Below are 54,207 nucleotides of genomic sequence, written 5' to 3'. Positions count from 1 at the left end.
CGGCTGCGGGCGCGCCCTCACCTTCCGGAACGACTCGTCCATAACCGTTTTGAGCAGCGCGTTCACCTCGGGTCCGCGCTCGGACAGCACGGGCGTGAGGTCGTCCTCGGTCTCGCCGGTGATGACCTCCAGGAGCATGAGCGCGCCCTTGGGCGTCTGGAGGATCTCCGTGCATCGCGCGCCGAAGAACGCGTACTCGTTGCGCTCGTAGGCCTCGCGCACCTTGTCGAGCCGGGCCAGGTACTGGTCCTCGGTCATGTGGTCCCGGTCCACGTACACGGCCTCGCGCGCTTGCTGGTACAGGCGCTTTTCCAGCGCGTTCTTGCGGGCCTGGTTCAAGAGGTGGAAAACGTAGGCCCGGCCCTCGTGTACGAGCTGGTGCTCGGGGCCGGCGGTACCGAGCGCTTTGGATAACTCAGACACGTGGTCTCCGTTGTTGGATGGCGTCAACTGATCGAGGCCGTGAACGTGCCCGTGGACTCGGCGGTGATCGAGACGGCGGGGCTGCCCTCGACGTCGTTCTCGGGTTCGATCGCGCTCACCTGGGCGTTGACCACCAGCTCGACACCCGTGTCCAGCCCCAGGTGGAAGGCGTACACGCTGTTGAGCGTGACCGGGGTGCTCCCGAAGTTCCACGGGCCGGAACACGAGATCGTGGCGGCCACGACCCCGGGCACGACGGACTGGAACCCGTTGGTGGTCCAGTTGGTGACCTTGGGCGTCCCGGCCTTCATCGACAGTTTCCATTTCCCGAACGAGTACGTGGTGGAACCCAACTGCACGTACCCGGTTTTCCCGCTCAGGTATCCCATTAGACGTCACTCAGTAGGGCCACGACCTTGACGGTCAGGGGCGCGGAACCGTTGTTGGTGAGGAGCAGTTGCTTGTGGGTCGCGTCCACGGCGGTGCCGGCCGAGGTCGGCCCCTCACTGAACATGAGGAACCCGCCCCCGGGCACGTTCGTGCCCTCCGCCGTGCCCCCGAAGAACCACTGGAGCCCGTTGGTTCCGTGCGGTTTCACGTTCAGTTTGTCGGACACGGCACCGGTCACGAGTACGATGAGCGCCAGCGCCTTGTCCGCGGTCACGGCCGTTCCGGTCAGGTCCGTGAACGTGCGCAGGTCCACCGCCTGGGTGCCCGCCGCCGCGATCGCGTACTGGGTCGCGAAGACCTCGTTCCAGGTTCCCACGTTGAGCCCGTTGGAACTGAAACTCGCGGTGTCGCTCCCTTGGGTCACGTCGGCGAACCCGGAGACGCCCCGGGCGAGCTGCCAGGTCACACTGGCCGATAGTCCGATCTGGGTCAGGGGCACGGGGAACCTCGGTGGGGCAGGGGCGCGGCGTCACGGGCCAGAATACCGGGCACGGGTTCGGGGCGCTCGCGGTTGATATCACTGGTCGATCAACGAGCGGAACTCGACGTTGGCCACTGCGGACCCGGAGTTGGACCAGTAGGTGGTCGTCACGGTGCCCGCGGTCCCGGTGAACGGGTACGGGAGCCCGCAGCCCTTGATCCAGCAGAACGGGTAGCTCGCTTTGATCGTGATGGTGTCGGTCGGCGACGACGAACTGTTCACCTTCAGTACCACGTCCTGGTCGCTCAGGATGTAAACCGCGAGCAGCTTGGCTTGTGCCCACTGCACGTCGCGCTGCTGGTTCGTGGTCGGGGCCGCGAGCGTCGCGGAGAAGTTCTGCTCGTTGGCGTTCGTGCTGGTGACCCCGACGGAAGCCGACAGGCTTCCGGCCGAACCGCCCCAGCCCTGCGCGATCGTGTGTGTAATGGCCATGTCTCCAATTCCTCAGTGCGCGGGAACCGCAAGAAACGATCCCTTCGAGCTTCGGGCCGACCGCCTAACTCTGCCCCTGTCCCTACGGTTCGATCGTCGTCACCCGGATCACGACCTGTTGGTAGTCGTAGCCCTGGCTAATCATCCCGCGGTCCAGGAACTCGCCGCCCACGACGTCCAGGTCCACAACCGCCGCCGCGCCTACCAGGGGCGGCTTGCGGAACAACTGGCGCACCTGCTGGCGGAACGCCAGGTACTCCGGGAGGTTCTTCACCTGGTCGTTCTTGTTGCTCGTAACGAGCGTGACCTCGACCCGGTACCGCACCCGGAACACGTCCCCGAACGCGATCGGTGTCACGCTGTCCAGTTCCGCGGCCCCCGAGACCGTGACCTGCTCGGACGGGTCCACGGCCTCCTCGCGCTTCGGGAGCTTGCGCTTCACCACGGGCACGGACCCGGGGCCAGTCAGCTTGAAGTTCAGTTCCCGCACCGCAGTGACCACGGCGTCGAGGATCGTGTCCAGGTTCGATGGGGGGCCGGGCATCAGTTCTCCGCGGTGGTGGTGAGCCGGTAGCGCTGGTACCCGTTCGCGTCGCGGTCCGAGGGCTGGACGCGCGTCACGACCCACTTCACCTGGCGCGCGTCTTCCAGGGAATCCCCGACCTTCGGCACAATGTCGCCCAGCGGCCCGCGCCACAGGTTGAACACGCACGTGTCGTTTTCCAGCAGCGCCGGACTCGAACGGGCGTCGTCCTTGGTGATCTGCGTTACCTGCGCGTACTCGATCGTTTGTGCTGTCGCGTAAGTGCCTTCGCCGGTCTTCGAGTAATAGGTGACCGGCTCCGGGAAGTCGATCATCAGGTAATCGGCACTCAGATCGGGAAACATGGTGCGCTTCCGGGGCGGGTGTTAGCCTTTGGTTTCGCACCGGTTGCCGAGGAATCCGATCGCGCGGCTAACAAGTGCTAACAATTCCGGTTACCGGGCCACGCTGACGGCCGTGAACATCGGGCTCATGTCCGGGGCCACGTCGGGGATCTTGCCGAGTTTCTCCAACTGGGCCGACAGGTTGTTGAAGTGCTCGCCCCAACTCACGGAGCGCCCGTCGGTGCTGTACGTGGGCTTCGGGTTCGCGGTGATCTCGGCCAACTGCGCGCAGATGTTGGCGTAAGTAGCCTGCAAGTTCTGAAGCGGCGTGTTCGCCATCGCTGTCCCTCCCAGGTACCCGTCTCGTACTACCCAGATGGCACGGGGTCAGTCCGGCAGTTCCACTACGTTTACTTGGACCGGCTCGGTGCCCTCGGGTTGGGCTGCCAGGCCCTCGGTTTCCAGGTAGAGCGCCTCGGCCGCGGCGCGGTCCGGGGCCAGCACGTAGCGGTAGCCCCGCGACCCCGCGTTCGGCGCGCGCAACTTGAAGCGCTTCAGGTCGCCCTCGGCGCGCTCGTTCTGGTGGCACGTTCGAGGGGCACTCGCCTTCGGCTTGGACTTCGCGTCTTCGTCTTTGTTCTTGGCCATGACTCACACTTGGCTCGGGTTGATGGTTCCGACAGTACGACTTTGGACCTTGCGACCTTCGACCCGTCACTACGCGCACTTCACCATCGCGCGGGGCTGGCGCGTGCTGAACGTGGAGCGCTTCGACACCTTTGACTGGAAGATGATGTCGTTATCGAACTCGAGCTGGCTGCCCGCGCCGATCGCGGTGACCGTGAGGGGCCAGTTCTCGATCTGCTCGAAGGCCCGGCCGATGTCGCCCAGGAACCAGTTCGTGTCCGAGCCGCTGCGGGTGCGGAACAACTGGCTCGTGAGCACCTGCAGGTTGCCCACGATGTCGCCCACCGGGTTGCTGATCTCCGTGCCCGTGGTCGCGTAGCCCGGGGCGGTGCGCTTCACCATGCCCTTGAGCGCGAACGGCACCGTGAAGGCCAGCGCCGGGGGCACACAGATGTGCTTGATCGTCACGTTCTGCGGCTCGCCGGTGTAGGGGTCGGTGATCCCCACGAGCACCTGCCAGGCGGTGTTGATCGAGTTGAAGTCCGTGAGCGTGAGCGACCCGGCCAGGTTGTCCCAGGTGTGAGTGCCGCTGTTGTCCCCGTAGGTGGGGATGGACGTATTGCGCCACTTGTAGCGGTACTGGTTGTTCGCGGTTTCGCCCGCATCGATGATGCAGTCGATGGCGCGCTTCTCGTCATTAACGCCCAACCATTCGCCTAAAAAACTGAGCCGGTTCATGAACTCGCCGGTCTGGTCGAAGAACACGCACTCCTTCGTGGCCCGCGCGACCATCCCCCGCTTCTTGGTCTCCGGGGTATCGGTCCAGTCCTCGGACACGCCCACTTCCGGGTACGGCTTGCCCTCTTCCACCACGCCCGTCTCGTCCCCAATGTGGGAGATGCCGGGTAGCCGTTCGGACTTGAACTTACTGGGGCGCGAGGGGATCGCGTTCACGAAGACGCGCGACGGCACGTCGTAGGCATCGAGCACCGCGGAGTACGCGAACTGCTGCGTGATGTTGAGGAACGCGGCGGTGGAATTGGCACCGGCGGCTTCTTCCAGGCGGGCGCGGGTCATCACGTCGTGTGCGCGGCTGGCACAGTCGCCCAGGTGCTGGCGGCAGTGCGCGAAGTTGGAGTACCCGAAGCACTCGATGAAGAGCGCCCCCAGGTCCAGTTCGTGCGGCCGGAGGGCCTTGGCCCCCAGTGCCCCGTTCAGGCCCGCGAGCGCCTCGGGACCGTGGGCCTTCACGGATTCGACGAGCTTCTTGTGGTTCATTTTTGGGCCCTTCGGGCGTCGTAAAGTCGTAAGGTCAAAAGTCGTAAAGTCACTGTGATTCGATGTGATCCATAACGTTAAATGTCGTAAAGCTGCTGCAATAAATCGAAAGTCTAAAAGCCAATTGGATCAGTGTTTTTTTGACTTTACGACTTTTGACGTTATGACTTTCGACGCCGCCGTCGGCGGCTATCGTGTCTGCCAGCACCCGGCGTAATCCCACAGGGACGTTTCCAGGGTCGTGGAACCGTTCTTGCCGCCCACGAACAGGCTCGCCGCGGCGATGCTGGTGAGCAGGAGCTGGTGCTTGATCGGGAGCCCGCTGGTCGCGTCGCGGAGCGACTGGCCGTCCACCGTGGGGACGACGGTCGCGTAGGAGCCGAGCACGTCCACGACCTCGATGCCGAGCTGCTGGTACGCGGCCCCGCCCGCGGTGCGATCGGACACGCTGATGGTCACGTCGGAACCGTTGCGCGTGACGAACCGCCACACGGTCTCGCCGTCCACCTTGTAGATGGCGATCACGGTCCCGCTGGCGCGCATTCCGGCGCCGTTGTCCGCGATGAGGTCCGCGGCCACGGAACTCGCCAGCCCGAAGGCGACGTTGGCCGCGCTGGTGTTCGCTTCGCTGAACTGGAGGAGCGCTTCGGCGTACAGGGGCTTGTTGACCGCGGGCCTGAACATCGCCACGGTAGTGCCGACATAGGCCTCGTCGTTATCGGCGACGGTCCCATCGGAGTTGGTCAGAGTAAGCACGCCGCCCACGCCCCCGGCGACCGCGGTGCCGGAGTCGGTCAGGACGCTCGTCCACTGGTGCGGGCTAATGTACCAGCCGAACTCGTCGTAAACGCCGAAGGTGTCTTTGGCTTCTTTGAGCGCGTTGGCTTGGCGGAGGATGTTGGACACGTCTTCTCCTTGAGGCAGGATTCGGGGTTCAGGATTCGGGATTCAGTGAAGGCAGGTGTGCCCGCTCCCGAATCGCAAATGCCTTGTGCTTGATGCCGAATGCCCGTGTTATTGCTGAATTCTGTGCGCGTCTGTCTTTGCGGAATCCCGAACCCTGAGCCCCGAAGCCTGCTACCGGAGCCACTCGGCGAACGCCTTCGCGTCGGTGGGCGGCTTGCTCTCAGTGGTCCGGTGGGCGCCACTCACCGCACTGGTGATGCGCCCGCGCCCGGCGCTGGTGGGGCGCTCGTAGGCACTTTCCTTCAGGCGCTCGATGAGGACCGCGCGGCGCCCGGCCGGGACCGCGGCGATGAGATCCAGGTCGGCGCGGGTGTAGCCCGCGAACCCGTTCTTCTCGCACGCATCGATCACCCCCCAAATGGCGGCGCCCGTCTTCTGGCGCGACTCGGGCGTGGTCGGGTCGCCGTCGGTGTCCGGGGTGCCGTCGTCGTTGGTGGCGTCGGCGTGACTGTTGAGCAGCGTCTTGATCTTCGACAGCGCAGCCTTCGCGTCCATTCCGCCAGTCATCGCCTTGTCAATGACGGCCATGATCGCGGCCTTGAAGCTCGCGCCGATGGCGTCGTTGGTGTCGTCGGTATCAGTGTCGTCCGCGTCGTCCACGTCATCAAAATCGTCAACGGGCGCGAGGGGCATCGTGGCGTCGTCGGTGGGGGCGCTGGTATCCATGTCGGCCTCGGTGCGGCGCGCGGGGATGGGGAGCTTGGCGCCCCACGCGGCGATGTGTTGGGAACTGAATGGCACGGACCGGCCCTCGAAGAGCCCCTTGGTGGTGGCGGGCTGGGCGACGAGGTCGATGGACTCGACTTCGCGGATCGCCTCCACGACTTCGCGCCCGTTGGGGCCGCGCCGGGTGTCGCACATGGCGACGTGGCTGAACCCGAACAGGGCGGGGTTGCGCTCGGCGGCTTCCATCACCCGTTCATACATCGGGTGACTTTTGAGACAATTGAGTCGCCCGCGCGGGCGCCCGTCGGGTCCGGGGCGCACGCGGGTGAACCAGCCGAACCGCCGGTCCACGGTGCTCTCGCGCCCGTGGTCGCAGTTCACGGGCTTGCCCTCGTACTTGCTGAAGTCGCGCTTGAACACGCTGACGGGGTAGTCGCGCCCGTTGGCGCTGGCGGTGCCGCAGATGAGCACGTCGTCGATGGTGCCGGAGTCGCGGTCCACGCGCGCCCCGGTGAAGGGTGCGGCGGCGCGTTCGGTGAGTCGTTGGGTCGCCATGCCCGACCGATGGCAGGACGGGGGCGCGAATTCTTTCGGCGCTTGCTGCACTGGTGTCGGTTAGACTAAACTTGTCCCCACTTTCAGAATGGTTCGGTGAACGCGAGGCAGTGATGAGTGAACCGGCGATTCCAACCGAGGAAGAGATTGCAACGTTACCGCGCTGGGCGCGAGTGGCGCTTGCGGCGCGCTGTGCTCGGCGTGTCTTGCCGCTGTATCAGCATTTCTGGCTCGCAGCACCCGTTGAGTATGTTGCTGCTGTGGCTCGGGCAATCGAAGTTGCCGAGTGCGCCGCAGCGTTTCGGTTAGAGATAGATGACGGGGCCGAAGCAGGGGCTCAGGCTGCGGTCGGGCCTGCCGCTGATTTTCTGCCCGCTTATTACGTGGCCGAAGCTGCTGCTTATGCTGCTTGTGCCGCATTTACGCCGAATGCTTATTTTGTAGCACGCGCAGCGGTGGCTGCAGATGATGCCGTTGATGCTGCCTATCCAGTGGGAGGTGCCTCAATTCTTCGACGTGCGGTGTGCGTCGACTTGGAGCTTCTTACAAGTGCGGTGTTGAGCAGGCGGTGCAGCGACGAAACTCCTATAGCACCGACTTTCTTCGGCCCTCTTTGGCCCGACAGTCCGCCCCTAGGATGGCCCGCCGAGGACGCTCCCTCGGAACCAACGAACCCGCAAGACGACGCCCAGACGATTGTGCCGTCTCCGTCTCAAGCTCGGAGGATGCGTGAATTTGCTATGGGCGGGCCGGTGCTCGTGCCCGGCACTCGAGTACCGCACGCGGAGATGTGGATTTTAGTGGAATTAATCGGGAAGGGTGGGTTCGCGCAGGTGTGGCTCGCCCGGCACCACCAGTCGAAAGCATTTCGCGCCGTCAAATTTTGTACCCACGCGGTCGCTCGCGAGCGATTACCGGACGTGGCTCGGCACGAGTCGAACGTTGCATCGTATGTGCAACAGCACACCAGCACGCCGGCCGGGTGCCACCCGAACATCGTGCCCCTCTACGAGTGCAACCTGAAGGGCGAGACCCCGTGGTTGATGTACGAATTCGTCCCGGGTAAGCGCTCGGTCGCGAACGTAATCGAAGACTTGCAAGTGCTCCCGGTAGCGGACCGCGTGGCTCGCGCGGTTTCACTTTTGCACACAATCGCCTGTGCCGTCGGGCAGTTCCACCGGCTCGAACGCCAGATCGTTCACCGCGACCTGACACCAAAGAACGTGCTGATGCATGGAGACGTGCCGCGCATCACCGATTTCGGGATCGGCGGCGCGGCGGTAACCGCGGCCGTTGCCGACGCCACTGGTCACACCGAATTCACGGTGCGCGTGGACACCATGCTCCGGTCGGCGGGCACGCCCCCGCACGCCAGCGTCCAACAGCTTGCTGGCAACGACCCGGACCCCCGCGACGACGTATACGCACTCGGGGTGATGACGTATCAGATGCTAACCGGTGACTTGGGCGCTCCCGGAGCCGACGCACGCGACAAATTGGAAGAGATGGGCGTGCCCGTCGAGTTGATTCGATTGATCGTAAAGAGCGTCTCCGATCTGTCGCGCCGCCCTAAGGACGCTGTCGAGTGGGCCGAGATGCTGGCACCGCTGCTCCCAGACCGCCCCGCGATCTCCCCCCTCTTGAAGCGGAATGTGACCGTTCCGGGTGCGTGGTTTTCGCGCTTGGCGGGCGATTCAAGTGTGAAGTGGGAGCGTGTTGGACACAGCCCGTGTGAGATCACGTTCGCGCCGGATCGACGGTATCGGTTGAACGTCAGTAATCAAGTTGCCGATGTGGACCTCGAAGGCTTCCGTGCCCTGGCTGATGTGCCTTTTTTATCGGTGTTGACCATATCGATGTGCCCCGTTGTAACATCGATCGGCCTCACGTACCTGTCCGGCCTTACGGCCCTGACGTATTTGGAACTGCGCTACTGCAAGGGCGTGACGGATCTTACCCCACTGTCCAGTCTTGCGACCCTGACGAACTTAGACCTGAGCTTCTGCGACGGCGTGACGGATCTTACCCCACTGTCCGGCCTCGCGGCTCTAACGAACTTAGAACTGCGATACTGCAAAGGTTTGGCGGACCTCAGCCCGCTGTCCGATCTCGCGGCCCTGACGAACTTGGATCTGAGCAGTTGCGACAGTGTAACGGATCTTACTCCGTTGTCCGATCTCTCGACGCTAAAGAACCTGGCTCTGAGGTTTTGCACCGGCGTAACGGACCTCAGCCCGCTGTCCGGTCTCGCAGCCTTGACGACGCTGGATTTGAGTGGTTGCGCTCGCAAACTTGTCATTCCTGATAAATTACGAAAGCGCGTTAAGATTGTACGCTGAGGCGATTCGTGAGTTGCCGCGCCAGTGATAAGCACTTCATTGCGGCTATAGGGGTATTTCACTGCGGGCTACGCGGACACGCCACTTGTCAGTGACGTGCCCACCCGCACCACCGCCCGCGTTTCGCGCATCGCGCCGCCATGCGTGGAGTCGGGCGCCCAGAACGTGCCCGCGCTGCCGTTGATGTGACGGCACCAGAACACGTGCGTGCGGCCCGTGCGCTGAGAGCCGGCGCGACATGCCACCGCCTCGAACCCCAGCGCCGACCAGAACTGGTTCGCGTCCAGGTCGGAGGCGCACCACAAGCACACCTGGCGCACGTCCGCGGGTAAGCGACCCAGGAACTCGTTCACCAGCGCCGTTCCCATCTGGCGCCGGCGCGCGTCGAAACAGATCGCCGCCTGGAAGATGATCGCCACATCCGCGCGGCGCTGGTACGTCGCCTTCCCGTACAGGTACCCCGCCGGGGCGCCGTTCTCCAGCGCCAGTAGCACCCGGCGCCGGTCGATCGCTTCCTCCAGTGCCACGCGCGGCAAGTAGCCGATCGCGTCGTGGTGGCGGCGCTGGAGGTGGTCCAGGAACACCCAGTCGGACGGCTCCGCGCCACGCAGCGTGAGGGCGGTCGTCGGGCTGTGGGCCGGTGGGGTGGGGCCGAGGTCCATCGTCTGTGGTCACTTCGAGTGGTCCCCGCGCTCTGCCAGATTGGAGTCACGGCCGAGGACTACTGACTGATGACCACAGTGCGCGGACAAGGGCTACCAACAAACACGCCCCGGGTGTGCTCCGGGGCGTGAGGGCGGCGGGGTGTAGGGCTTCAACACAGGAACAGGCGGTACACGGGGTTCGCGGTTTCGTCCACGCACGGGTACCCGAGCGCGCCCGTGAACGCCTCGAACGCGGCCCGGTCGCCCGCGGGCACCTGGAGCCCGACCAGGATGCGCCCGTAGTCCGCGCCCTGGTTGCGGTAGTGGAACAGGCTGATGTTCCAGTCCGGGGGCATGGCCGTCAAGAACCGCACCAGTGCGCCGGGGCGCTCGGGGAATTGGAACCGGTACAGGCGCTCGTCGCGCGCCAGCCGGCTCGGGCCGCCCACCATGTGGCGGATGTGGTCCTTCGCCAGGTCGTCGTCCACCAGGTCCAGGGCCTCGAATCCCATGTCGGTGAACGCCCGGTGCAGCGCCCGCGCTTCCTCCCGGTCGCTCACCGCCAGACCCACAAAGACGTGCGCCACGCGCTCGTCGGAGATGCGGTAGTTGAACTCCGTCACGTTGCGCCGGCCGATCGCTTCGCACAGGTGACGGAAGCTCCCGCGCTCCTCCGGGATCGTGACCGCGAACAGCGCCTCGCGCCCCTCGCCCGCCTCGGCCCGCTCCGCCACGAACCGGAGCCGGTCGAAGTTCATGTTGGCGCCGCAGGTGATGGCCACCAGCCCCTGGTCGCGCAGCCCGTGTACTTCGGCGTACTGCTTCGCCGCGGCCACGCCCATCGCGCCCGCGGGTTCCAGGATGCTGCGAGTGTCCTCGAACACGTCCTTGATCGCCGCACACACCGCGTCGGTGTCCACGGTCACGAAGTCGTCCACGAGGTCGCGCGCGAGGCGATAGGTTTCCGCGCCCACCAGCTTCACCGCGGTGCCGTCGGAGAACAGCCCCACGTCGTCTAATTGGACCCGCTCGCCGGCGCGAATGGACCGGCGCATGGCGTCGGAATCGGCCATCTGCACGCCGATCACCTTGACCTCGGGGCGCACGGCCTTTACGTATGCGGCGACCCCCGCGATGAGCCCGCCGCCCCCGACCGCGACGAAGATCGCGTGGAGCGGCCCGGGGTGCTGGCGCAGGATCTCCATGCCGATGGTGCCCTGACCGGCGATCACGTCCGGGTCGTCGAACGGGTGGACGAACGTGAGCCCGGCGCGGGTGCCGAGGTCGGCGGCGTGGTGGTAGGCGTCGGTGTAGCTGTCCCCGTGGAGCACGACCTCGGCGCCGAGCGCGCGGACCGCGTCGGACTTCAGGCGCGGGGTGGTGACGGGCATCACCACGACGGCGCGGCACGCGAGGCGCCGGGCGCTGAGCGCGACGCCCTGGGCGTGGTTCCCGGCGGACGCGCAAATGACCCCGCGCGCGAGCACGTCCGGGGGCAGGCGCGACATCTTGTTGTACGCGCCGCGGAGCTTGAAGCTGAACACCGGCTGGGTGTCTTCGCGCTTGAGCCAGACGGGGGTGCCCACCCGGGCCGAGAGGCGCCCGGCGCGCTCCAGGGGCGTCTCGACGGCCACGTCGTACACGCGGGCGGTGAGGATTCGTTGCAGGTAATCTAACAGGCGCGCGTCCATCCGTTCCCTTGCTGTGAAGGCACTTGAGGCACGGGGGAATTGTACTGCAAGTGCCGGCGCGCGGGTCGGTGTGTGGGCGTGCGGGTGGCGCGGGGAAGGGTGGTTGGGGCGCGTGTCGTTCGCTCAAATTAATTGCCGGATTCCTGCGCGATCTCGATGCCGATCAGCCGGCCCGCCTCGAATCGTGCCGCCAAGTACGGCACGGAAAACTCGGCGTATCCCGGCGCCGATACTTCGTGGCGGAAGTCGCGCCGGGTCAGTTCGGCCACCAGCTCGTTCTCGCTCCAGTCGGTAAGCGGGCGGCCGAACAGGACGGCATCGGCCCGGCGGACCTCGGCCCCACACAGCCGCGATCGAGGTGACGGCCGCGCGCCGCACCGATCGAAGCGGAGTCGCACCCCGTCGTAGATCAGCGAGTCGTTCAGGTTGCCGTCGTCCCAGGCCTCGTAACCCAGGGACGGACCGAGTGCGTCTTCGACTTGATGGGGCGACGCGCCGAACTGCACCGGGCCGACCCCGACGCCGGGTTCGACCGCCACCCCTGTCAGTGGCCAGCGCGCCTCGATCCCTTCAGTGGTGTTGTGTGTGTGTCGGCGGTGCTGGTCGGTGCCCCGCCAAGCCACCCATCGTTTGGTGAGCCAGCGGGCGACGGGGCGCGCGATGAGACAGGGCAGGACCAGCAGCACGAAGCCGGTGAGGACCGCCGAGACGCCGATCAGCAAGATGTGGGCGACTTCCGCCACGTGCCGCTCCTCGACAGACGATGACCCCACTGGACGAAGGCGACCCGTCGGCCACGCGGGGAAGGGCGGCTAGCGCTTGGGCTTCTTCTTTTTGGGCTTCACCGCGGGCGCGGGTTCGGGGGCATCCTCGTCTTGATCGTCATCTTCGTCGATTGCTTTAAGGGCCGCGAGGGCCTGTTGAGCTGAGGCCTTATCCATTTGTTTTATGACCGCGAGAAGGTGCTCTATCTTTTCATCGCCATCAAGTGCGTCCACGATTCGTGCGGTTTGTCGTGCGACTTCACTTGGATCGGCGCCGTTTGCGATGTCGTTGGCGGCCGATTTGGATGCGCGTGCAATGGCTTGTCTAATTTGTTCGCGTGCCTCGTTCGCATCCATCGCTCGGGCTCCCGGTGGGTCGGGCTCGGTTTACTGTAGGGGCGTGGTATTGTGCTTCGCCAGCAATCGGGCGAGCTCTTGGCGCTGCTCGTCGCTCATCGCACTGATGAGCTGCTTCCCCAAGTCATTTAGGGACGCTTGTGGGGCAATGGCAATTGCGTGTGCGTAGTAGTCTAATTTCTCCTGGTCCGGCAATTCATTGATTAGGATTTGTAGTTCCTGAACGGTTTGGTTCGGATCGCCGCCTCGTGCTTCATGCTCGCTGATCGATTGTGCGACACGTGCAACGGCCTGCTTAACTTGTTCGAGTGCTTCGTTCGCGTCCATAGCTCGACCTCTTCGACCGCAACAGGTCAATTCGACGGCGCATCAGGATTTGATTGTTCGCCGGCCAGTGATTGGGCCTTGTGCTTCTCAAGAACGCGAAGAAATTCCGCAAGCGCTTCAGGATTTTGGAGGAGCCCGGTGACAAAGGCTCCCGCTTCTCCCGGGGTCGAGGTTTCGCCAAGTTGTTCGTGCCATGCGACGCGCCCTTCTTCGGTCATTTCGTCCCACGGTTTCATAATGGCGCTCGAGTGGGAGGCCAGTGTTTAGGGAATCCAGTGCATCCCTTTCCATACATCTCGGGCGCCCAGTACAGGAGCCGTGCTTTTCTAGGGCTTTTCGCTCCATTGGGCTCGGGAGATCCCCACGGTCCGTAATCGGAGCGCCGAACCGCCCTTTTCTCTTTCGGGAGCCTCCCCCTGAATTCCGAGGCCTTTCGCCATTGTGTACGCCCGTGATGTGTGGAAAGGGATGGCAATCCAGTGCCACGTAGTTCTCGGCTCTCGGTGCCATTCTCTCTTCGGTCAGGTGATGGAACATAGATGGGGGCACCGGTCGGCTACGCAGATAGAATCACCGCCTCTCGGCGGCACCTGGTGGCGCGTTCGGAATAGAGGGTTTGTCGGTGGGTGTAGAATTTGCGGGCAAGCCCGTTTTGGCTCGATGAGCTGCGAGTACACGCTCCACTTCTGCGAGCATCTCGGGGTTCTGCAATAACCCTTCGGCGAGTCCCACGGCTTCTTCCGGTGTCATTGTCGCACCGTGTTGCCGATTCCACTCAACCCGCTCTTCTTCGGTCATTTCGTCCCACGGTTTCATGGCGGCGCTCGGGTGCGGGGAAGGACCCTAGCGCTTGGGTTTCTTTTTTGGCTTTGCTGTAGGCGGGACCGACGGATTGCTATTACCGGTAGTTGCGGAAGCAGAAGAATCCGCACGCCCCGGCTGGAGCGCGGATGCGTCGTTCAGGATCTCCGCGAGTTGTTCTCTTGGCAATGCGCTGAGGAGTGCTACGAAATCTTCGGGTGCTATGTTTTTTAGGAATGCTTGAAGTACAGTGTTGTGATCCTTCGGGCCTCGCTTCCTGGCACGAGCTAGCGCGCGTAAGAATTCCTGGAAAGTGTCTGCAATCTCGGACGGATCGGCGGCCGTCGGATCGTCAGGATTGGCGTGTGTTTTTTTTGCCGGCGGCATTTAGCGTCCTTTGTTTACTCGGATTTTATGGGAATAGTTTCGATATAATTGAGTGTATTATAGGGTCTTTAATTGCGTCGCGCACCAGCTCTTTTAGATCGTTTGGGTTTGTTCGCGATCTAATTGTTCTTATTGTTTTGTTTAGGTGCTTTCGGCCGATTTTTCGAGCCCGTGCCAAATTGAGCGAGAGAGAATCTACTAAGCCACCGGCGTTGTTTGAGTCCGCGTCGTTCATATCCCTAAGCACCGCGGCCGGATCGACATTCTTGCGAAACGTTGCGTTGATAGCCTTTCTTACGCCTTGTGTACCATTCGGTTTGTCCAGTTGCTTATTAAGGTGGTTCTCCGAAAGTACCAAATACGGTGGGCCGCCGCCACTCTTTTGCGCGGAGTAAGCCTTCTGCTTAAAGCCGGGCAAAATGTACAGGCCGTTGTTCTTGTACGGGTCGCCGGGAATTGCAACGAGGGCCATGCGCGCGTAGGGTAGGTGCTCTTTGCCTTGAGCCGCGCGCGCGTTCATAATGATCGGTACGTCACTTCCCCTGAAATTGTCTTGGTTTTGACTTTCGCGACCCGTAATAAGCTTGCAATTGATCAGTGCTTTTGAGGTCTCAATATCCCAGCCGGGATTATTGCCGCCGTAGAGTTTACCACCCGCTAACCGGTGTTGGAATACCTCGTTGGCTGAAGTCGCCCAACTGTGTATCGCGCGTCCTTGACCGCCGGCCGCGAAATGGTGAATGAGCAATCTGAGGTCATCGGTGTGCAAGGTGTTAAGGTGGTTTAGCATCCACTCTTTGACCTTCCCTCCGGGCCTGGGTGTACTCGGTTGAAGGAGCTTCATCGCCGCTTTGTGGCGCTGACTGTCGGGCCATGTGCTCGCGCCCTTGGGTGCTTTACTCGGCCCCGGTTTGCCACCGCCCGGCGGTGCGGCCCCGGCGGGCGTGCCCTTCGTTGACTTCCCGCCACTCGTTTTGCGCGCGCCTCCTGGTGCGACGGCGTGTGCCAGATTCGGGCCGGTTGTTGGCTTCGCTCCCGGAGCTTTGGTCGGTACGACGTGTCCGTTCTTCAGTGTGAACCAGCGCCCGCTCGGTCCGTGCCACACGTCGCCTTCGTTCTTGCCCTTGTGCCCCTTGCCCTTCTTGTTCTTGCTGCCTCGAAAGAATCGCGCTTCGCCGAGCAACTCGCCGTCGTTGGGCGAGGTGCCGTCGCCTCCGGCGCTGCCTGGCGGGGCGGGTGCGAGGTCATCTTCGAGCGGGAGCGCGTCGGCTCCGGTGCCCGGTGGTGGGAACTTCTTGTGCCAGGCGGCGATGTTGGCCGCGACCACCTTCGGGTCGTCGCCGCGCTTGCGCATGAAGTCGATCGGGTCCGCACAGTTTTGCTGGTACAGGGCCAGGAACGTGCGTGCTTGCTTCTCTTCGTCCGCGATGACCACCGGGCGCGCGGTGGCGATGGGTCGGACGCGCTGGGTGGTGCCGCGCGGGAGCCGTCCGGTGCGCTCGCAGAACTCGAGCACCCGACGCGCCACCGCACGCGCGAACCCCTTGACCTTCTCCTGACGCGCTTCGGTGATGCGGACGAAGGGGGAGCCGGTGACGAGGACGCTGGCGAAGGTGGCGTCGGCGTCGCCGCTGAAGTAGCTCGGGCACCCCCACCGGAACCCGACCGCGCGCAGGAGCAGTGCTTCGACCTGTGCGTACCCGGCGACCCCGGTGGCGACGGGACCGGGCTGGACCTGTCGCCCGGCCTCGGTGCGGATGACGGAGCCGGGCTCGTAGTTCTGGACGTCGGTGGTGCGCGCGGGCGATCCGGGGGCGAGCTTGGGGCGCGAGTAGTCGGTGCCTGACTGGATCATGGCTCGGACCTGGGCCTCGGTCGCCGTGGGGTACTGCTCCCACCACGCGATGGCGGACTGGAGCCGTGCCACGTGTCCCATGTTGTCGAGTAGTCCCAGGACCTTGCGCAGGTGCTCGGCGACGGCGAAGAAATCGGACAGGCCGCGCTTGACGGTGCGGTCCACGTTGGCCTTGGCGCGCACGTACTCGGACGCGGCGACCTCGCGCCCGTCGTTGGGGTTGTCGGGCCGGCACAGCCAGAGCGCGTCCTCGCACTCGTCGTCGTCGTCGGCGCACTTGATGCCCCATCCCCAGGAACCGGTGGTGTCGTGTCCGGGGGGTGTGCGGATCAGTTCGGGCTCGACGTGTCGCACGTGTGGCAGGCCGTTGGAGTCGGCGTTACCCACGAAGAACCGGAGCGTGCATTCGCCCTCGACGATGAGTCGCGTGCGGCACTCGGCCTCTCGGTCGTGCTCGCCCTCGCCCCATTGTGCCAGCTCGCGCCACTCGTCCCAGGCTTGGGTCGCTTCTTTGACGATGGGGTCGAGGTCGGGCTCGCCGTCCCCGTCGGCGTCAATGGGTCCGCTGGCACTGGCGCCCGGGGCCTGTCCCTTGAGCACGAACGCGACGGTGACGGGTCCGACGAAGTTGGCGACGTGGTCTCGGAACCCGAGTGCGAGGTGGTTGCGGGTGACGAGGTCGCGTGCGAGTGCGACGTGCTGGCGCCATTCCTCTTCGTTGAGGTAGGAGAGTGGCGCGTGGGTGCGGTCCTGTGCGCGCGTGGCGGGGCGGTTCCAGCGCCAGGTGCCGAACCCGGGGAACCCGTCCCCGGCGTCGAGCCAGTCGGCGGGGGAGATGAGGTTGTCGAGGTTGAGGAGGGTCTCTCGGAGGCGCCGATTTTGTGCCGTGAGTTCGCGCCGCAGGGGCGCGAGTCCCTGGGGCTCGTGGGTCGGACCGGGGGTGCGGAGGCGTGTGTGTGTGGCCGGCATAGCCCGGCCGATGGCGTGGCCTGCGAGGGCTGCCGGGCGGAGGTGCGCCAGGGGGAATCAAACGTGGTGCGCAGTGATCAGAGGCGTACTACCGAAACGAGAACCGCCCCAGTGGTGAGCCGGGGCGGACTCGAGAAGAGCACAGAAGGTACGCAGTGGTCAGTTCGCAGGCGTTGAAGCGGATTAGCGGGCCATTAATTTGATAAGCCGTGCCTCGAGTTCGGGTGATTCGTCAAGGAGTGCGTGCCACTGTTCTTCCGGTATCGCCTTGATGAGCGCGGCCACATTCTCTGGGGATAAATTCGCCATCATCGCATGAATGAGGCACGTGTACTCTGGCGTATTGTGTACCCGGGTGCTCTCGAGGTAGAGGGCCAGCGCTGACAGTGCCGTGCTCGTGTCCACTTCGGCGTTTTGGGCGCCGATTTCTTCCGGTTCGTTGTTCTGTTCGATCACGTGTCGCTCCTCGTCTCGGAACCATTCTTCGCTTTGAGTTCCGCGAGTACGCGCTCCAACTCAGCGAGCATCTCGGGATTCTGCAGTAGCCCTTCGGCGAATCCCACGGCTTCTTCGGGCGTCATTGTCGCACCTAATTGTCGATTCCATGCGACGCGCTCTTCTTCGGTCATTTCGTCCCACGGCTTCATGGTGGCACTCAAGTGTGGTACGGATTCGCCCGTGGTGCTTGCATCGGTGTCGTCGGGATCGGGTTCGTCGCGGATGGACAGCACCTCGCCGCACAGATCTTTGGCGGCGCGGCGTGCTGCCCAAATGACCGGGTTGATTACGATGGTGTTGTTCGGCGGGTATCCCATATTTAGAGCTTTGACCCATTCCGGGTCGGGACCTGTCCACCCCTCGCGCGAAAGTGTGTAAACTGGGTCATCAAAGATCCGAACCTTAACGACGGTCATATGCTTCTCGACGCGCCGGCACCCGAGCGAAGCGTTCGGGATCGAGTTTTGGAATCCGGCCGCGTGTGGCTCCAGTATCCCACAGTTCTCGGTGCGAATCAAACGCGGTGTTGCGTGATCGGGTGAGCCGTAGTCGCCGAAACGAGAACCGCCCCGGTGGTGTGCCGGAGCGGGAAGGATCGCGGCCCGCGTCAGCGCTTGGGCTTCTTCTTTTTGGGCTTCGCCGCGGGAGTGGGTTTAGGGGCGTCCTCGCCTTCGTCATCTTCGTCGATTGCTTCAAGGGTCGCGATCATTTGGCGGACTTCGTCCTTGGTCATGCCTTGGGCAATGGCCACCAAGTGCTGTATCTTGTCTTCGCCGTCAAGGTCGCCAACGGTCAGCGCGGTTTGTCGCGCGATTTCTTTGGGGTCCGCGCCGTTGGCAATTTGCTCGGCCGCTGTTTTCGCGACGCGACGTGAGGCATGCTCTAATTTCTCCAGCGCTTCGTTTGCATCCATTGTCGTTTTGTCAGCAATGTCTTTCACTGCCTCAGCCCTCGGAATCCGTGGTGCTTGCATCGGTGTCGTCGGGATCGGGTTCGTCGCGGATGGACAGCACCTCGCCACACAAATCTTTGGCGGCGCGGTGTGCCGCCGAGATGACCGGGTCGGCTACAATAGTACTGTCGGGAGGGTATCCCATATTCAGGGCTTTGACCCATTCCGGATCGGGTCCGGTCCACCCCCGGCATGAGAGGGTATAAATGGGGTCATCAAAGATCCGAACCTTAGCGACGGTCATGCTCCCCTCGATGCGCTCGCACTCGAGCGAAGTGGTCGGGATCGGGGTTTTGGAATCCGGCCGCGTGTGGGTTCCCAGTATCGCACGGCACGCGGTGCGAATCAAACACGGTGCGATCGGGTGAGCGGTAGTCGCCGAAACGAGAACTGCCCCGGTGGTGTGCCGGGGCGGGTGCGAGAGCGGTAGTCAGTGTTTGAGTTTGTTTAAATCGGCCCGTTCGTTGTCCGGACCAAAATCGGGGTCCTTTTCGATCGACAGTACTTCGCCGCACCAGTCCTTAGCAACCTGATGTGCCGCTGATATGACCGGATCCCCGATGGTGCTGTTCGCTCGGTAGCACGTGTTTAGGAAGTCCACCCATTCCGGATCGGGACCGCTCCACGTCCGGTGCGAAAGGGTGTAAATCGGCCCGTCCAGAATGCGCACTTTTGCGACGGTCATGTGCTCCTCGACGCGCGCCGGCACCCGAGCGAAGTGCCCGGGATCGGGTTTCGGAATCCGGTCGCGTGTGGCTCCAGTATCCCACAGTTCTCGGTGCGAATCAAACGCGGTGTTGCGTGATCGGGTGAGCCCTGGTCGCCGAAATGAGAGCGCCCCGGTGGTGAGCCGGGGCGGGAAGGATCGCGGCCCGCGTTAGCGCTTGGGCTTTGGGGCGAGCGCGTCGGGAAGAGACTCTTCTCCTGGGTCGTTCGAGTCGGGAATGTCCCGCACCGCGATCACTTCGCCCTTCATTTGACTGGCGGCCAAATGCGCGGCCCACGTCACCACGTTCGACGCCAGAGTGTCGTTGCGGGGGTAGGCTAAGTTTAGATACTCTACAGCGTCCGGATCGGGACCGGTCCAGCCGTCTAAAGTGACCGTGTAAATCTCGTTCCCGAACAGGCGCACATCAACGGCGGTCATGTTCACCTCGAAGAACGCCGACGACCAAGTTAAAGTACCCCGGATCGGTCTCGGCAAAGAAAAGGGGATTGTTGTACAGTAGCTCCATCCCGGATGAAATGAGTTCGGTGCCGGTTCGGCTTTTCACCCGCTTTCCGATATACGCTGCGCGAGAAAGGTTATCTAGGTAGAGCCTTTGGATCTGGTTGGTCTTGTCCCAGCGTCCCTTCTCGTGCGTAGTGTACGGCTTGTCGGGGAATGCAGTTTTCATATTCACTTCCGCGGTGCCGTGAAATCGTTCAGTCCATAACCGGTTGGCGGCCGTAAGTACGCCAGGATCAATCTCTAAATGGTGACCGTATTCGTGGCAAATCGTTGGGGCATCCGACTTTCCTAGAATCAATAATCGCTTGCTATTTGGGTCGTACTCGGCTCTTGATGACCGGGCTTGTCCAATGTATACGGGGCCGGCGGGTGGTTCTCCGTTTTGCATTTTACCAAGGAAGGTCATTGCTTCGTCGACGGCGGGCTTAACTTTCCTGGCGAAGGCCGCGTCATAGATTGGTGCCGGGATCGGGGCGCCGCTAGGGTTGCCGAGGGTAGAAATGAGGTGCTCGCGCGAACGGCGCGAATATTCTTCCTGTGTGGCTATCTTTTCACTGAGCCTTGCTTGCGTGTGCCTCAACGCAGTGTTTCGGGCAAGTTTATCCGAATGTGGGACGGCGGCGAGCGCCGCATGAGCGGCTGCGAGAAGCGCTTCTCGGTCGGCCAACTGGCGCCGTAGCTCTATTATCGTTTCCGGTATATTCTCCAGTACCCTGTGCGCGTGTGGGGCCGGTGTTCCACCGGCGCTAGGGGGCGCACTTGGCGCGCGCGGAGGCGGGGGGCTTGCGGGGGCGTTGTTTGATTTGGCCGCGTTGATGGCGCCTGTGGCCTTGTCGCTCGGATTTGAACCCCCGGTCGGGGTGCTAAACATCCTCGACTTTAACGGAACGCGCGCTCCCGGTGCTTTGGCCGGTACGACGTGGCCGTTCTTCAGTGTGAACCAGCGCCCGCTCGGGCCGTGCCACACGTCGCCTTCGTTCTTGCCCTTGTGCCCCTTGCCCTTCTTGTTCTTGTTGCCTCGAAAGAATCGCGCTTCGCCGAGTGGTTGGCTGTCGTTCGGTGAGGTGCCGTCCCCTCCGGCGCTGCCGGGCGGTGATGGGTTGAGGTCGTCGCCGACCGGGAGCGCGTCGGCTCCGGTGCCCGGGGGCGGGAACTTCTTGTGCCAGGCGGCGATGTTGGCGGCGACCACCTTGGGGTCGTCGCCGCGCTTGCGCATGAAGTCGATCGGGTCCGCGCAGTTCTGCTGGTACAGGGCGAGGAACGTTCGCGCCTGCTTTTCTTCGTCCGCGATGACCACCGGGCGCGCGGTGGCGATGGGTCGCACGCGCTGGGTGGTGCCGCGCGGGAGTCGGCCCGTGCGCTCGCAGAACTCCAGCACGCGCCGGGCCACCGCACGCGCGAACCCCTTCACCTTCTCCTGGCGCGCTTCCGTGATGCGGACGAAGGGGGAGCCGGTGACGAGGACGCTGGCGAAACTAGCGTCGGCGTCTCCGGAGAAGTAGCTCGGGCACCCCCACCGGAACCCGACCGCGCGCAGGAGCAGTGCTTCGACCTGGGCGTACCCGGCGACCCCGGTGGCGACGGGACCGGGCTGGACCTGTCGCCCGGCCTCGGTGCGGATGACGGAGCCGGGCTCGTAGTTCTGGACGTCGGTGGTGCGCGCGGGTGCGCCGGGGGCGAGCTTGGGGCGCGAGTAGTCGGTGCCTGACTGGATCATGGCTCGGACCTGGGCCTCGGTCGCGTTGGGGTACTGCTCCCACCACGCGATGGCGGACTGGAGCCGGGCGACGTGCCCCATGTTATCCAGTAGTCCGAGGACTTTGCGCAGGTGCTCGGCGACGGAGAAGAAATCGGACAGCCCGCGCTTGACGGTGCGGTCCACGTTGGCCTTGGCGCGGACGTACTCGGACGCGGCGACCTCGCGCCCGTCGTTGGGGTTATCGGGTCGGCACAGCCAGAGCGCGTCCTCGCACTCGTCGTCGTCGTCGGCGCACTTGATGCCCCAGCCCCAGGAGCCGGTGGTGTCGTGTCCGGGGGGTGTGCGGATCAGTTCTGGTTCGACGTGGCGCACGTGTGGCAGGCCGTTGGAGTCGGCGTTGCCGGTGAAGAACCGGAGGGTGCATTCGCCCTCGACGATGAGTCGGGTGCGGCACTCGGCCTCGCGGTCGTGCTCGCCCTCGCCCCACTCGGCCAGCTCGCGCCACTCGTCCCACGCTTGGGTGGCTTCTTTGACGATGGGGTCGAGGTCGGGCTCGCCGTCCCCGTCGGCATCGATGGGTCCACTGGCGCTGGCGCCCGGGGCCTGTCCCTTGAGCACGAACGAGACACTGACGGGTCCGACGAAGTTGGCGACGTGGTCTCGGAACCCGAGTGCGAGGTGGTTGCGGGTGACGAGGTCGCGTGCGAGTGCGACGTGGTGGCGCCATTCCTCTTCGTTGAGGTAGGAGAGTGGCGCGTGGGTGCGGTCCTGTGCGCGCGTGGCGGGCCGGTTCCAGCGCCAGGTGCCGAACCCGGGGAACCCGTCCCCGGCGTCGAGCCAGTCGGCGGGTGAAATGAGGTTATCGAGGTTGAGGAGGGTCTCTCGGAGGCGCCGATTTTGTGCAACGAGTTCGCGTCTCAGGGGCGCGAGTCCCTGGGGCTCGTGGGTCGGACCGGGGGTGCGGAGGCGTGTGTGTGTGGCCGGCATAGCCCGGCCGATGGCACCCGGAACGGGCTTGTCTGGGCAAACGGCCGGTGTGAGCCAAGAGTGTCGGGCTAATCGAACCCGCGCTCGAACTCGATGCCCGGCCACTCGGCTCCCAGGAGGTGCGGCCAGACCGCGCTCTCGGTCGCGGCCGACGGCGCGGGTACCGCCAGGACGTGCATCGCGCGCCCCCGGAACCCGATCTGGCACTTGTGCCCGTTGCGCCACCCCTGGCGGACCCGGCCCAGGGCCGCGGACACGTCCGTGAGCCGGACGCGCGCGATCGGGTGCCGGGCCACGATCGCGTCCGCGTGGGTGAGCCAGTCGAGCGCGGAGCACTGGACCGCTTTGAGGAACCCGCGCTGCGTGAGCGACACCCACGCGAGGTTCCCCCCGCGCGCGTAGACGCACAGCTTGTGGAAGATGCTGTCGCACGTGGTCGCGGCGTGGTCCTGTGGGAGCGGCGCGAACGGGAACCACTCGCTGTACGTGGGCCAGATGCGCGCCTGGCGCGCGAGGAGCTCGAACAGCTCGGGGTAGCGCTTGCGCTCGCGCTCGGAGCACCCGACCGGCCGCCCCGTGGGGTACCCGCGCTCGATCCGGTGCAGCACGTCGGCCAGTGCCACCTGCACGCGGACGAACTCGGCGCGGACCGGTTGGTCGTGCTCCTGGAGCCAGTCGGCGAACATCAGTCGGGGCGTATCTTCATCGGGGTGGGCCAGAATCGCGGCGAGAAGGGCGGGTTCATCGGTCACGTTAACCCCGAGGGGTTAGGGCATATGCGCTACGCACCGGTCTGCGCTGCACACGGACCCATACATAACATGCTTGCGACGGAGGCGGAACAACCAAGACGAACTTTATCTGGAATTTAGAATCATCACGTGCGGGTTCATGTTACCAGCTCCTGCATGCGCAATACGGCGGTGGCCAGCGCGTCGGGGCCGTCGTCGTGGTCGCCGTGCGGAAAATCCCGCAGTTGGTCCGCGAGCATCCGTCCCCCGGGCGTGTTCTTGATGCGCAACTGCCCGCGCCGCAGGTAGTCGTTAATCGCGCGGATGCGCACGGATTTGGGCCGCGTGACGACCGTTTCGGTGTACTTCAGCGCGACCGGCCGGCCCCGCTCGCGGCGCTCCTTGAGGATCTGCTCCGCGGTCGGGGCGAACAGCCCCATCGTGTTGTTCACTTCCGCTATTAGCTCCTCCGGGCGCCAACTCGCGGCAATGTCGATGGCGCGCTCCACCCAGCCCGATTCCCGGCGCAGCTCGCAATCGGCGAACAGGGTTCCGAACTGCGACAGGGCGAGCATTACGTGCGCTTGATAGTCTGATTTTTCGCTCGTGCCCTTTGAAGGGTCGAGGCTCTGGATCTTGAACACCAGATCGGCGGGCCAGGTATCGAAAAAGAACCCGGGGCGGTCGAAGTATTCCGCGGGCCACTCGGCGCCTTCCAGCGTGCCGGGCACGCCCTGGTACTCGGACTCGAACGCGGTCGCGCCTACCTCGGCGCGCTTGAGCATCATCTCGACAATGGGGAACCGGTCCGGCCAGTACACGTCCGCACCGCGGTCCATCTCGGGCTGGTGCTGCAGATAGAACGCGCGCGCGGTGTCGAGCTTGTGGCCGTCGGCGAGGTTGGTCGTGAGGCGCTCGAACTCTTCCCATAGGTCCATGCGCTCGGGCCAGGCCCGGACCGCGCGATACGTGTGCCCGGTCCACCCCGCGAGCTGCCCCAGCTTCACGGCCACGGACTCGCGGTGCAGGGCGCTGCCCACGGCCAGGAAGTTGGTGCGCTCGTCGCCGGCCGGGAGCACGTCGCGCGTGGCCCAGTCCCAGGCGTGCTGGCGGAGTTCGGCGCTGCGAATGTCGGCGTTGGATTGCACGTCGTCGAAGATGATGAGCGACGGGCGCGCGGACCGGTTCCGGTGCCCGCGGATCTTCTTGCCCGTGCCGAACGCTTCGATCACCGCGCCGTTCTTCAGGCGCAGCTTGCTCTCGTTCCACTCGGCGCCGGGCGCGCACGCGGTCGGGTAAATGGCCGCGAGGCGCGCGTTGGTTTCCAGTTCCATGCGGATGTGGCGCAGTTGATTATTAGCCTGGGTGCTGCAGTCCGAGAGGATCGCGGTGTAGGGCTCCCAGCCCTCCAGGGCACAGCGCAGGGGGTACGCCAGGGTCTTCCAGGTGCTCTTCGCGGCGCCGCGCGGGGCGATGACGGAGCGTTTCGTGCCGCGCGCGAGGTGCAGGTTGTGGAGTTGGGCGTCGAAGTCGCGGTGCAGGTCCGCGGGCGGGTACGCGCCGAAGTAGTGCGGGAGGAACCGCGCGTTCCATTGGGCGGGCGTGAGGGTGGACGCCTCCCAGCGCTCCAGGTCGGGTTCCAGGAGGGCCAGATCCTCAGTCCGGAGGCCCAACGCCGCGAACAGCGCGGAGGCCAGCGAGGAGGGCACGTTTGAGGTCATCGGGGATCTTCGACAGGTCGATCGGGGCGCGGGCCGGGGCCGGACCCTGTTTGAACATGCCCAGGTACTTCATGACGAGCGCCAGGGCCGAGACGCGCGCCGCGTGGCTGGCCCCCTTGCCCTCGAACTCGGCTTCCCGCTTGAGGCGCTCCAGGACCCACTCCTGCGTGGTGCCGGTGTGCTCGGCCCGGGTGAGCTGCAGTTCGGCGACGCGCTCCCGGACGCTGACTTTGGCTAACAATTTGGCCGCTCCGGTGCGCGCCGCGTCGTCGGTCCTCACCTTCGGGAACGCGCGCCGGTACGCCGCCGACCCGTTCAGGTCGATCGCGTACTCGAGGCAGAAGGTTTCGTGGCGCACGGACAACATGCCCGGCCGATGTCACCGGGCGAGAGCTCGAGTGGGGGCTGAGGGGCGACATTCTAACCGGCGTGTGAAACGGGGGGTTCAGGGTGCGCGTTGGGTTTCCGAGAGCGCGTGCGGTTGATACCCAGGGTGCGCCCGCGTAGCGGTCGACCCTGGGCTGTGATGTACAACCCCTTCGGGGTAGAAATCCGAAACGATCCGGGTATGCGCGCCCTTGCTGGGTATTTACCCCGAAGGGGTTAGTGACTGTCCCATATGCCTCGAAATCGCCGTATTTTCGAGTTGTCACCCACGATTTCTCAGGCTTTTTCGCACATATGGGACAGTCACTTACACATTCCAGCCCGGGGTCGCGCCTGCGCACCCTGGGAAACACCCGCACGCGCTTTCGGAAACCCAACGCGCCCCCCCCGGGGAACAACCGCGACCGCGGCGCGCCGGGGCCGGCAGAAACTTAGCCATTGACCTAACCATTTGTCGCCGTATACTTAGGTCGATGCCTAAGCAAGTGGCCCAGCTCACCCTGGTGTTTCACGCCCTCACCGACCCGACCCGACGGGCCGTCGTGGAACGCTTGCGGGGCGGTCCCGTCGCGACGACGGAGCTGGCCGCGCGGTTCGACATGGCCCTCCCGTCGTTCCTCCAGCACCTCGGGGTGCTCCAGAAGTGCGGGCTGGTCCGGTCGTCCAAGAAGGGGCGCGTTCGCACTTACGAGCTCTCCACGGCGCCGCTCAAGGCCGCCGAGGACTGGATGGCGACGCAGCGCCTGCTCTGGGCGCGCCGCCTGGATCAGTTGGACACTTTCCTGAACGAACTGAAGGAGCCGCCGGAATGAACCCGAAACTGGATCTCGTGCTCGAGCGGACCATCGACGTGAAGCCGGAGCTCGTGTGGAAGGCGTGGACCACGCCCGAGTACCTGATGAAGTGGTTCACGCCGGCCCCGTGGAAAACCGTCGAGTGCAAGGTCGACCTGCGCCCCGGCGGTATGTTCCACACGGTTATGGAATCACCGGAGGGACAGAAGTTCCCGAACACCGGGTGCTTCCTGGAGGTCGTCACGAACCGGAAGCTGGTGTGGACCGACGCGCTGGAGCCCGGGTACCGGCCGACGGCCCGGAAGCTCGGCACAGACGCCCCGTTCTTCATGACGGCGGTCGTCACGATCGAGCCGCACGGGGCGATCGGTACGAAGTACACCGCGACCGCGATCCACGGGACCGAAGACGGGCGCGGGAAGCACGAAGCGATGGGCTTCTACCACGGCTGGGGCGCCGCCCTCGACCAGCTCGTCGCGCTGGCGAAGACGATGTAGACGTGTCGTTGCGTCTGTTCGCGTGCCCAGGTGCGCGCGGGAAACGCCGTTGGGCTCTCGGGTGGGCGCCCTGAGAACCCAACGCGCGCGACGGGAAGATAATTACGGCAGCGGGCGCACGCTGAGGTCGCCCACTTGGTCCGTGGCCCAGGTGTACCCGGGCGCCGGCCGCAGCTTCCCTTCGGTGTCCGACGACACGATGCCCGGGGTGTTGGGCCAGGGGAGCCCGGCTTTCCACTGCACGGTCGAGGCCATCGCGGACGCTTCCGGGAGCGGCTCTTGTGACCCGCTCGGCCACACGTACCCGGGGTCGGGCTCCCAGTGGCCCTCTTTTTTCGCCGCCCGGACGTGCCCGGGGATCAGGCTCTGTTCGCCCGGGTTCCAGCGCACTGTCAGGTCGATGGTTTCGGCGGGGCGGAACCCGCTGGTCCCGTCGCTCCAACAGTACCCCTTATCCGGCATCCACGGACCCGTTCCCAGGAGCTGGCGCACGTGCGGCTGGACCAACCGGAAGGCCGCCGAGCCCGGGAGCCGGGGCTGCCCGAAGAGGCTATTGGGCTTCGCCGGGTCCGGCGGCTTCGCACCCAGCGGCGTGAACGTCACCCGCCCGGCCTCGAGCTTGAGGCTCCCGCTCTCCGCCGGCAACTTCCCGAGCGACTTCGGCAGTTCCACTTTGGCGTCGTACACCAGGCGCCCCTTCATCACCGGGAGCTTCGCGGACAGCTCGCGCCCGAACCCGTCGGTCCGCGACCACTTCAGCGTCCGGTTCCCGATCTCGGCGCTCAGTTCCGTTCCGCTCAGGTCCGGGATGAACACGACCGATCCGTCCTTGCCCGAGAACTTGAAGATGGGCATCGTGACCCCGAACGCGCCGTGGCCGAACCCGGCCTCGAACGTGACTTCCCATTCGTCGTTGAAGGTGAACCCGACCTTCACGTTGCGGATGGTGGCGCCGAACCCGGTCGTCGGGAAGCGGACCGCGCTCTGTTGGGGCGGTTGCGCGAATGTCGAAAACGAGGGCATCGGGGGCGGTGCCGGTGTGGGCTCGGATTTGGCCCCGCAGCCGGCCAGCGCGACCGCGCCGATTGCAACGGCGCCGCAGCCGTACCGTGCGAACACGAGGGGAATTGCCATCAAACGACCTCCGGGGATGAGGACGGAGTTGGATGCCAACGGACCCGCGAAACTCTGTCCAGTGTAACGGAATTCGCCGGCGCCGAGCGGACATTTAGATTGATGAGAAACGATTATTGGTTGTGGGTGAAACGATGTGGGACGGGCTCTCGGGTGCCGCCCGCCCGTTCCCCAGGGTGCGCGTCTGCGCCGCGACCCGGGGCTGAGCAATCTAACCCCTGTCGGGGTGGAAAACCATCGGTTTCACGTGCTCGGTGAACCGTATTTAGATTAGAGTTCTTCCCGGGGCCGTTGGTTGTCTTGATTCACAGTCGACGGAAGGCTATCGCACGATTCGACCGCTATTGACGGCCTCAAACAAGGTTGCCCCATGTTCGCGATGTGCTTGTGTGTGCTTTCGTGTTGGACGCAGGTGGCCCCTCAACTGCTGAGCGAGGGGATGACGATCGCCCAGGTTCGTCGCATCCTCGGTGAACCGCTCGGAGCAAGTATTAACGGAGACGTAGACATTGCCGGTTGGGTCGAGTCCTATCCGCGGTACAAGCTCCATGTCTTCTACAATGTTAAGGACAAATTGGTCCGTACCGAATGGGAGAAATAGACTTGTACCCCGAAGGGGTTACATTTCTCAGCCCCGGGTCGCGGCGCAGACGCGCACCCTGGGAACCCCGCGCGCACCCTGAGAACAAACAGGCGGCCTCCCCGGAACCCAACGGACGCGCACCCTGGGACTATTCGCCCGCGAGCGAGAAATCGAACGCTTGGTACCGGTGGTCGCTGTTTCCATTCGTGCCACCGAGCCGGTAATGCGCGGGCACGATCCGCGGTCCGTGGAGGCAGTGGTCGAGGTCGTACACCGGGAGCGGAACGGGCCAGGTCGCGCCCCACCCGCCGCCGGCCGTGTGGTAGGCGTGGGCGTACCCGGCTGGCAGTTCGGCCAGTGCCCGGGACCGGCGCGGGGCGTTGAAGTCGCCGATCACGAGGTCCGGCTGGTGCCGCTCGATCAGGGCGTTCAGCTCGCGGAGCAGCGGGTTCCGAGCCACGAACACGTCGGACGGCAGATCGAGCACCAAGAACGTGATCGGCCGCGTGCCCGGCACCCAGGTCACCGCCTGGACCTCGAACCCGTCTCGGTCGACGAGCCACCCGTGCGCTTGCACGTCCCCGCGCCCGATCACTGATAAGTTCGCGAAGGTAATCGCCTGATAATCGGCGCCGAGGCGCTCGCGCAACACGCCGACGTGCGAAGCGTTCACCGCGTCCGTCAGAACGTACAGGTCGGCCCGTTCCGCCTCCAGGTGTTCGCTGATACCCGGTCGACCCGGGCGCCCGGCCACGTTCCAGTGAACGACGCGGAACTGGTGTGCGCACCCGCTCGGCCCGCGCTCGGGGTGGTTCTCGATTAGCGCGACGAACGCCAGCGGTGGCAGCGCGAACCCGATAGCCAGCAGTGCCGGCCGTTTGCGTCGGGCCACTGCGTGTAGCGCGCCGGTGGCGACCAGGACCGCGACCACGATGACCGATGGGATGTAGAAGCAGAGGCCCGTGACCCAGACGACATCTCGCGCGCACTGGCCGACGCCCCAGGCCGCGAGCAGGAGCCCCGACCTGACCGATATGGCGCCGCGGATTCGTGCGAAGAGGGACCGGGGATCGGGCGGAAGTGGCGCGGGAGCAGGCGAAGTGCGCATGACCTCAGCCCGCCTGTGGGTCGTTGAGGCGCTTGCCGGCGTCCGGGTGGGTGTGCTTTTCGGCGCGGGTCCGCAGCGTGGCCTTCCGGCTCGCGGACAGGAGCGACACGGCGGCCAGCTCCGCGGCCAGGGCGTAGTCCGACTTCAGGTGGTGCATCACCCGGTTGGCGCGCTCGACGCTCCAGTTCGGTTCCGGCCGTTCCACCAGTGCCAGCGGTTGGCCCGCCTCCACGACGCCCTCTTGAAGCACCCGGAAGTACCACCCGGTGAAGCCGGTTTGTTGGACGCGCAATGCGAGGTCCTTCACGCGCCACCGGCGGGCCAGCTTCCAGCACGGCTGGCGCGGCTGCGACACCTGAAACACCGCGCCGCCGACGGCCCACACGTCCCCGATGCACACGTCCGGCTCGGCCAGCCCGACGACGGTGAAGTTTTCACCGAACGCGCCGGGTACGAGATCGGGCAGTTCCAGGTCCGCGCGCCAGTGGGGGTAGTGGGCTTCGGGGTACACGCAGACGGCTTTGTCCGGCCCGCCGTGGTTCACGAGATCGGCCTGCCCGTCGCCACTCAGGTTGGTGCGCCCGACCGCGACCGGCCCGGCCACCGGTGCCTTGATGAAGCCGGTTACCCACGGGCGCTCGGCCGGGTCCGCGGCCCCCTCCGTGCCCAGCGTTTGCGGCCCCCCGACATGCACCGACACCAGAACCGACCCGGTCATTCCGGCCTCCGTTGGTTTGCTCTTCGCCTGCGAAATACGCGCTCTGGAATAGTTACCGCACATGCGCGGGGAGATTACCGGAATTCGGCGAAGTGGTGACACGGAACCGGACCTGCGGGAAGAGCAAGCCGTCCCGTTACGAGTGGCGGGGCGCTACTTCACGTCCCATTTCTCGGAAAAGTTGCCCCAATAGGAGGTGCAGAACCGGAACTGATTCTTCCCGGTCGTGAGGTCGAATCCTTCTGCGTACAAGCCCCATATCTCGGCACCAAACACGAACACCGTCTCGCCTTTCGTTGTCAGTTCGACCCGGTGAGCCGCGCCGGGACCGATTATTACGCGCCGGTCGACGGCCCAGACCGGCGCGTCCCAGACAAGTGTCCCGCTCTTTTTCTCGAACCCGGCAACCCTCGAACGGAACCCGCCCGAATGGACAGGGTACGTCGCGAGGCACGTTATTTTCTCTGCGGTGAGGTCCGTAAGCGCGTTGGGCCTCGAGTTGAGCAGGAACGCCTTCGGGAACAGCAGGGTTACATCGCTGAATTTGTATGACCAGGTGTCATCATTTAGCGCTAATGATGATCCCTCTCGAATGTACCACGTCCTGTCACTTATTTTTACTTCCTTTAGATCTGGTTTAATTCTGGAGTGGATGTACATATGGGCGCGGCCCTTCATGACATCGAGATCCAGAACCCCTTTGGCCCACCAGTCCGGGACGGGTGCTTTCGTCCGCTCTTTGAGGAACTCGAGGAACTTCTTCAGTTCGTTGGGATCGTAGGTCTCGTCTTCCTGAAACGGGACCGGCTTGGTGCGGTCGATGATCTTCTTGTGCGCCTCCCATGCGGCCTGGAGCGCGAGGCTCGTATCCTTGTCCTTCATGAGTGCCGGGAGGCCCGCGCGCCCGACCTTCTCGAACTGCTCGCGGTACGCGGCCGCCTGCTTTTGGGGCGGGCGCGCCTTCCACAGTTTCTCTTCTTCGGCCTCTTTGTCTTGCGCGAGTAGGGGCGCCCCGGTTACGGCCGTGCCCCACAAGATCGCGAATCCTGTGAACACGTGTGCCGCGTGCGTCTTCATGCCTGATCCCCAAGGCTGGCGCCGAACGTGCTGGTTGCGCTCCCCGCGCTCAGTATCCTCCGCGCTGTGGTTAAAGGCCAGCGCGATCGGGTACGATTGGCGTTCGTGATCGGCCGATGGGCTGGTATCGCGGGCATTGTTCACAATCGCGTTGAGGGTGCATCGAGAATGGGCACGCGCCTTTACCCGCCGGACCACGCGCTCGCGCTGGCCCGTGCGCTGCGCGTCGTTGATATTGTTGGGGCGCAACCATCGGTCTCGAACGACGAGATCGTGAGGCTACTGGTGAGCGAGGGCGTCGGCGCGGTGGACGCGGAGTTGCTCGTTCGATTGGTTCCGGAAGCTCTTGCCTGGCCACTTTTCAGACGATTGGGGCTCACCGAGTTTATCCCCTACTATGCCGTGAGCAACGCACGAGGAAGAATGGTGATTTTCACCTTGACGGAAGAGCACTACTTCACGGCCGCGGTCGCGTGGGCCGAGAGCGTCCTCAATATGCCACTTGAATTGCGCCCGGTTAGTCAGGAGACGTTCATGGCTACGGTGGCGCGCAGTTCGATCAATGCTGCTGCCACCAAGAAGATGGACCAGCACGGCCCGGATTCCTTGCGCGGGTGCTTCTTTACGACGGCGCTGGGTGGCATCACTGCGGAGCAAATCCGGGAGAGCCGGCGCGATCCCAACCGGCGCTGGTGGCAGTTCTGGAAGTGACTACTTCGGCGCGGGCCTCGGGCTCGTGCTCCAGCGCGTTGCGGAACGGGCCGGGCGCGGGAACCGAGGGGCGACAGCGCCGGGTCAGTCTTTGGCCGGTGTGAACGACTTCAGCACCCGCTCTCGCTTCCCGCACACCCACTTCACCTGCCCGACGTTGGGCGCGTACCAGCTCGTCAACTCGAGGTTGGTGTCCGGCAAGCCGGGTGCGAGGACCGCCCGCTTCTCGTCCACGCGGACCGCGGCGAACTTCCCGGCGGGTACTTCCACGGTTTCGGTCCCGGGCACCTTCATGGTGCCCTTCGCCCGTGCCAGCGCTGTGTTGGGACGGGACAAGGAATACGCCCAGGCGTCGCCCGGCTGCACCGGGCACCGGAGCAGGCACGCCGGGGTGTCGAACGCGATCCCGACCGTTTCGGTCCAGAGCAGGCCGCGCTCCGAGACCTCTACTTTCCGGTACGGCGTCGGTTCCCCGTTCTTCATCTGGGAGATGGTAACGACGGTGGTGCCGGACGCCGTCGGGTCCGCGGCCGTTAGCTCGTAGTGGTACTCCGCGCCGTTATCCAGGTACACCCAGCGCGTGCCCTTTTGCACGGGGTGGTAGAGCGGCCCGTCTTTGGGCAGCAGGTGCTTCGGTACGGGCGCGGCAGGTGCGAGGCCGATGAGCGCGACAACCGCCAGCAGTACAACGAGTAGGCGAACCATCCGTGATCTCCCAGAGCAGCGTGTGCGGGCACAGGAGGAGCGGATCAGTCTTTCCCGAGCGTGAACGACTTCAGGACGCAGCTCTTCTCGGCCTTCACCATGCCGATGCCGTTCGCGAGCCACCGCGCCCTCGTTTGTTTCCCTTGGCCATTGAAGCTCATTTCTACGTCGACGCGCACGGCACTGAATTCGCCCGCGGGCACTTTGATTTTTTCTACCGGACCTGCGGTCGTTTGTGTGCTGACTTTGAGCCCGGGACGGGCGAATGTGCTCTTCCACGAGTCCCCGGCGCGGTAGGGGAGCTTGAAGTAGAGGAGGGGCGGGTCGTATGCTTGGCCACTTTCGGCGTGAATGTAGACACCGTCTTTGGTAACGACGTGGACCGATTGGTCGGGCTTGCGCCCGGCGGGTGCGCTCCAGTCGATCGTCACGAATTTGGCCCCGTTCTTCTCTTCGACGCGAGTGATGACCCGGGTGTGTTCGCCCCCGCCTTCGATCACGTAGACCCACTTCGTCCCGAGAGCCGTGGGGTAGTTGAACTGTGGGCCTTTCGGCATCATGTGCTTGGGCACGGGCGCGGCGGGTGCGAGGCCGATGAGTGCGACAACCACCAGCAGCGCGGCGAGCGGGCGAACCATTGGTGACCTCCCGGAAAGTGTGCGGGTACAGGAGGAGCGGATCACCCGTTCCCCGGCTTGAACGACTTCAGCTCTTTCTTGAACCCCCCGGGGCTCGTCTGCTTCACGAGGCCGACGTCGGGCGCGTACCAGGACGTGTAGTCCTCGGTCCCGATCCACTGCTCGCCCATGTACGCAGCCATCCGCTCCGCGACGCGGACCGCCGGGAACTTCCCGGCGGGCACGGTCACGTCCTCGGTCCCCGTGACCTTCATTGTTCCCCGGTGAACGAACACCCCGCCGTTATTCAGGTGGAACGGCCATTCCTTATCGAGTTCCGCGGGGCACCGGAGCAGGCACATCGGCTGGCCGCGCGCGTTTCCGTTTACTTCGATCCGAAAGATCCCGCGCGGCGACACGTCCAGCTTCTGGTTCGGCGTCTTCTTCCCGTCGTGTACGAGTTCGATGGTCACGATCGATCCGCCCTGTTTGGTCGGCTTCACGTCCGTTGCTTCGTACACGGACTCGACGTTCTGATTCACGTACACCCAGCGCGTGCCCTTTTGGGTGGCGTAGTAGAGCGGCTCCTTGGGCATCAGGTGCGCGGGCACGGGCGCGGCGGGCGCGAGGCCGATGAGTGCGGTAACCACCAGCAGCGCGGCGAGCGAGCGAATCATCCGTGATCTCCCCGAAAGAATGTGCGGGCGCAACGGGAGTGGTATCAGTCTTTCCCCGGCGTGAACGACTTCAGCTCCTTCGTCCACCCCCGGCCCTCTTGCTTGACGACGCCGATGCCGGGCGCGTACCAAGTGGTGCTGTTAGATTCGTAAACGGGTTTATCCCCCGCGAACGCGCTGATCTTCGCCTCGACGCGGACCGCCGCGTACTTCCCGGCCGGTACGGTCACGTCCTCGGTGCCCGTGATCTTCAACGTGGCCCGGTAGATGTTGGTGTCGTTGGGGCGGCCGGTGTACTCGATCGACCATTTCGTGTCCGCCTGCACCGGGCACTGGAGCAGGCACGTCGGGGGCTTGCGAGTGCCCTCGGGCCCCTCGATCAGGAAGATCCCGCGCGGCGAGACGTCGAGCTTCTGGGCCAGCGTTTTCTTCCCGTTCTCCACGCGGTCGATGGTCACGACCGATCCGCCCCGCTTGTCCGGGCGCGCGTCCGTCGCCTCGAACACGACCTCGGCGCCCGTGTCCGCGTACACCCAGCGCGAGCCCTTCTGCACGCCGTGATAGAGCGTCTCTTTGGGGGTCAAGTGCTTCGGCACAGGTGCGGCGGGCGCGAGGCTAATGAGCGCGGCAACCACAAACAAAGCGACGAGCGAGCGAACCATCCGTGATCTCCCCAAGAGAGCGTGTGCAGGCGAAACGGAGCGAATCACCCTTTCCCCGGTGTGAATGACTTCAGCTCTCTCTTGAACCCCCCGGTGCTCGTGTACTTTACGGTGCCAACGTTGGGCGCGTACCAGGACGTGACGTTAATGTCACTAACGGGAGTGTCGCCCATAAATAGGGTCGCCTTCAATTCGACGCGGATTGCGGAGAATGTTCCGGCGGGCACGGTCACGTCCTCCGGCCCCGTGGCCGTCATGGTTCCCTGGATGTAGGGGCCGTTGGGGACGGCGCGATCGGTGCGGAACGGCCACTCCTTGTCGGCCTGCACCGGGCACCGGAGCAGGCGCACCGGGGAGGCGGCCGGCGCCCCCAGGTGCTCGAGCCGGACCAACCCGCGGGGCGAGACCTCCAGTTTCTCTTCCAGCACCCGGCCCGTATTGGTCACGGCTTCGACGGTCACGATCGAGCCGCCGTGCTTGGCCGGCTTCACGTCCGCGATCTCGTACACGCGCTCGATGTCGTTGTCCGTGTACACCCAGCGCGTGCCCTTCTTCACGGGGTGGTAGAGGGGTTCTTCGGGCATCAGGTGCTTGGGCACGGGCGCGGCGGGCGCGAGGCCGATGAGCGCGGTAACCACCAGCAGCGCGACGAGCGAACGAACCATCCGTTGGCCTCCGGTGAGAAACGCTACACAGCGTAACCGAGCGCGGCGCCGGAGTCGAGGGCGGGTGCGGTTCGCCGCGTGTCCCCGTGTTCCCCTGGGGTGTGCGTTCCGCGACCCGGGGGAACCCACGCGGGCCGGGAACTGCGGCGCGGAGGCTAACATTGCGCACCCTCGGGTAACATGACCCGCGCCCCGGGGGAACCCGCGCGGGCACAATTCCTGGGACGCTGCGGCGCGGGGGATAACATTTGCTAACATTTTGGTCCCCCGGCGATCCGTTGCCCGGGCCGCCCGCCGGCGCGATATCGGCCGATGACAGCGGGCGCTCGCGCGCACCTTACCCCGGGACCGCGGACGCCCGTCCGCTGGGCTGCCGGTGACGGCCGAACCCCGGGCGCGCGAACCCGCGCGGGTGTGGTAGAATCTCGGTACGGCCGCGCCCATCTGTCCCGGGTGCCGGAGCCTTCACAAACGGGCTATTGAACCCGCGGCCCGAACCCGGCCCGACAGCACACGGACCCCGCCGATGCCCGCTTCTCCGCCCACCATCCGCCTCCGCCCCGTCTTCGTCGTGATGGCCCTCGGGTGCTCCGCGCTGTTCCTCATCGGCCCGCTAGTCGTTGCCGTGTTTGTCGCCATCTTCGCTCCGCTGAACGTGAGCATGTACATGGCCCCGGGCGCGATCGGGTTCGCGGTCATCATGGCGTGGGCCATGTCATCGAGCGTTCAGTGGGTGGAACTGGACAACGGCGTGCTCCGCGCCCGCCGGCTCCTGACGCGGAAGATCGTCACGCACCGGGTCCGCGACATCGTGGCCGTGAAGCCGCTGAACTCGAACGCGATGGGGCCGCTCGAGAACGCGCTGGCGGACCGGATGATGGGGACGTCGAACCGGGGGTACGAGCTGCGGTTCCGGGACGGCTCGAAGCTCGGGCTGGTCCGCGGCGACATGGCGGGACTGGACGAGTTCCTGAAGGTGCTGGCCGCGGAGATCGCGTATTAAATCCCCTGGGTTTTCGTGCATTCCGCGAGAAAGTGGCTGTGTTACACGCGCTCTTCATGGCACCAACTGCGAAATGCTAGGGTTCCTAGCAAATTGATACGCGCTGGCCGTGGGAGCCGAGCCCGAGGAACTGGGGGCGGTAGAAGTCGGGTCGAGCTGAGTCGCGCGACGCAGTGAAACGTGATACGCAGAAGGGCCGTGGCCCGCTTGTATAAGCCCTACGCCATCGTTGGGGTGACGAACGGTTCGATCTGTTCCAGCGCGAGCGGAGAGGCGAACTCCATCCCGACGAAGTAATCCCCAGCCGCCACCTGCTTAACGTGAGCCACTTGAGCATTGACGGTCAGTACGCGCCACGCGGACGTCACCTCTACCGTCAGTGTCACCCCGAGCAGCGGGGGCGTATCGACCAGCATGCTCAGGCCCGTGGCGGAGATGTCCCACAGCACCCCCTCACCGCCGGACTCGGTGTAACAGGACGTAGAAGTGCCGGGCACGAAGCGAACAGACCCTCGCCGGTTCTGAACAGACACGCAGTGCGCCTCCGCGGAGTGACGGGCATGCAAACCGTAGAATACGACTCGTTCCGAGGACGGGCTAAAAATGAGCCCGGGGCGAAACTCGGCTTTTCGTGTCAGGAAAAATGCCCTGCATTGATGCGCGTGGGTTGAAAGCGATCAGTTACGTTTTCCTTTCCGTACCGGGCTGGGGCGTTGAACGAGCGCCCCTCGCACCTTCCGCCCGCACGTCAAGCGGAACTCGATTTCAATCCCCACACTCCGGCTCGATCCGTCTGCGAACGCCCGCTCCCGCCACTCCGGGAGAATCGCGTCGAGGTGAGACCGTAGGGCTTCGAGGTACTCGCGCGTCGGAGCTGTCGGTGGCAGAGGGTTCGCGTTGTTATGTGCGATGAAGCCAGAGATGGCTGAGTTTATGTCGTGCATAGGTGTTCTCCAAATGACACCCAAGATGTCTGTCCGAAAACACTTAATGCAAAACGGAGGCCAAACACAATCTCGGTAGACGGGAACCCGATGGGCAGAGAGCCGTTCTGCTCCGGTGCGAGTAATGAGAACGGTCGCCGGGTTCCCCAAGCGGCCGCATCGGGATTGTCAAATAAGGCGAATAAGGCCGCGATCGACTCGCGGCCCCAGCGGGCGGACTCTCAGCGCTGCGGCTTGGCCGGAATGGAGAACGGGTCCAGGGGCGAATTGGAGGTCGGAATACTGGAGGGCGGCGGTTCGCTCACCGCGTAAGGCGGTGCGACCGGCTGGCTCCCGGGCAAGCTGTCGATGCGCTGCTTCTGCAACGCCGCTTTGAGGTGCAGCACTTTAACGAAAGCCCGTTGCTTTTTCTCCAGCTCGGCCTTCTGCGATTCGAACTTTTCCACCGCGTCGAGCAACTGGTCGATGGTGAGGTCTTCGGGCTTGACCTCTTTGGCCGCTGAAGTTGTGGGCGCGGCAGGTGCGTTGACAACAGGGGGATTCGGGAACGGCAGGGTCGGTCCCACAGCGGTGGGCGCGGGCGCCGGCCGGTCCACCGGCACGAGGTCCGGCGGCGCAACCGGGCGGGTGCGGGTTTCCGGTTGGGCGATGGTGATCCCGACCGCGGCCAGCAGAACGGTACACGCGGCGATTAGGTAGCGGCTCTTCACGTCGGCCTCCGATGGGGGAGCGGATTCGACGCGGGCCGTGTAGATAGGATGCGGACTTTACGCAAGCCCGCTTTTATGGGCTGCGCGGCTGCTCCGTCGCGGCCGACGCCAGGGGCTCTGTTCAAGAGGGGTTCGGTGCCGCGCCGAGTTCGGCCCCGCTTTTTGATCGCAATGCGTCTCGAACTCGGGTGAATACAAAGTTGTTGAAGCAGTCGTAGTCCGGTGGGAAATATAGACCAAAGTGGTGACACACGGCCCTGGCGACACCCGCCGATCGAGATTGGCCGAATCGACAATGAACGGCCACGGTTTCGCAATTTTCGGGTAGTGAAAGGACAAAGGTCGCTATCTGCTGAATTTGCTCTTCTTGTATCTCTAGTAACCCTTCGTCGGGATCAACCGGGAATTCAATTGGGTTCACATCGTCGAAACTGATTCTCAGCTCGGCGCACCAGCCCCGATAGAGATCGGCCGGCGGTTTATCGCGGTCCGTTATGGATATGATCGCGTCCGTCGGCCTCGGGTCATAAGCTTCGGCCCGCGACTGGCTCATGAAGACGATTTCTTTTGGAGCGGCCATGATGCGCCGGGTTGTTTTGTTGTGGGGCTGACGCGTTCGATTCCGAAGCTCACCACCGGTAGAGCAAATCCGCCGCGCACTGCCATCGACTCTCGCGAATGCCTATCGAGGCAGCCAAGCTCGCTTCTGTACGGTCCCATCTTGATTATTGATAACGATGTACGGCGAACTCACCATATATCCGTTGATTAGTATCGTCCACGAACGCAATCCCTCCATTGCGATTGGATTGCCGACTCCGATGAGCCAACCCAATTGCCTTGCCTCTTGTGTCGCGATCTCGATAGCCTGTAACTGCGAAATGATCGGTTTCGGCAACAACAAGACAAAGCGTAGAAGTGATAGGGGTGACATTACATTCACTGGTGAGATAATGTTGCCATATTGAAATCATCCGATTCGACAGGGTTTCCGCGGGGGGATTCGGTGAATCTCCTGGGATTTCGGCATCTCTAATCGAATGGTTTCAACAGAGCATTGTGGGGCCTAACTCGGCACGCGCGCCGGTGAGAATCGCTTTCGTTGCGCGGCACCCGTCGGGCCTTGATCTGACTCTAACCCGCCGCCGGGCCGCAACTACGTTTTCCCCAAAATCGCATCGACGCAAAAACACCCGCGCACGTGCGGCCCCGGCCCCCGGCAGTGCGCCAGCATCGCTTCGTCTGCGCACCCGGCGCCTTCGAGGGCGTCCGCCAGGATCGGCATCGCGCTGAAGTCACGGGAGTCGTACATCTGCTGCGCGAGGGCGAGGACGGTGGAGGTGCGCCACTCGGGGTTAACAAAGACGGGGCGGAACGGGTTGCCGAAGATGTCGCGAACTAAGACACAATGGGCAGTGACCTCTTGATCCGGAGAGCCCGACACGCCGCCTCGATCCGCCGCAACCGTGAGGCGTCCAAGTTCGGAGAGTTCGAGAGCTCTTTCCGGATCGCCTGCCCCCCAGAGGAGAAAACCAGAAACCTCGTAAGCCAGATGGGCAGCTGCTTGGAGCGGTCCGAAGGGCGCATCTGGCGCCTCGTAGCAAGCATTCTCCGGGGCTGAGCGCGGATATGATCGAGGCCAGTGCCGATCGGTTCCTTCAGGGTCATCCGCAAGCGCCTCGGTGTATTCGACACCGACTCGGCTGCGATCATCGGCTAGAAGATGCCAGAGCCGGCGGCAGAAGGCGACAACGAGGAGTGCGCACTTCCGCCGACTGGCCCCGCGTCGGTCATCGAGACGGCCGACCAGTGCTGCCAGGTCCGTCGTATGGTGCAGCCATTCCGCTTCGGTCATCGGGTGCCCTCCGATAGCGATTCTATCGGCAATTCCGGCCCCCGGGCCATCCGCCCGCGTCGTCGCTCCGGCCTCTTCGTTGTTGGGCTCGCTTCCCCCCATCAAAATCGGACAATGCCGAAGAGCGCGCGGGGAGGAACCGAACACGAGGGCGGACATGAGAAGCGTGGTGTTCCGATCGCTGGGGCTTCTGGTGGGCGTGCCCATGCTGCTCGTCGCGGTGATGGTGGCGCGGGAGGGGCGTTACCAGGACGCCGTGCTGATGGGAGGTCTTGGGGCGCTGTTCACCATCTACGGGGCACTGGGTGAGTACAAGATGCTCCAGTTCTTCGGAGTGGAGCACGAGTCGCCCCAGAAGTCCGGGCGGGGGAAGTTCGGGGAGTGAGGACCGGCGCCGTGGTTCGTGCAGCTTCTGCTGCGCTGTGGTCGTCGCGTCTCTACAATCAGCGACAGCGGCCGGGCACGGTTCGCATCGAACGGCTCCCGTCCGCACTTCTCGGAGGCTCACATGAAGGCCATTCTTTCGGCAGCGATGGTGCTCGGGCTGTGTGGCGCGGCGGGCGCGCGGGACGAGAAGGCGAACCCGGTCGGGACGTGGCAGTGCGAGTACGAGATCGGCGGGATGAAGCGCACGTCCACCCTGACCATCAAGAAGGACGGGAACAAATTCGTCGGGACGATGAGCTGGCCGGACCAGAAGGACGAGAAGCTCAAGGACGTGAAGCTGAAGGACGGTACGCTCACGTTCGCCGCCGTGCGGAAGTTCATGGACATGGAGATCCCCCTCGATTTCAAGCTGACGATCGAGAAGGACAAGTTCAAGGGGAAGGCCGCGGCGGAAATCGGGGGCGAGAAGCAGGAATTCGATATCGAGGGCAAGCGCGAGAAGAAGGACAAGTAGCGCCGTAAGTCGGTCAAGAGCCCTTGCGTGGAAACGCGCAAGGGCTTTCTCGTCGCCGGGTGCCGCATCGCTCGCTCCGGTATGCCTCTCGACATTCACATTCTGCTTTTCCCTTTCCTTCGCTTCTTTGCTTTCGCCTTATTCTTAGTTTTTCCTTTTTCCTTTTTCCTTCTCCCACTACTCCCAGCCCTGGGCGGCTTCGGCGGCGAGGTCGCTGATAACGGCGACGAGTACCTCCAGTGCGGGCCACCGGTCTTCGACCAGGGGGACGCCGTGGCGCGCGGCGATCCGCGCCAAGTGCGGACCGAACGGACCGGCGAGCAGCTCGGGCAGCGCGCCGGCGAGTTGCGCCGCGCCGGACTTCGACGACTTGTTGAAGCACGCGATCTGGCGGAACGAGCGCTGCATCACTGCCAGGGGGCGCGCGGGGTCCGGCGCGATAACGTTCTGATGGTCGTGTGAAACGGGCGTTTCAGGCTCCGGTGCGACGATCTCTTCGGCGTCCGCCAGGTCGCGCCGGACCTGCGTTTGGCTCACGCCCTCGGACCGGGCGATCGCGCGCGTGCTCCGGCCCTCTTCTTTCGCCGCCACCACCCGCAGAATCCGCCCGGAGCGCGCCGCCTCCAGTTCCTCCACCGTGAGGTGCCGGCGCGCGAGGTTCAGGTCCAGGCACTCGGCGCGGGCGTCCTCGTCGGACATGGCCCCGCGGTGCTGCACGGGTACGTCCAGGTCCAGTTCCGCGGCGATCTGGAGCCGGTTCGCGCCGTCGATGACGCACCGCGTGCCCCAGGCGGCGCTGTCGTAGGTCACGGCGCGGTTCAGCACCTTGTTGTGCCGCGTGATGCTGGTCCGCAGTTCCGTCAGTTCCAGGGGGCTGAGGGGCCGGAGCAACCCGGCGAAGGGCAGGTGGTACGTCAGGTTCCCGAGTCGAACCGTTGGAACGGAGGCGTCTGGCACGGGTCGGGGGTCCTCTGGTGACAAGTATCGGGGCGGTGCATACAGTCGGATGGCAGAACGTGCCAACGGGTTCGGTTTCGTTTGCTTCTGGCGCTCGGCCCGCAGAGGTTGTCCACCCCTGGCCATAGCGCAAATATGCGCTATGGCCGGCGCAAGTCGTTGTGGCGCAACGACCGGTCACACCGGCCACCCCGGTCACACCCTTTTGGAAATCTCTGCTGCGCACCGACCACCATTCCGGGAAACCCACTGGTCTGCTGATCGCGGGGAGCAGATACTGGGCGCGTGGTTCCCGGCGTTGCCCTCAATACAAGAGGAAAATACATGATTCGCGCGTGCGCACTTCTGTTCCTGTTCGCAACGGTCACTTATGCGGACGACGCTCCGAAACAGCCAACACCCGCGGAACAACTCAAATTGCTGACGAAACAGCACGAAGACATCGAAGCAACATTCATGAAAGAGCTGCGCGCGGACCGCACGAATGAAGGGGTTCGCAAGGCGAACGAAAAGTACCGCGAGGCACGGCAGGCGTGGCGAAAGGAGGCCCTGGCCGCCCTGGACAAGTCCGGGGCGCTGCCGGAAGCGTTCGACGTGATTGCCGCGGTGCTGAGTGGCAGCAGTGTTGAAACGGTTGAGATGGGCGAACTACTACGGAAGCACCACCTCGCGCGCCCGGAACTCGGGAAGGTGTTCCTGGGCATGGTGCAGGACAGCCGGGACCACGGGCGCAAGTTCGTGGAGGAGATGAGCGAGAAGAGCCCGGTTCCCGCGGTGCGCGGGCAGGCGGCGCTGGCCCTCGGGTGGCAGGCCAAGTGGCGCATCACCCAGGACGGGGACGAGAGCCTCGGGTTCGGGAAGAAACTGACCGACGAGCAGCGCAAGGACATGGAGGCCCGCGCCGAGAAGTTTCTTACGACGGCCATGAAGTACATGGACGCCCCGGTGGTGGGCGGCACGGGCACCGTCGCGGCGCACGCCAAGGCGGAACTCGCCGGGCTGAAGAACGTCTCGTCCCTTCAGGTGGGTAAGGTGGCACCGGACATCGCGGGCGAGGCCATCGACGGCACCAAGTTCAAGCTCAGCGCTCGCGCGGGAAGGTGACGGTGGTGGTGTTCTGGGCGGCGTGGTGCGGGCCGTGCATGCGGATGGTGCCCCACGAGAAGAAGCTGGTGGAGCGGATGAAGGGCAAGCCGTTCGCGCTCGTCGGGATCAACGGGGACGAGAAGCGGGAGAAGGCGAAGGAAACGGTGCAGAAGAACGAGATGACCTGGCCCTCGTTCTGGGACGCGGCCGAGCGCCCGGACGGTCCGATCACCAAGTGCTGGAACGTTCAGGGGTGGCCCATGATCTACGTGCTGGACGCCGAGGGGGTGATCCGGTACGCGGGGCACAGCGACGAGAAACTGGACGCGCTGGTGGACGAGCTCGTCGGCAAACTGGAGAAAAAGTGACTCGAGTGGCCGGTTACCTATTTTCTATCGCGGTGTTTGCCGCCATAGAAAGGGTGTGACCGGGGTGGCCGGTGTGACCGGTCGTTGCGGCGTAAGGACTTGCGCTGGCCATAGCGCATATTTGCGCTATGGCCAGGGGTGGACAACCGCGGTCCCGGGGGCGGATGCTCTGGACGGGGCGCCGGTGCGAACGCTACCCTGTGGCCGCGCGCGTCGCATACCAGGGGAGGGCCGGCCGTGTCCCGAGTGCTCATGGTTCCCGCAGTCGTCGTTCTGATCCTCTCTGTTGGGTCGGCCGCACCGGTGCCCAAGCATCTGGTGCCGAAGGAGGCACTCTATCACGCCCACACGCCGGGAATCCGATTCGCATGGGACCACAAGTATGATCGCATGGAGCCGGAAGCGACGGTCATGGTCGTCACCGATGTCGACAGGCAGGCCGAGGGGCATGTGGTAAGCATGGGGTTCGTTATTAAAGAGCAGGTGGCCGTCATCCGGGAAAAGGTCCGCGTCTCGGACCGCGGGGTCGCGCTCGTCGAGTACGGCGGGTGTAAGGTCGATCCCCCCATGTGGCTCCTCAAGTTGCCACTGAAACCCGGTGAACAATGGGAAACAACGACCGTGATGCAGGAGGCGGAACAAAAGTTCCGGCACACGGTCGGGAAGCCCGAGTGGGTCGAGGTTCCCGCGGGCCGCTTCATGGCGGTCCCGGTTGTCCAGGAGTTTTTAGACGTCTTTGGCATGGACAACGGCGCCGAGATTAAGCGGGTACCGGAGAAACACTGGTACGCCCCCGGCATCGGTTGCATCAAGACCACGGTCTCCACCCATCGAACGAGCGTGCTGAAGTCCATATCCCTCGATAAGAAGTAACCGCCGTTCCCGAGACCATGCGCCCCCTATTAGAAAGGGGCGCGGGCCGAAGCCTATTTCTGCGTCGTCCGGGCGCTCTTCTTCTCCTTCACGAACGCGAGCAGCGCCTTCACCGGGGGCTCCTCGGCCCATTCCTGTTTCGATGTCACTTTCCCGAGGTGGCCGGGGGCGTACTCGGCGTCCGCGGCCTTGGGCTGGGCGCCCGGCCCGTGGATCTTCACCGTCAGCAGGGTACCGCCCGCGCCGCACATCCCGACCGAGATGGCCCGGCCGGTCCCAGCGGCCTTCGCCCATTGGGTCCACTCGGCCCGGCAGTCGTCACCCTGCATCTCGCTGAGACCCAGGCACACGACGCCCTCGACCGGCGCGCCGTACTCGTTCCCCTTGCCCTCCTTCAGCCGGATGAAGGTGCCGTGGATCGTCACGCGGTCCGCCTCCACGGTCACCTTGTCGGCCACCACGTACATCGGGGGCGGGCCGCCCCCGCACGCGGTCCCGACCCCGACCACCGCCGCCGCCACTGCGATCAGAAAACGAGTCATCGTAAGCCCTCCTCGGAGGTTTCCGGCGGGACCACCCCCGCCGTGCAATGAACAATACTCCTGTGTAGTAGCAAAAAGAAAATTGTTTAGGATTGAGTCAATAACCGAGATTGTTGTTTGGGATGCATCCCCAGAAGCGGGGCGCATAGTGGGAGCGCACAGGGCTTCCGCCCTGTGCTACAAACGCCGGCCCCTCCGGGGCGGAAAGGCGTTGCGGGTATTGGTCTTTGCTCCCTGGTACACAGGGCTCCCGCCCTGTGCTACGAACGACGGCCCCTCCGGGGCGAAGACCGAAAACCATCGACCGCCCGTATCGCCTATCTTGGTACGACGGCGAAGGCCAATGCCTTTCCGCCCCGGAGGGGCCGGCGTTCGTAGCACAGGGCGGAAGCCCTGTGTACCAGGGAGTGCCTCTAATCCCCCGCCTCCCCGCCCGGTGACCAGCCCGGGGTGTCGCGCCGGCGCCGGTCGTAATCCACGAGGAGCGAGTCCGGGCGCCCGTCGGCCCACGTCACCCCCTGGTACACGTTGTAGCGCTCGTTGCCCCCGCGCACGCGCACCTTCCCCACCGCGCGGAACACCTTGCGCAGTTCCAGGCCGAAGTTCCCGTCGGACAGGGCCATGTAGCGGCGCTGGCGGCACCACTCCACATAGGCCGCGAACAGCTCGGCCGTCTTCAGTTGCGCGCCGGGCGCGGCCCGCGCGTGCTCGTCGAGGAACTGGCGGTGCGGGTTGCACAGTTCGCGGTGCTCGGCCTTCGCCGCTTCGCACACCCGGGACGCCGTGAAGTGCCCCTGGCGGTGCAGCCGACACAGGCCCGCCAGAGCCCAGTTCAGGATGCCGGGCAACTCGCCGGACGCGACCCACCACTCCGGCTCGGTCATCCCGCGCACGCGCTCGGCCTCGGTAATCACCGCGGTGAACGGGATGAGCTGGTAGCGCCGCCAGACCCCCTCGGTGCGGTCCGAGAACCGGGGGAGGGTGTTCGTGGAGAGGAGCAGTCGGGCCGTGGGGCGCGCGTAGAGCGGCAGCTTGTTCTTGCGGTCGAAGCTCATGAGGTCGCCGGCCACGAAGCTCTTCAGTTTCGCCTCCGCGACCTTGTCCATTTCGCCCACCTCGGCCACCGCGTTCACCAGTTTTCCCAGCGTCCCGGCCAGCGCGAACCGCTCGCCGAACTCCTCCAGCGGAACAGAGGAGTAGTTCCAATCGCCCACCAGCGCCCGGAGCGCCGCCAGGAACGTGCTCTTGCCGTTGGCGCCCTCGCCGTTGAGCACGAAGAACGTCTGGAAGCGCGAATCGAAGCGCAACAGGTAGCCGGCCATTTCTTGCAGCACGGCTTGGCGCTCGGGGTCGCCGTCGGTGACGCGCGCGAGGAACGCATCGAACTTCGGGCACCGCGCGCCGGGCTCGAACGGGACCGGCAGCGCCGACGGCGTGTAGTACAGGGGCGTGGCCGGCGAAACGGTCGTGGTCCCGCTCGCGAGAAGTTCGGCCACGTCGATCAATCCGTTCGCGCAAGCGATATACTCGCGCTGGGTCGCGGCCGGGCGCAACCTGGGGATGCGCTCGGGCCGGGGTTCGTCGGGTACGAGCATCGTGGGCCAGGTGGCGTCCCCGGACAGGTGGCACATGGACGCCGCCGCGTGGACCGCGTTGCCCACCTTTCGGCTTTCCAGTTTCACCACCGTGGGGCGCGCGTTCTGGCGCCCGCCCGCTTCCCAACTGGTGACCGCGGCGCGGTGATCCGCCTCGAACTCCTCGCGCAAGAGCGTCCACGCGCGCTTGTCGAAATCGTCGTCGGTAATCGTGACGTAGCGCCCGTTCTTCCACGTCCACCACTCGGCCCGGTGGTAGACCAGCGTGGGCAGATCCCCCGCGCGCGGAACCAGCAACCGCCCCAACCGGTGCGGGTCGAGGAAGTCTTCGTTGACCGGGTCTTGTGAATCGGGTGCCGCGGGTTCGCCGGGCTCGGGCGGGTCCGTTCCTTCCGTGACACGTGCCTCGGGCCGGTGTTGTTCTCTCGCGCCGCCCGCCGCGCGCCGGAGGGGGGCGAATCCTTCGGCGCGGAGCTGGTCGGCGAGCGCGGCGAAGTTGTTGGCGTGCTCCAGTGCGGCGCGGAGCTGGCTCGGGTTCAGGCCCCGGTGGTCCGGGATGCCGGCCGCGTCGGTGAACCCGTAGAAGATCGGCACGCCCGACACGAGCATCAGGTTCCCGCTCTTGTCGCCGGTCTTGTTGGGCCGGCGGAAGTCCCAGCGCGGCCCGCGCCGGCCCGCCGGTTGCCAGTGGTGGCGCTGGAGCAGGTCGGCCAGCGATTCCATTGTCTGAGAACGGTTGTACGACGCGAACACGTTCCCGGTGGACACCTGGGTTCTGGGCCTCCCGGGGGCCGCCAGGTCCGGGATGTAGGTCCGGGCCTCAGTGGGGACGAGGGCAGGGGAGTCCCCCGCGAGCGCGAGCACGTGCTCGACGGCGGGGGCGCCTTCGAGCCAGGCGGCGCCGGACCAGACGCGCGGCCAGAAGTCGCGCGCGTGGTGCCGCCCGATGACCCGGAGCCAGTTCCCGAATTTGGTCGAATCATCAATTGTGGCCTGTTTGGGAAAGACTTCTGGTGGTTTGGTGAATCCGAACTCCCCGGCGCGGCGAATGAGCCAGCGCCCGAACGCGAACAGGACCGCCCCCTCCACCGGGTCCGCGAACAGCGCGCGCAGGTGGTACCCGCCCGTGCCGTTGGATTCGCAGAGGAGGGGGGCGAAGCCGAGGGCGCGCAAGTCTTCGTAGGTCGCCAGGGCGAACCGCTCGTTGGCCGCAGGGTCGGCGGGGTCGGTGGGGGCGCCGGGGTGGGCGTCGATGTCGATGCCGACCCACTTCCCGCGCCCGTCCGCGCCCAGCGCGTGCAGCCCGATGACGTGCTTGGTCTCGCTCGCGCGGAAGTGCCGGGCGAGCAGCTTGTGGCCCACGAACCCGGGCGTGGGGCCGGTCGCGGGGCGGGTGGTCCGGCGCACGGTTCCGTTATTGTCCCAGCACCCGCCGCAGCGGTCGGTACGGTTCACGAGGCGCAGCGCGGCCCAGCGCGCGAGGTCGTCCGCGCGCGCGTGCCAGGCGTTGGTAATCGCGGATGTCAAACTCCGGTTCTCCGTGAATCAGTTCCGGGTGCGCGGCGCGAGGTAGTCTTCGGGCACGTTCCAGGCGTCCCCGTGCTCGTCGCGCACCACCGCCCCGCCCGGTTTCTCGGACCGATAGGCGACGAACACGAGGGGGTCCGCGCAGGTGAGAAAAGTTGGGAGCGTGCTGGTTGCCAGCGCGTGCGTGCGGCCAGCGTGCGCGTAGACCGCGCCGGGGTCGGCGGGCCACGCCAGGAACCCGACCCGTAGGCGCACGCGCTGACCGGCCCGGAACTCGGGCGCGGACTGAGGGGCGACCATTCGTGATCCTCGTGCGGGGAATCGTGTGTGCGGCGCCTCGCCCGGGTCGGGCGCGGAGGTTTGCCGGGGATTGTGCGTTGTTGGATGGCCCGCTTGCGCGCGAACGCACCCCCGCGCCCCAACCGGCGGGCCGAAGACCCGATGGTGGGCCTTTTGTAGGGTGGGTCAAGGCTTTGCGCAGGCCCACCACACCCGCTTGCGCGCGAACGCACCCCCGCGCCCCAACCGGCGGGCCGAAGACCCGATGGTGGGCCTTTCGTAGGGTGGGTCAAGGCTTTGCGCAGGCCCACCACACCCGCTTTTCGCGCGAACGCACCCCGCGCCCCAACCGGCGGGCCGAAGACCCGATGGTGGGCCTGCGCAAAGCCTTGACCCACCCTACATAAAACCATGCCCCTGTGCCCTCACGCCGCGCGTGCCAGATCCCAGGGTTCGCGCGCTGCTGCTTCGGGACCAGCCGGCTCATGGGCTGGTCCACCGCCAGCGCGGTAGCCAGTTGGTAGGCCGCGGAGTGCCCGGACACGGCGGCGCTTTCAGCACGCCGCGCGTGAACGTGAGGGCCATCGCGTACCACCGCAGCTCGCCCGGGGCGTTCACCGGCTCCGCGCTCACGGGCAGCCGGATCGTGAGGTACACCACGCGCCCCAGCGCACCCAGCGCACGTCGTCGCACGCGGGTTCCCCCGGGGCCGGGCCCACGCACCACCGGGCACCACGCGGTCCACGTGCCGCGCCAGAACCGTCGGCACCAGCCGCATCCAGTTCCGCGCGCCCGGGCGCGTGCGCGTGTTCGGGCTCCGCGCCCAACCACTGGTAGGCCTGCCGGGGCATGAACCCCGACGCGGTGTTGCGCCCCAGGCACGAGACCCGGATGAACTCCGCGGTCGCGCGGTCGCGGTCGGTCTCGGCGTTTTCGTCCAGCCAGTCGGCGAACACCAGGCGCGGGTGTCGTCGCCGGGCTGCTCGCGGATCGCGGTCAGGAACGCGCGCGCTCGTTCACGGGTGTGCCCTCCCAACGCGGATTCGATCTCGGCCCGAACCGTTATTCGGTCCGGGGCTTCGGTGCATCGGACCGCCTATTAGCAGAACGCGAATTGCGGGTTCACTTGTGAGCGGTCAAAAGTCAGAATGTTGAAGTTTGTAACGTCGTTGGCCCGCGACTTGGCAGCTCGCATTCAGTCCTGGAACGCATCTTCGAGCGCGCGGACCGCGTTCTCGAACACCGGGTCGTCCTCGGAATCGTGGCACGGGCGCTCGCGGAACGACCTGCGCTGCCCGAACCGGGGCGGCACCCAGGGCGCGGGCTCGCGCCCGTGCAGATCGGGCAGCGCCAGATTTCTGTGTCGTTGGGGTCGACGCACAGGAGCACGCGCGGGTGGTTGCAGCGGTTACTGACGGCGCGCTGGGACACGTTGAAGTACCTCCATCATAACGGGATCGAAAAGTGCCGGGGCCGCGGGTGAGGCTGTTACCCGCGCCCCGGCTGCGGTGGTTCGTGGTGCGTAGCTCCGGGCACTCACCGCTCACCCGCGCCTGTGGGCCGCGACTCTGGCCCTGTGCCCCGCCGGGCGCGCTTCGGAAGGGATCGCGTGGGGCGAACGGCCGGCGTGAGCCGGCTGGTGAAGGCGTTGCGCGTTGTGGGCGCGGGGGGGCATTGGCCTTGCACCGGCCGGCTCTCACCGGCCGTTCGCCGGGTCCGTCACTCGTCGTCGAAGTCGTCGTCCCCGTCTTCGCTGATGTCCTGGCGCTCGATGATTTCGTCGCTGATGTTGTCGAGCAATTCGTCGAAGTCGTCGGCGCCCAGTTCGTCGGCCGCCTGATCGAGCAATTGGGTGATCTTGCGCTGGTACTCGTCCACGATCGGGCTCCTGGGTGTTGGGAACGGTGGGGGTGCCTGGGCGCCGGATTGCGCGGAGGCGCCCCGTGGATGTCCGCCAGGGGTTTCACCCCTGGCTACACGCGGCCGCCCCATTCGGGGCTACATTGGTGGTTTTCAGCCCCGGTAGGGCGGGCTTGTAGCCAGGGGTGAAACCCTGGCGGACTCCCCCCGGCGCGTTACGCCGGGGCCTCGACGCGCCCGGGGGCGCCTTTGAGGAAGCGGGCCACGGCCGCGCGAGAGGTCCACCACTCGCCCCGGCGCTTCACGCCGTCGAGGTGGACCCCGCGCCCCCTCGATGACCCACCGGAGCATCACCACCGGCGGGGCGCCGGCCTCCGCGGTCAGCTCGGCCAGCGGGCGCAGCTCCCGTCGGCCGCCAGGCGCAGGATCGCCCGGCCGATCTCGATGCGGCTTCTCTTCGCCACGATTGGGGTTCCTGAAAGATCTGTGGGCGGGGCGGAACGCGCCCGTTGGAAGCGGGGCCGTTCGGCCCCGGTGGAATGTACTCCCGCGCTTGTTTTCTGACCGCGCGTTCAGTATTACTAGAATTAGTACGCGATGGGCGCCGGCCTGTCAAGTAGAATTACTAAAACTAGTAACGAGGTGCGGGCGTGACCGAGCGCGAACCCCTGACCGCGTCCCAGGAGAAACTGCTGGAGTTCCTGCGCGCGGAGGCGCGCGCGCGGGGTCCCGTCGTGGCCCAAGATCGCGCGCGTGCGGGTGGTCCTCGACGCGCTCCGTGGGCTACACCCTGGACCAGCTCGCACAAGGGCTACGTGCGCCTGACGGGGGGCAGGGGGCATCGCCCTGGTCGGCGAGCCGGCCGGGTTCTCGCTCCCGTGCTCGGCACGGTGGCCGCGGGGTGCCGATCCCGCCCCGGGCGACGGCGAGCCCGAGCACTTCGAGTTCGAGAAGGTGTTCGGGGCGAGGACGTCTTCATGCTCCGGGTTCGAGGTGACAGTATGATCGAAGCGCTGATCGGCCCCGGCGACTTCGTGGCCGTCCGGCGCCCCGGACGCCGCCGACGGCGAGAAGGTGGTGGCGATGATCGACGGCGAACTCACACTGAAGGTGTTCCGCCGGCGCGCGGGCGGCGCGATCTGGCTCCAGCCGTGCAACTCGAAACTCGCCGGCATCAAGCTGGACCCGAAGAAGGACAACCGCGTGATCGGCGTGCTCGTGGGCGTGGTCCGCGCGGGGAACTGAGCGCGGGGATGAAGAGGGAAGAGCCGCGGATCAACGCAGATAACGCCGATCAAGACAAAGACGGAACAGAGGACAGAGGACAGAGGACAGAGGACAGAGGACAGAGGACAGAGGACAGAGGACAGAGGACAGAGGACAGAGGACAGAGGACAGAGGACAGAGGACAGAGGACAGAGGACAGAGGACAGAGGACAGAGGACAGAGGACAGAGGACAGAGGACGGCGCGTGCGTTTTAGCCCCGGAGGGGGCGACCGATGGTAGCCAGGGGTGGAGCAACGCGCAACCCCTGGCCGGCTTCGGGGTAAATACCTCGCGCGGTTGTGGGCCATTCTTCGGGGTGGGGTTTCTACCCCGAGGCGCGACATTGGCTCGCGGTGCGGTCGCGCAATTTTTCTTGCGTGATGGTGGAAGATATTTTCTACTCACACCGTACTACTCGCAACAACACTCGGTCTCGAACACGTGCGATAACGGGTCGTGATTCCGGCGCACCGGAAATTCAAGGCTCTGCGGCAACTTACACAGTGCGTTCCGGGCGCGCGCCCGATCCCCATACCTCCCACGGGAGATCGCAGATGAAGGTGGAATTCGAGAAGAACTGGAACGGTACCGACAGCAAGTACAACACCCCCAACCACGACAGCAGCTACAGCCAGCAACAGGTCTGCCAGCTCATCGCGCAGGTCCGGGAACTGGAGGGGATCAAGGACAAGAATTACACGGGCGTGCCGAGCGTCATCAAGATCTTCGCCGAAAAGAGCTTGTGGGGGGACGAGCGCATCATTTACGTCGTGAAGGGCATCCACCAGCGCTGGGGCCAACAGAACCCGCACCCGCACATCCGCGTGCGGACCTACCACACAGTGGGGCCGAGCGGCATGAAGGTGTGGGTGGATTTCCACATCGAACTGTCCCAAGAGTTTACCAAGCAGCCGAGCCAGCACGTAGACGCCGAGGAGGGGTACGTGGCGTGCGCCTGGACCGCGGTCGGGATCTCCTACGTCACCTACGGTCCGGACGGGAGAATCAAAGCGAACAGTACGGTCGAGTGCTGGCCCGCCCAGTTCTCTCAATACACGGGCTGGATCCAGGACAACGCCGGGCCGGTCGGCAACCGGAAGCGGCGCCTGAGCGTCGGGTGCCGACCCGCGCCGATGCAGCTCCAGTGGAGGACCGAGAAGTAGCCCGGCGCGCGACCCACGAAAACCCGCGACACCCGGGCGCCTCGTGCGCCCGGGTGTCGTTCGTTTGGGAACCCGCGCTCACGCGCCGACCGCTTGCGCCACTTCCGTCGAAATACTGTTGAACAGTTGCTGCAGGTCCACGCCCGTGACCGGGGCGCTCGCGACCGACGCGGCGACCGCCTGGCCCGACGGGTTGTACGCGCCCGCGTGGTGGTGATGGTGGTGTGCGGGCACGAGCCCGGACGCGCTGCCGGTGTCGGACGCCGCCTGGAACTTGTTGGCCAGGGCCGTCAGGAGGTCCGCGGGGGCGCCGGTGGCCTGGGTCGCCGCGGTCTGGAGCTTGGACGCGATGTCGGCCGTGACGTCTTTGAACTTGGTGGGGTCCTGTGCCGCGAGCTGCTGGAGCTCGCCGAGCAACTTGCCCGGCCCCGAGATCCGGGCCGAGTCCCCGGTGGCGGGCGCCGCGCTGGTCGCGTCGGTTCCGCCGGCGAGCGCGGTTGTGTTTTGGGTCGAGAAGAGCTGGGAAATGTCGTACAGTGCCCCGGCCGCGGAGCTGGTGCCAACGCCATTGACCGTCATGAACTGTGTCCCCACCGAGCGCGCATGGCGGGCGCTCACGCGGTCATTTTACTGAAACGGAATGCCCACCAAAAAGCACAAAATCGGGAGAACAGCGGACCGGAATTGGGGGGGGGAAGAACCCGCAGCACCGTCACCTTAAGATTTTGCACTCGGGCAATGCCGACTGGAGTTCCTTGATCCCCATGTCCGTTACTTTTGTATAACCCACGCCGAGCGCGGTGAGGTTTTTGAGTGCGGCAAGCCCTTTGAGTCCCGCGTCCGTTATTTGCGCGCCACTCAGGTAGAGCCACGTGAGTTTCTGAAGCGCGGCGAGTTCCTTGAACCCCGTGTCCGTCACTTTGGTGCGGCCCAGGTCGAGCGCGGTGAGGTTCTGGAGCACGGCGAGTTCCTTGAGTCCCGCGTCCGTTATCCGCGTGCTGTGCAGATAGAGGCACTCGAGGCTTTTGAGTGCGATCAGTTCTTTGAGCCCCGCGTCCGTCACCTGCGTGCTGGACAGGCCGAGCGCGGTGAGGTTCTGGAGCACGGCGAGTTCCTTCAGGCCCGCGTCCGTTACCTTCGTGCCGCTCAGATGTAGCGTGGTGAGCTTTTTGAGTGCGGTGAGTTCCTTGAGCACCGTGTCCGTTGCTCCCGTGCCGAGCAGGTATAGGGCGGTCAGGTTCTCGAGCGCGGCGAGCTCTTTAATTCCAGCGTCTGTTACTTTTTCACAGAATAGCTGGAGGAAGGTGAGCTTTTTGAGCGCCGCGATTTCCTTGAGCCCCGCGTCCGATACTGTTGTGAGACCCAGATAGAGTTCCTTGAGTTTCTGGAGCGCAACGAGTTCTTTGAATCCCGTGCCCGTTACCTTCGTGTCGGACAGGTGCAACGTTTTGAGATTCTTGAGGCCCTTCAGTTGCTTGAGTCCCGCGTCCGTCACTTTCGTATCGGACAGGTCGAGCGTTCTGAGGTTCCGGAGTGCGGCGATTTCCTTAAGTTCTAAGTCCGTTAGCGGCAAATGATTCAGGCTGAGATCGGTGACCGGTTTACCGGGCGCGTTCTCGTCGCGGGACGCCCTCCCACCGAGCCCCTCGAAGAACGCGACGGCTTTATCTTCGGCATCGTCGGCACGGACGGGGGAACCGAGGCACAGCAAAGTAATCAGGACAAGGGCCGAGATCCGGAACATCGGGGCTCCTGGTTGCGAACGGGCGCCGTGCGAGGGATGTGCTCGGACGACACCGCCATCGTCCTGTCGCAGGGCGACGAGCTAAACACGACCACGGGAACACACCATACCCGAACCCACAGTTGGTACAAGCGGAGCCGGTTGCCGCTCCCCGGTCCCGCGCGTTCCGTTATTTTCTCCCCGGGCGCGCTGGTATCATCGTGCCGACGCGCCCCGCGGGAGCGACCGATGACCGAAGCGGAATGGCTGACGGCCACCGGACCTTACAACTGGCCGCACCGCCTCTTCAACGAGCTGTTCTGCGCCGGGGCTTCTGGGCGCAAGTTGCGGCTGGCTTGCGTCGCGTGTTGCCGCCTTGTGGCGCCGTTTTCGGGGGCACCGTTCCCGTCCTTGCTTTGTTCGATCGAGGAGCTGGCAGACGGTAGCGAGGCCGAAGACCGGGTGAGCCGTGATGTCGAGTCCCTTCAATCGCGTGAGCAGGAACGGCGCCAAGTTCTTTT

64 protein-coding genes and 3 pseudogenes (2 of these 67 only partly in view) are annotated in these 54,207 nt (G+C 65.0%); 15 read left to right on the top strand and 52 right to left on the bottom strand.

Annotation, left to right across the window (positions count from 1 at the left end; translation table 11 throughout):
• The 11 genes from J8F10_RS13645 to J8F10_RS13595 form a co-directional block, all read right to left on the bottom strand.
• Positions 1 to 423, bottom strand: partial view of a hypothetical protein gene (locus J8F10_RS13645; protein WP_210654348.1) — the 5' portion only. It extends 21 nt beyond the left edge of the window; only the first 423 of its 444 coding nucleotides appear in the window; its start codon is at positions 421 to 423; the stop codon falls past the left edge of the window.
• 23 nt (positions 424 to 446) lie between these two features.
• Positions 447 to 812, bottom strand: a complete 366-nt coding sequence (locus J8F10_RS13640) for a hypothetical protein (RefSeq protein ID WP_210654347.1) — start codon at positions 810 to 812, stop codon at positions 447 to 449.
• Entirely contained in the window at positions 812 to 1,312 is a 501-nt protein-coding gene (locus J8F10_RS13635) for a hypothetical protein (RefSeq protein ID WP_210654346.1), read from the bottom strand. The genes J8F10_RS13640 and J8F10_RS13635 overlap by 1 nt, the downstream gene beginning before the upstream one ends.
• Before the next feature lie 78 nt (positions 1,313 to 1,390).
• The gene (locus J8F10_RS13630; RefSeq protein ID WP_210654345.1) at positions 1,391 to 1,786 is read right to left on the bottom strand and encodes a hypothetical protein; all 396 of its coding nucleotides are present in this window, start codon (positions 1,784 to 1,786) and stop codon (positions 1,391 to 1,393) included.
• A gap of 82 nt (positions 1,787 to 1,868) precedes the next feature.
• Entirely contained in the window at positions 1,869 to 2,330 is a 462-nt protein-coding gene (locus J8F10_RS13625) for a hypothetical protein (protein ID WP_210654344.1), read from the bottom strand.
• Entirely contained in the window at positions 2,330 to 2,674 is a 345-nt protein-coding gene (locus J8F10_RS13620; protein ID WP_210654343.1) for a hypothetical protein, read from the bottom strand. Before J8F10_RS13620 ends, J8F10_RS13625 begins: the two co-directional genes overlap by 1 nt.
• Positions 2,675 to 2,764: 90 nt before the next feature.
• Positions 2,765 to 2,992 (bottom strand): hypothetical protein, encoded by a 228-nt coding sequence (locus J8F10_RS13615; protein WP_210654342.1) that lies wholly within the window; start codon positions 2,990 to 2,992, stop codon positions 2,765 to 2,767.
• 48 nt (positions 2,993 to 3,040) lie between these two features.
• Positions 3,041 to 3,301 (bottom strand): hypothetical protein, encoded by a 261-nt coding sequence (locus J8F10_RS13610; protein WP_210654341.1) that lies wholly within the window; start codon positions 3,299 to 3,301, stop codon positions 3,041 to 3,043.
• 69 nt (positions 3,302 to 3,370) lie between these two features.
• A complete protein-coding gene (locus tag J8F10_RS13605; protein ID WP_210654340.1) occupies positions 3,371 to 4,558 on the bottom strand; it encodes a phage major capsid protein in 1,188 nt (395 codons plus the stop codon).
• Between the two features lie 189 nt (positions 4,559 to 4,747).
• Positions 4,748 to 5,464, bottom strand: coding sequence for a hypothetical protein (locus J8F10_RS13600; RefSeq protein ID WP_210654339.1), 717 nt, complete (start codon positions 5,462 to 5,464; stop codon positions 4,748 to 4,750).
• A gap of 171 nt (positions 5,465 to 5,635) precedes the next feature.
• Positions 5,636 to 6,745: a hypothetical protein gene (locus J8F10_RS13595; protein WP_210654338.1), complete on the bottom strand. Its 1,110-nt coding sequence runs from the start codon at positions 6,743 to 6,745 to the stop codon at positions 5,636 to 5,638.
• 113 nt (positions 6,746 to 6,858) lie between these two features.
• On the opposite strand from J8F10_RS13595, the gene J8F10_RS13590 reads away from it, so the two are divergent.
• Positions 6,859 to 9,084, top strand: a complete 2,226-nt coding sequence (locus tag J8F10_RS13590) for a protein kinase domain-containing protein (RefSeq protein WP_210654337.1) — start codon at positions 6,859 to 6,861, stop codon at positions 9,082 to 9,084.
• Positions 9,085 to 9,152: 68 nt separating this feature from the next.
• Here the strand turns inward: J8F10_RS13590 and J8F10_RS13585 are convergent, their stop codons facing one another.
• The 18 genes and pseudogenes from J8F10_RS13585 to J8F10_RS13500 all read right to left on the bottom strand — a co-directional run bounded on the left by J8F10_RS13585 (position 9,153) and on the right by J8F10_RS13500 (position 25,056).
• Entirely contained in the window at positions 9,153 to 9,746 is a 594-nt protein-coding gene (locus tag J8F10_RS13585; protein ID WP_210654336.1) for a GNAT family N-acetyltransferase, read from the bottom strand.
• Between the two features lie 152 nt (positions 9,747 to 9,898).
• Positions 9,899 to 11,443 (bottom strand): annotated as a pseudogene (ilvA, locus tag J8F10_RS13580) (threonine ammonia-lyase, biosynthetic); the annotation flags it as partial.
• Between the two features lie 104 nt (positions 11,444 to 11,547).
• A complete protein-coding gene (locus J8F10_RS13575; RefSeq protein WP_210654334.1) occupies positions 11,548 to 12,162 on the bottom strand; it encodes a hypothetical protein in 615 nt (204 codons plus the stop codon).
• 69 nt (positions 12,163 to 12,231) lie between these two features.
• On the bottom strand, positions 12,232 to 12,540 hold the full coding sequence (locus tag J8F10_RS13570; RefSeq protein WP_210654333.1) for a hypothetical protein: 309 nt from the start codon (positions 12,538 to 12,540) through the stop codon (positions 12,232 to 12,234).
• Between the two features lie 30 nt (positions 12,541 to 12,570).
• On the bottom strand, positions 12,571 to 12,867 hold the full coding sequence (locus tag J8F10_RS13565; protein WP_210654332.1) for a hypothetical protein: 297 nt from the start codon (positions 12,865 to 12,867) through the stop codon (positions 12,571 to 12,573).
• A gap of 26 nt (positions 12,868 to 12,893) precedes the next feature.
• Positions 12,894 to 13,103, bottom strand: coding sequence for a hypothetical protein (locus J8F10_RS13560; RefSeq protein WP_210654331.1), 210 nt, complete (start codon positions 13,101 to 13,103; stop codon positions 12,894 to 12,896).
• A gap of 334 nt (positions 13,104 to 13,437) precedes the next feature.
• Positions 13,438 to 13,683 (bottom strand): hypothetical protein, encoded by a 246-nt coding sequence (locus J8F10_RS13555; protein WP_210654330.1) that lies wholly within the window; start codon positions 13,681 to 13,683, stop codon positions 13,438 to 13,440.
• Between the two features lie 397 nt (positions 13,684 to 14,080).
• A complete protein-coding gene (locus J8F10_RS13550; RefSeq protein ID WP_210654329.1) occupies positions 14,081 to 16,879 on the bottom strand; it encodes a hypothetical protein in 2,799 nt (932 codons plus the stop codon).
• 183 nt (positions 16,880 to 17,062) lie between these two features.
• Complete coding sequence (locus tag J8F10_RS13545; RefSeq protein ID WP_210654328.1) at positions 17,063 to 17,335, bottom strand: hypothetical protein; 273 nt, start codon at positions 17,333 to 17,335, stop codon at positions 17,063 to 17,065.
• On the bottom strand, positions 17,332 to 17,793 hold the full coding sequence (locus J8F10_RS13540; RefSeq protein WP_210654327.1) for a hypothetical protein: 462 nt from the start codon (positions 17,791 to 17,793) through the stop codon (positions 17,332 to 17,334). Before J8F10_RS13540 ends, J8F10_RS13545 begins: the two co-directional genes overlap by 4 nt.
• A 191-nt stretch (positions 17,794 to 17,984) precedes the next feature.
• Positions 17,985 to 18,317 (bottom strand): hypothetical protein, encoded by a 333-nt coding sequence (locus J8F10_RS13535; protein ID WP_210654326.1) that lies wholly within the window; start codon positions 18,315 to 18,317, stop codon positions 17,985 to 17,987.
• Positions 18,318 to 18,321: 4 nt separating this feature from the next.
• Positions 18,322 to 18,573: a hypothetical protein gene (locus tag J8F10_RS13530; protein WP_210654325.1), complete on the bottom strand. Its 252-nt coding sequence runs from the start codon at positions 18,571 to 18,573 to the stop codon at positions 18,322 to 18,324.
• Between the two features lie 186 nt (positions 18,574 to 18,759).
• A complete protein-coding gene (locus J8F10_RS13525; RefSeq protein ID WP_210654324.1) occupies positions 18,760 to 19,014 on the bottom strand; it encodes a hypothetical protein in 255 nt (84 codons plus the stop codon).
• 192 nt (positions 19,015 to 19,206) lie between these two features.
• Entirely contained in the window at positions 19,207 to 19,476 is a 270-nt protein-coding gene (locus J8F10_RS13520; protein WP_210654323.1) for a hypothetical protein, read from the bottom strand.
• On the bottom strand, positions 19,463 to 22,246 hold the full coding sequence (locus J8F10_RS13515; RefSeq protein ID WP_210654322.1) for a phage portal protein: 2,784 nt from the start codon (positions 22,244 to 22,246) through the stop codon (positions 19,463 to 19,465). The genes J8F10_RS13520 and J8F10_RS13515 overlap by 14 nt, the downstream gene beginning before the upstream one ends.
• 68 nt (positions 22,247 to 22,314) lie before the next feature.
• The gene (locus tag J8F10_RS13510; protein WP_210654321.1) at positions 22,315 to 22,998 is read right to left on the bottom strand and encodes a TIGR02996 domain-containing protein; all 684 of its coding nucleotides are present in this window, start codon (positions 22,996 to 22,998) and stop codon (positions 22,315 to 22,317) included.
• Positions 22,999 to 23,135: 137 nt separating this feature from the next.
• On the bottom strand, positions 23,136 to 24,698 hold the full coding sequence (locus J8F10_RS13505) for a hypothetical protein (protein ID WP_246523309.1): 1,563 nt from the start codon (positions 24,696 to 24,698) through the stop codon (positions 23,136 to 23,138).
• On the bottom strand, positions 24,634 to 25,056 hold the full coding sequence (locus J8F10_RS13500; protein ID WP_210654320.1) for a terminase small subunit: 423 nt from the start codon (positions 25,054 to 25,056) through the stop codon (positions 24,634 to 24,636). Before J8F10_RS13500 ends, J8F10_RS13505 begins: the two co-directional genes overlap by 65 nt.
• 502 nt (positions 25,057 to 25,558) lie before the next feature.
• On the opposite strand from J8F10_RS13500, the gene J8F10_RS13495 reads away from it, so the two are divergent.
• Both J8F10_RS13495 and J8F10_RS13490 read left to right on the top strand, forming a co-directional pair.
• On the top strand, positions 25,559 to 25,897 hold the full coding sequence (locus J8F10_RS13495; protein ID WP_246523305.1) for an ArsR/SmtB family transcription factor: 339 nt from the start codon (positions 25,559 to 25,561) through the stop codon (positions 25,895 to 25,897).
• Positions 25,894 to 26,376 carry an SRPBCC family protein gene (locus tag J8F10_RS13490; protein WP_210654318.1) on the top strand — a complete coding sequence of 161 codons (483 nt, stop codon included), beginning with the start codon at positions 25,894 to 25,896 and terminating at the stop codon, positions 26,374 to 26,376. The genes J8F10_RS13495 and J8F10_RS13490 overlap by 4 nt, the downstream gene beginning before the upstream one ends.
• Before the next feature lie 102 nt (positions 26,377 to 26,478).
• Here J8F10_RS13490 and J8F10_RS13485 read toward each other — a convergent pair whose 3' ends face one another.
• Positions 26,479 to 27,510, bottom strand: a complete 1,032-nt coding sequence (locus J8F10_RS13485; RefSeq protein ID WP_210654317.1) for a hypothetical protein — start codon at positions 27,508 to 27,510, stop codon at positions 26,479 to 26,481.
• A gap of 370 nt (positions 27,511 to 27,880) precedes the next feature.
• Between J8F10_RS13485 and J8F10_RS13480 the strand changes: the two genes are divergently transcribed.
• Positions 27,881 to 28,111, top strand: a complete 231-nt coding sequence (locus J8F10_RS13480; protein WP_210654316.1) for a hypothetical protein — start codon at positions 27,881 to 27,883, stop codon at positions 28,109 to 28,111.
• Positions 28,112 to 28,241: 130 nt separating this feature from the next.
• Here the strand turns inward: J8F10_RS13480 and J8F10_RS13475 are convergent, their stop codons facing one another.
• The 3 genes from J8F10_RS13475 to J8F10_RS13465 all read right to left on the bottom strand — a co-directional run bounded on the left by J8F10_RS13475 (position 28,242) and on the right by J8F10_RS13465 (position 30,996).
• Complete coding sequence (locus tag J8F10_RS13475; RefSeq protein WP_210654315.1) at positions 28,242 to 29,201, bottom strand: endonuclease/exonuclease/phosphatase family protein; 960 nt, start codon at positions 29,199 to 29,201, stop codon at positions 28,242 to 28,244.
• A gap of 4 nt (positions 29,202 to 29,205) precedes the next feature.
• Complete coding sequence (locus tag J8F10_RS13470) at positions 29,206 to 29,919, bottom strand: MOSC domain-containing protein (RefSeq protein WP_210654314.1); 714 nt, start codon at positions 29,917 to 29,919, stop codon at positions 29,206 to 29,208.
• Between the two features lie 153 nt (positions 29,920 to 30,072).
• On the bottom strand, positions 30,073 to 30,996 hold the full coding sequence (locus J8F10_RS13465) for a hypothetical protein (protein WP_210654313.1): 924 nt from the start codon (positions 30,994 to 30,996) through the stop codon (positions 30,073 to 30,075).
• A gap of 168 nt (positions 30,997 to 31,164) precedes the next feature.
• On the opposite strand from J8F10_RS13465, the gene J8F10_RS13460 reads away from it, so the two are divergent.
• The gene (locus tag J8F10_RS13460; protein ID WP_210654312.1) at positions 31,165 to 31,707 is read left to right on the top strand and encodes a hypothetical protein; all 543 of its coding nucleotides are present in this window, start codon (positions 31,165 to 31,167) and stop codon (positions 31,705 to 31,707) included.
• Between the two features lie 84 nt (positions 31,708 to 31,791).
• Here J8F10_RS13460 and J8F10_RS13455 read toward each other — a convergent pair whose 3' ends face one another.
• Genes J8F10_RS13455 through J8F10_RS13435 form a run of 5 tightly spaced genes read right to left on the bottom strand, consistent with a single transcriptional unit; the run spans position 31,792 to position 35,033 of the window.
• Entirely contained in the window at positions 31,792 to 32,412 is a 621-nt protein-coding gene (locus J8F10_RS13455; RefSeq protein ID WP_210654311.1) for a TapB family protein, read from the bottom strand.
• Between the two features lie 44 nt (positions 32,413 to 32,456).
• Positions 32,457 to 33,050, bottom strand: a complete 594-nt coding sequence (locus tag J8F10_RS13450; protein ID WP_210654310.1) for a TapB family protein — start codon at positions 33,048 to 33,050, stop codon at positions 32,457 to 32,459.
• A gap of 41 nt (positions 33,051 to 33,091) precedes the next feature.
• Complete coding sequence (locus J8F10_RS13445) at positions 33,092 to 33,706, bottom strand: TapB family protein (protein ID WP_210654309.1); 615 nt, start codon at positions 33,704 to 33,706, stop codon at positions 33,092 to 33,094.
• Between the two features lie 44 nt (positions 33,707 to 33,750).
• Positions 33,751 to 34,368, bottom strand: a complete 618-nt coding sequence (locus tag J8F10_RS13440; protein ID WP_210654308.1) for a TapB family protein — start codon at positions 34,366 to 34,368, stop codon at positions 33,751 to 33,753.
• A gap of 44 nt (positions 34,369 to 34,412) precedes the next feature.
• Positions 34,413 to 35,033, bottom strand: coding sequence for a TapB family protein (locus J8F10_RS13435; RefSeq protein ID WP_210654307.1), 621 nt, complete (start codon positions 35,031 to 35,033; stop codon positions 34,413 to 34,415).
• 526 nt (positions 35,034 to 35,559) lie between these two features.
• Between J8F10_RS13435 and J8F10_RS13430 the strand changes: the two genes are divergently transcribed.
• Positions 35,560 to 36,036: a hypothetical protein gene (locus tag J8F10_RS13430; protein WP_210654306.1), complete on the top strand. Its 477-nt coding sequence runs from the start codon at positions 35,560 to 35,562 to the stop codon at positions 36,034 to 36,036.
• Between the two features lie 218 nt (positions 36,037 to 36,254).
• Here J8F10_RS13430 and J8F10_RS13425 read toward each other — a convergent pair whose 3' ends face one another.
• The 4 genes from J8F10_RS13425 to J8F10_RS38835 all read right to left on the bottom strand — a co-directional run bounded on the left by J8F10_RS13425 (position 36,255) and on the right by J8F10_RS38835 (position 39,545).
• Positions 36,255 to 36,569 carry a PilZ domain-containing protein gene (locus tag J8F10_RS13425; RefSeq protein WP_315854111.1) on the bottom strand — a complete coding sequence of 105 codons (315 nt, stop codon included), beginning with the start codon at positions 36,567 to 36,569 and terminating at the stop codon, positions 36,255 to 36,257.
• Positions 36,570 to 37,201: 632 nt separating this feature from the next.
• Positions 37,202 to 37,690: a hypothetical protein gene (locus J8F10_RS13420; RefSeq protein ID WP_210654304.1), complete on the bottom strand. Its 489-nt coding sequence runs from the start codon at positions 37,688 to 37,690 to the stop codon at positions 37,202 to 37,204.
• Between the two features lie 121 nt (positions 37,691 to 37,811).
• A complete protein-coding gene (locus J8F10_RS13415) occupies positions 37,812 to 38,270 on the bottom strand; it encodes a dual specificity protein phosphatase family protein (protein WP_210654303.1) in 459 nt (152 codons plus the stop codon).
• Between the two features lie 576 nt (positions 38,271 to 38,846).
• Entirely contained in the window at positions 38,847 to 39,545 is a 699-nt protein-coding gene (locus tag J8F10_RS38835) for a hypothetical protein (RefSeq protein WP_246523282.1), read from the bottom strand.
• Between the two features lie 157 nt (positions 39,546 to 39,702).
• On the opposite strand from J8F10_RS38835, the gene J8F10_RS13405 reads away from it, so the two are divergent.
• Both J8F10_RS13405 and J8F10_RS13400 read left to right on the top strand, forming a co-directional pair.
• Positions 39,703 to 39,930: a hypothetical protein gene (locus J8F10_RS13405; protein WP_210654302.1), complete on the top strand. Its 228-nt coding sequence runs from the start codon at positions 39,703 to 39,705 to the stop codon at positions 39,928 to 39,930.
• A gap of 123 nt (positions 39,931 to 40,053) precedes the next feature.
• Complete coding sequence (locus J8F10_RS13400) at positions 40,054 to 40,446, top strand: hypothetical protein (protein WP_210654301.1); 393 nt, start codon at positions 40,054 to 40,056, stop codon at positions 40,444 to 40,446.
• Positions 40,447 to 40,623: 177 nt separating this feature from the next.
• Here the strand turns inward: J8F10_RS13400 and J8F10_RS13395 are convergent, their stop codons facing one another.
• The gene (locus J8F10_RS13395; protein ID WP_210654300.1) at positions 40,624 to 41,403 is read right to left on the bottom strand and encodes a hypothetical protein; all 780 of its coding nucleotides are present in this window, start codon (positions 41,401 to 41,403) and stop codon (positions 40,624 to 40,626) included.
• A gap of 324 nt (positions 41,404 to 41,727) precedes the next feature.
• On the opposite strand from J8F10_RS13395, the gene J8F10_RS13390 reads away from it, so the two are divergent.
• The 3 genes from J8F10_RS13390 (at position 41,728) to J8F10_RS13380 (ending at position 43,730) form a co-directional block, all read left to right on the top strand.
• A complete protein-coding gene (locus J8F10_RS13390; protein ID WP_210654299.1) occupies positions 41,728 to 42,507 on the top strand; it encodes a hypothetical protein in 780 nt (259 codons plus the stop codon).
• Positions 42,508 to 42,509: 2 nt separating this feature from the next.
• A complete protein-coding gene (locus tag J8F10_RS13385) occupies positions 42,510 to 42,857 on the top strand; it encodes a TlpA family protein disulfide reductase (protein ID WP_210654298.1) in 348 nt (115 codons plus the stop codon).
• A 237-nt stretch (positions 42,858 to 43,094) separates the two neighbouring features.
• Positions 43,095 to 43,730, top strand: coding sequence for a hypothetical protein (locus J8F10_RS13380; RefSeq protein ID WP_210654297.1), 636 nt, complete (start codon positions 43,095 to 43,097; stop codon positions 43,728 to 43,730).
• Between the two features lie 53 nt (positions 43,731 to 43,783).
• Here J8F10_RS13380 and J8F10_RS13375 read toward each other — a convergent pair whose 3' ends face one another.
• From J8F10_RS13375 to J8F10_RS13345, 7 genes are all read right to left on the bottom strand, one after another.
• Positions 43,784 to 44,272, bottom strand: a complete 489-nt coding sequence (locus J8F10_RS13375; protein ID WP_210654296.1) for a hypothetical protein — start codon at positions 44,270 to 44,272, stop codon at positions 43,784 to 43,786.
• A gap of 413 nt (positions 44,273 to 44,685) precedes the next feature.
• Complete coding sequence (locus J8F10_RS13370) at positions 44,686 to 47,394, bottom strand: DNA primase family protein (RefSeq protein ID WP_210654295.1); 2,709 nt, start codon at positions 47,392 to 47,394, stop codon at positions 44,686 to 44,688.
• A gap of 18 nt (positions 47,395 to 47,412) precedes the next feature.
• Entirely contained in the window at positions 47,413 to 47,694 is a 282-nt protein-coding gene (locus tag J8F10_RS13365) for a hypothetical protein (protein ID WP_210654294.1), read from the bottom strand.
• A gap of 462 nt (positions 47,695 to 48,156) precedes the next feature.
• Positions 48,157 to 48,366: a hypothetical protein gene (locus tag J8F10_RS13360; RefSeq protein WP_210662341.1), complete on the bottom strand. Its 210-nt coding sequence runs from the start codon at positions 48,364 to 48,366 to the stop codon at positions 48,157 to 48,159.
• Complete coding sequence (locus J8F10_RS40810; RefSeq protein ID WP_210654293.1) at positions 48,303 to 48,629, bottom strand: hypothetical protein; 327 nt, start codon at positions 48,627 to 48,629, stop codon at positions 48,303 to 48,305. The genes J8F10_RS13360 and J8F10_RS40810 overlap by 64 nt, the downstream gene beginning before the upstream one ends.
• Before the next feature lie 239 nt (positions 48,630 to 48,868).
• Positions 48,869 to 49,054, bottom strand: coding sequence for a hypothetical protein (locus tag J8F10_RS13350; protein WP_210654292.1), 186 nt, complete (start codon positions 49,052 to 49,054; stop codon positions 48,869 to 48,871).
• A gap of 338 nt (positions 49,055 to 49,392) precedes the next feature.
• Positions 49,393 to 49,551 (bottom strand): hypothetical protein, encoded by a 159-nt coding sequence (locus J8F10_RS13345; protein ID WP_210651377.1) that lies wholly within the window; start codon positions 49,549 to 49,551, stop codon positions 49,393 to 49,395.
• A gap of 632 nt (positions 49,552 to 50,183) precedes the next feature.
• Here J8F10_RS13345 and J8F10_RS40805 point away from each other — a divergent pair.
• The 3 genes and pseudogenes from J8F10_RS40805 to J8F10_RS13335 form a co-directional block, all read left to right on the top strand.
• Positions 50,184 to 50,573 (top strand): annotated as a pseudogene (locus tag J8F10_RS40805) (LexA family protein); the annotation flags it as partial.
• A gap of 25 nt (positions 50,574 to 50,598) precedes the next feature.
• Positions 50,599 to 50,778 (top strand): annotated as a pseudogene (locus J8F10_RS39860) (LexA family protein); the annotation flags it as partial.
• Between the two features lie 576 nt (positions 50,779 to 51,354).
• Positions 51,355 to 51,963, top strand: coding sequence for a hypothetical protein (locus J8F10_RS13335; RefSeq protein ID WP_210654290.1), 609 nt, complete (start codon positions 51,355 to 51,357; stop codon positions 51,961 to 51,963).
• 78 nt (positions 51,964 to 52,041) lie between these two features.
• Here J8F10_RS13335 and J8F10_RS13330 read toward each other — a convergent pair whose 3' ends face one another.
• Together J8F10_RS13330 and J8F10_RS13325 are read right to left on the bottom strand one after the other, a co-directional pair.
• A complete protein-coding gene (locus tag J8F10_RS13330; RefSeq protein ID WP_210654289.1) occupies positions 52,042 to 52,542 on the bottom strand; it encodes a hypothetical protein in 501 nt (166 codons plus the stop codon).
• A 133-nt stretch (positions 52,543 to 52,675) separates the two neighbouring features.
• Entirely contained in the window at positions 52,676 to 53,707 is a 1,032-nt protein-coding gene (locus J8F10_RS13325) for a leucine-rich repeat domain-containing protein (protein ID WP_210654288.1), read from the bottom strand.
• A gap of 228 nt (positions 53,708 to 53,935) precedes the next feature.
• On the opposite strand from J8F10_RS13325, the gene J8F10_RS38825 reads away from it, so the two are divergent.
• A protein-coding gene (locus tag J8F10_RS38825; RefSeq protein WP_246523280.1) for a hypothetical protein crosses the window boundary here: on the top strand, positions 53,936 to 54,207 show its 5' portion. Its footprint extends 457 nt past the window's final position; only the first 272 of its 729 coding nucleotides appear in the window; its start codon is at positions 53,936 to 53,938; its stop codon lies off the right edge, out of view.

The sequence above is a fragment of the Gemmata palustris genome (genome assembly GCF_017939745.1).
Lineage (GTDB): Bacteria > Planctomycetota > Planctomycetia > Gemmatales > Gemmataceae > Gemmata > Gemmata palustris.
This window is presented reverse-complemented; position numbering and strand designations above follow the sequence as displayed.

Bases quoted from the DNA above. Each gene is read 5' to 3' on its own strand.
- J8F10_RS38835 (WP_246523282.1), bottom strand. From the start codon at position 39,545: ATGACCGAAGCGGAATGGCTGCACCATACGACGGACCTGGCAGCACTG.
- J8F10_RS13325 (WP_210654288.1), bottom strand. From the start codon at position 53,707: ATGTTCCGGATCTCGGCCCTTGTCCTGATTACTTTGCTGTGCCTCGGT.
- J8F10_RS13335 (WP_210654290.1), top strand. From the start codon at position 51,355: ATGAAGGTGGAATTCGAGAAGAACTGGAACGGTACCGACAGCAAGTAC.
- J8F10_RS13440 (WP_210654308.1), bottom strand. From the start codon at position 34,368: ATGGTTCGCTCGCTCGTCGCTTTGTTTGTGGTTGCCGCGCTCATTAGC.
- J8F10_RS13540 (WP_210654327.1), bottom strand. From the start codon at position 17,793: ATGACCGTCGTTAAGGTTCGGATCTTTGATGACCCAGTTTACACACTT.
- J8F10_RS13450 (WP_210654310.1), bottom strand. From the start codon at position 33,050: ATGGTTCGCCCGCTCGCCGCGCTGCTGGTGGTTGTCGCACTCATCGGC.
- J8F10_RS13585 (WP_210654336.1), bottom strand. From the start codon at position 9,746: ATGGACCTCGGCCCCACCCCACCGGCCCACAGCCCGACGACCGCCCTC.
- J8F10_RS13625 (WP_210654344.1), bottom strand. From the start codon at position 2,330: ATGCCCGGCCCCCCATCGAACCTGGACACGATCCTCGACGCCGTGGTC.
- J8F10_RS13330 (WP_210654289.1), bottom strand. From the start codon at position 52,542: ATGACGGTCAATGGCGTTGGCACCAGCTCCGCGGCCGGGGCACTGTAC.
- J8F10_RS13480 (WP_210654316.1), top strand. From the start codon at position 27,881: ATGTTCGCGATGTGCTTGTGTGTGCTTTCGTGTTGGACGCAGGTGGCC.
- J8F10_RS13565 (WP_210654332.1), bottom strand. From the start codon at position 12,867: ATGGACGCGAACGAAGCACTCGAACAAGTTAAGCAGGCCGTTGCACGT.
- J8F10_RS13375 (WP_210654296.1), bottom strand. From the start codon at position 44,272: ATGACTCGTTTTCTGATCGCAGTGGCGGCGGCGGTGGTCGGGGTCGGG.
- J8F10_RS13365 (WP_210654294.1), bottom strand. From the start codon at position 47,694: ATGGTCGCCCCTCAGTCCGCGCCCGAGTTCCGGGCCGGTCAGCGCGTG.
- J8F10_RS13615 (WP_210654342.1), bottom strand. From the start codon at position 2,992: ATGGCGAACACGCCGCTTCAGAACTTGCAGGCTACTTACGCCAACATC.
- J8F10_RS13495 (WP_246523305.1), top strand. From the start codon at position 25,559: ATGCCTAAGCAAGTGGCCCAGCTCACCCTGGTGTTTCACGCCCTCACC.
- J8F10_RS13505 (WP_246523309.1), bottom strand. From the start codon at position 24,698: ATGACCTCAAACGTGCCCTCCTCGCTGGCCTCCGCGCTGTTCGCGGCG.
- J8F10_RS13455 (WP_210654311.1), bottom strand. From the start codon at position 32,412: ATGGTTCGCCTACTCGTTGTACTGCTGGCGGTTGTCGCGCTCATCGGC.
- J8F10_RS13490 (WP_210654318.1), top strand. From the start codon at position 25,894: ATGAACCCGAAACTGGATCTCGTGCTCGAGCGGACCATCGACGTGAAG.
- J8F10_RS13560 (WP_210654331.1), bottom strand. From the start codon at position 13,103: ATGAAACCGTGGGACGAAATGACCGAAGAAGGGCGCGTCGCATGGCAC.
- J8F10_RS13620 (WP_210654343.1), bottom strand. From the start codon at position 2,674: ATGTTTCCCGATCTGAGTGCCGATTACCTGATGATCGACTTCCCGGAG.
- J8F10_RS13475 (WP_210654315.1), bottom strand. From the start codon at position 29,201: ATGCGCACTTCGCCTGCTCCCGCGCCACTTCCGCCCGATCCCCGGTCC.
- J8F10_RS13460 (WP_210654312.1), top strand. From the start codon at position 31,165: ATGGGCACGCGCCTTTACCCGCCGGACCACGCGCTCGCGCTGGCCCGT.
- J8F10_RS13405 (WP_210654302.1), top strand. From the start codon at position 39,703: ATGAGAAGCGTGGTGTTCCGATCGCTGGGGCTTCTGGTGGGCGTGCCC.
- J8F10_RS13525 (WP_210654324.1), bottom strand. From the start codon at position 19,014: ATGACCGTCGCAAAAGTGCGCATTCTGGACGGGCCGATTTACACCCTT.
- J8F10_RS13640 (WP_210654347.1), bottom strand. From the start codon at position 812: ATGGGATACCTGAGCGGGAAAACCGGGTACGTGCAGTTGGGTTCCACC.
- J8F10_RS13465 (WP_210654313.1), bottom strand. From the start codon at position 30,996: ATGAAGACGCACGCGGCACACGTGTTCACAGGATTCGCGATCTTGTGG.
- J8F10_RS13390 (WP_210654299.1), top strand. From the start codon at position 41,728: ATGATTCGCGCGTGCGCACTTCTGTTCCTGTTCGCAACGGTCACTTAT.
- J8F10_RS13555 (WP_210654330.1), bottom strand. From the start codon at position 13,683: ATGAAACCGTGGGACGAAATGACCGAAGAAGAGCGGGTTGAGTGGAAT.
- J8F10_RS13605 (WP_210654340.1), bottom strand. From the start codon at position 4,558: ATGAACCACAAGAAGCTCGTCGAATCCGTGAAGGCCCACGGTCCCGAG.
- J8F10_RS13595 (WP_210654338.1), bottom strand. From the start codon at position 6,745: ATGGCGACCCAACGACTCACCGAACGCGCCGCCGCACCCTTCACCGGG.
- J8F10_RS13415 (WP_210654303.1), bottom strand. From the start codon at position 38,270: ATGGCCGCTCCAAAAGAAATCGTCTTCATGAGCCAGTCGCGGGCCGAA.
- J8F10_RS13550 (WP_210654329.1), bottom strand. From the start codon at position 16,879: ATGCCGGCCACACACACACGCCTCCGCACCCCCGGTCCGACCCACGAG.
- J8F10_RS13435 (WP_210654307.1), bottom strand. From the start codon at position 35,033: ATGGTTCGTTCGCTCGTCGCGCTGCTGGTGGTTACCGCGCTCATCGGC.
- J8F10_RS13610 (WP_210654341.1), bottom strand. From the start codon at position 3,301: ATGGCCAAGAACAAAGACGAAGACGCGAAGTCCAAGCCGAAGGCGAGT.
- J8F10_RS13430 (WP_210654306.1), top strand. From the start codon at position 35,560: ATGCCCGCTTCTCCGCCCACCATCCGCCTCCGCCCCGTCTTCGTCGTG.
- J8F10_RS13530 (WP_210654325.1), bottom strand. From the start codon at position 18,573: ATGACCGTCGCTAAGGTTCGGATCTTTGATGACCCCATTTATACCCTC.
- J8F10_RS13470 (WP_210654314.1), bottom strand. From the start codon at position 29,919: ATGACCGGGTCGGTTCTGGTGTCGGTGCATGTCGGGGGGCCGCAAACG.
- J8F10_RS13590 (WP_210654337.1), top strand. From the start codon at position 6,859: ATGAGTGAACCGGCGATTCCAACCGAGGAAGAGATTGCAACGTTACCG.
- J8F10_RS13400 (WP_210654301.1), top strand. From the start codon at position 40,054: ATGAAGGCCATTCTTTCGGCAGCGATGGTGCTCGGGCTGTGTGGCGCG.
- J8F10_RS13630 (WP_210654345.1), bottom strand. From the start codon at position 1,786: ATGGCCATTACACACACGATCGCGCAGGGCTGGGGCGGTTCGGCCGGA.
- J8F10_RS13520 (WP_210654323.1), bottom strand. From the start codon at position 19,476: ATGACCGCCGTTGATGTGCGCCTGTTCGGGAACGAGATTTACACGGTC.
- J8F10_RS13485 (WP_210654317.1), bottom strand. From the start codon at position 27,510: ATGGCAATTCCCCTCGTGTTCGCACGGTACGGCTGCGGCGCCGTTGCA.
- J8F10_RS13445 (WP_210654309.1), bottom strand. From the start codon at position 33,706: ATGATTCGCTCGCTCGCCGCGCTGCTGGTGGTTACCGCACTCATCGGC.
- J8F10_RS13515 (WP_210654322.1), bottom strand. From the start codon at position 22,246: ATGCCGGCCACACACACACGCCTCCGCACCCCCGGTCCGACCCACGAG.
- J8F10_RS13570 (WP_210654333.1), bottom strand. From the start codon at position 12,540: ATGGATGCGAACGAGGCACGCGAACAAATTAGACAAGCCATTGCACGC.